This is a genomic window from Phormidesmis sp. 146-33, from assembly GCF_052939515.1.
Genome location: NZ_JBJPHU010000012.1, coordinates 1 through 57,671 on the forward strand (window position 1 = coordinate 1; position 57,671 = coordinate 57,671).

Below are 57,671 nucleotides of genomic sequence, written 5' to 3' on the forward strand. Positions count from 1 at the left end.
GAGATCAGTTCTTTGAAGTTTTGGTCGTGGTCGATCGTCATTTACAGATTTAGAGACAGCATTTTTATCAGAAGTTAAAGCGTTAGATGAACCGATAGAAATCCTAAATCAGTTGTGAGAATCTTGAAATGGTCAAGTTGTTAGTCTTTAGTTCTGAGCCATTAGTTTGCGACTGATCACTAACGACTAATCACTAACCACCAAACTCCCACAACTCATTAGGATGTTCATTAGATTTAGAACAACTACGTTGCAGATTGTTTCTTGTAAGCTGCCCAACCACCCAGATCAGAAATGTCAACCCACTGATATTTTTCAACCAGATCACGCGGATAGAGCATCGCTGTCAAGACTTCTCCATCTTCGAGAATGACATCGCCTGGATACATATTGGGCGGCTCCGTAGAGACTAAATAATCGTACTGAGCGATCGTTAGTTCATACACTTCACCCGGAATGCTAATGCCATTCTCCTCGACTTGATAAATCGCGGGGTGCCAGCCTTCTTGTGCGGCATGGAGACGATATAACGGTTGGGTATTAGCCGATCGCAGAAACGTTGCAGATTGCAGATTGCCGTGATCAGGCTGCCCTTTGAGCGCCGAGCCACAGATAAAAACGCGCTTAGTGTCCGCAGAATTGGTTGCTGTCATGGTGAAAAGAATTCAATAGTAGACGATCGATTCGCAGGAAATTTTCATTCCCCCTACCCTTCTACTACATTCTCTTGCAGAGATCGCACTTCTCGAATGACTCGTGTTTGACTGGCTGCCAGATGTTGCCCGATCGCGCCGATCGCCGCTTCTGCATTTCGCTGAACGATCGCTTCAAAAATGTGACGATGCTCAATCCGAATTTCTAACACCTGGGGATTGTTTTGCATGGTTTGAATTCGTAGCAGCGCCATCTTATCAAAAACTTGATCGAGCAGCGACATCAACCACAGATTGCCAGAGCTTTTGGCTAGAAGTCGATGAAACTGATAATCCAGATCCAACAGTTGGTAATTGTTGAAGTGCGATCGCTTGCTCTCGACCATCTTTTCGGCCTGCATGACTAGCACATCTAACTCTTCAAAGTGCTGCTGAGTGGCGTTTTGACAGGCTCCTACTACAGACAACCGCTCCAAAGCGATCCGACAATCATAAAGCTGCGTCGCGTCACTCTGAGAAAAGGTGGCTACGCGCAACGTTCCATTTGCGTCTGGCATGGCCAAATCTGCCTGCTGAAGCTGTCTCAATGCTTCCCGAATCGGAGTCCGACTGACTTCTAGCTGTTTGGCTAACTGAGTTTCGACCAGTCTCGCTCCTGGTACTAGCTCTCCAGCCAGAATCGCACTTCTGAGGGCTTGATAGGTCTGTTCTTGAAGCGACAAACTGCGCTGTAGCGATCGCGGAGATAGGGTCAAAATAATACTCCTTCACCTTGCAAGCGGAAGCAAATTGTATATGCAATTTCCTGAGAACTGTGAACGCTCGATCCAGTCCTTAACGTCGGTTCTTTCTCATAAAGTCAGATGCCCAAGCCACAAAAATGTATAGGAAAACACAATACTATTTATCGAAGACGGTATACAGTCTACATGCCTTGAGTGCAATAATCCTATCAAACACTTGCCTCCGTTGTCAGGGGTGGTTGAAAGAATCAGAAGTTGGTTGATCATCGAGCTTTATCTATGCGATACAAGCCCTGAGTCGGCTCAACTTCTGCATAAATTGTCACATTTTCCCAAATTGCTCTATGAGATCCTGGAGATCATGACTTTAGGAATGTGTGAGTTCCTACCTCTAACTTGGAGAAGCCATGCCGACAGAAACTTCCCACCCATCCACCAAGCGCGACCCTGTTGTCAAAAGTTTTAACAGCACTCAAGGGGTTGCTCTGCGATCGGTGACCAAAAAATACGGTAGCTTTACAGCGATTGAGAATTTAAACCTGGAAGTCGCTGCGGGAAGTTATTGCTATCTGGTCGTTAACAGCATGATGCGAATCGATCGCGCTCTGATTACCGCCGCCGAAGATGCTGGAGCTTCTGGCTTTCAGATTCAGAAGGAAATTATCTTACCGTTGGTGGCTCCGGGGATTGCGATCGGCACCATTTTTGTCGTCACCCCAGTCATGGGAGAGTTTGCAACAGTTCGTCTGATGAGTGGGGGACAGTCGTCGTCGATCGGTTATCTGATCAAAAATCAAATCGGCAGTTTGCAATATCCCCTAGCCGCCGCAAACGCAGTCATTTTGTTAGCCATTACCCTCTTATTGGTGTTCTCAATTTTGCGCGTGGTTGACATTCGCAAGGAGCTATAAGCGATGAAAAAGCGCCCGTTGTCTTTTTACTTGTTGGCGGCGTTCTTTGGGTTGTTTGTGCTGTTTATGTATGGGCCGTTTTCGGCGATCTTTTTGCTCTCTCTGCAAGGGCCCGAAGGTGAACTAACTTTTCCGATGCGAGGATTTAGCTTTTATTGGATTGGTGCCGTTTTTGGAGAGCAGCGCGTCGGAAGTTTTGTCGAAGCGTTTGGGCGATCGTTCACGCTCGGTCTGTTGGTTATGGCGTTGACGATACTGATTAGCGTTCCGGCTGCGATGGCGTTCCGCAAACGATTCATTGGCTCTAACCTGCTCTTTTATCTCACCGTTTCCAGTTTGATTGTTCCTAGCATTCTCATTTCTTTGGGTATTGGTATTGTTTTTAGCTTGTTAAAACTGCCTAATCAATGGTACACCTCGGCATTAGCAGGACACCTCACCTGGACGTTGCCCTTCGCATTTCTGACAATGGTGGGCGTATTCAATCGATTTGATCCATCTTACGAAGAAGCCGCACGAGATCTGGGCGCAGGAGACGGTCAAACGTTTTGGCAGGTTGTCTTACCGCTCATTGGTTCCAGCCTGATCGGAGTGGCGCTGTTTGGGTTCACCTTGTCCTATGACGAATTCACCCGCACCTCATTGATTTCAGGTGAAAAAAACACGCTGCCGCTCGAAATTTTTGGCATGACCACCAATGTCACCAATCCGTCACTTTATGCCCTGGGCACGCTCACAACTGCCTTTTCTTTTTTGATGATTGGACTAGCATTAGTTGGTATTCAATTTTTTACGCGCCGCCAAACTGAATGAACTATAGCCGCTCTAAATCAGTTTGTTAGTGGTTGGTGGTTAGTGATTAGTAATTGATTTACGACTAATCACTCCTGACTAATCACTAATTACCGATTAATTCCAACCCTCAACCTTCAAAACTTTTCTATGACTCTGACTCTGACTTCTCTCATCAATAGCGATCGCCTCAACCGTACAATTGATCAACTCGCTGCGATCGGCAAACTTTCTAACGGGGGTGTGCGGCGCATTGCTTACAGTCCAGAAGATATTAGAGCGCGTGAGTTGGTGCGATCGTGGATGGTCGAAGCAGGCATGACCACGCGAATTGATGCGGCTGGCAACTTAATTGGCACCTACCCCGGACGGGTCGCTGAGGCCCCTTCTCTGGTCACTGGGTCGCACATTGACACCGTTCCTACAGGCGGCCGCTACGACGGCACGCTGGGCGTATTAGCCGGAATCGAAGTCGTCAGAGTCCTACGCGACAACCAGATTCAGATGAATCACCCCCTCGAAGTGATCGTCTTCACCGACGAAGAAGGCGGCATGATCGGCGGCAAAGCGATGTCAGGAACCGCATTTGAAGAAGCTGAATACTACCGACGAGACGATGGAACGGCGATCGAGACTTGCCTCAAAAAAGTCGGCGGAGACTGGTCACAATTGCAGACCGCCAAACGCGATCGCTCCCAGGTTGCGGCTTATGTCGAGTTACACGTCGAGCAGGGCGGCGTTCTCGATCATCAGGGCAAAGAAATTGGAGTCGTCGAAGGAATTGTGGGGCAACACCGCGATGTAATCGTTGTCAAAGGTCGTTCCAATCATGCGGGCACTACGCCAATGGATCTTCGACAGGATGCGCTGGTCGCCGCCGCTCAAATCGTTCTAGCTGTGAATGGGCTGGCTAAGAATACACCCGGTCAGCAAGTCGCCACCGTGGGCGCTTTGAATGTGTTTCCCAACGCGGCCAACATCGTGCCCGGACTGGTGGAACTGACGGTAGACATGCGAGACATTAATTTGGCAAATCTCAAACAGTTGTCCGCTCAACTCATGGAGCAGTTGGACACGATCGCCGCTGCCACCCAAACCGAGATCACAGCCGCTCCAATTCTCCGCACTGAAGCAGTTTTGGCGACTCCCAAAATTCAAGATGTAATTGTGCAAATCTGCCAGGAGAAAGGGTTTAGCTATTGTCATTTACCTAGCCGCGCCAGCCACGATGCTCAAGAAATGGGACTCTTTACCGACATGGGCATGATTTTTGTCCCCAGTCACGCCGGGATCAGCCACGCGGAAGATGAGTACACGTCACCCGAACAATGTGTTCAAGGTGTAGAAATGCTGTTAGAAACCTTGTTGAGGCTCGATTGCCTATATACGATCGACTCCTTGAGTTAACTATTGGAGTTCAAAAACTTTAATGGGTGAAGTCACGATCGCTTCCACTCAAACAAGACACATTCCAGCTTTCCGATAGATGAAGAATGCTAGTTTTTTGTCTAGCTTATACATGGAATAAGTCTAAATAGGTGATTTGTCGTGAAACAAACTTATCTCTGGTTGGGTGTTATCTCAACGTTAATTCTGTATTGGGCTTTGGTGAATCTTCTTATCTAACCAAAACAGAACCCACAACCTGAGCGATCGCGGGTACTACATTAGTCTTTGCTAAACCTACAGAATGATGAATAACACAACATACATTTAGGATTCATCATTCTGCATTTGTTTATATCAAGCAGGACTCCAGAAAGCTTACTTCACTCCCGTAGACTCCTTGGTTAGATCAGCCGATCCGGTCTTGGGTGCTGCTGGCTTCGCGGCGGTGTTGATCGTTGCTTTGATATCTACACTTTTGACTCCGCTGATCTCCTTAGCAAGCGATTCGATCTTTTGAAGCTGGGCTTGGTTGACAACGGTTCCCGTCACCGTAACGTTACCCTCATTTGCTTCAACCGCCAAAGCACTTGCGGGCAGGTTGGCTTCTAGCTTCGATCGCACCTGACTTTGTAGGTCATTATTAGTTTTGACCGATTGATCACCCGCTACTTTGTTGCGCTCTTCGGCAGCCCGAATATCAGAATTCAATTGTTTTCTGCGCGTTTCGTTCGTTGCGTCATCTTGATTGGCTTGAGCGGTCGGTTTCTCCATGTTTGGACTAGCCTCCGCCGTGGTGTTGGGTGCCTCGCTGCTGGTTTTAGCTGGCCCACAGGCTGACACACTTATCGCCAAAACACCGCTAAATAGAAGAAATGCAAATTTTTTCATTGTCCTAGTAATCCTATTAGTTTGAATGAAAAGGTAATCGGCAGCGAGATCAGGGCTGACCTGGCCGCCGACACAGAAACTAGATGCGATCGTTCAAGTTACGATCAGCATTCACAACAGGACGACCTTCCGTATCGATCTCCAGTTCTTCGCGACGCAGCGTTTCTTGAGCCGTCACGGTTTCTTGTTCAACTTCTTTGCGAATGGTGACTTCTTCACGCACAAAGGCTTCTTTATGAATGTCAGGCGTTTCTTCGTAGACTTCTACCCGCACTGTTTCGCCTGATTGGAAAGCCATCTCACCCGGAACAACCGCTTCAGCGCTAACCGGGGTCGTGCGCTCAATGACAACCCGCTCTTTCTCGATGGGCACAGAAACTCGTGCTGTTTCCGTTTCGACATGCTTACCGATCGCGACTTCTCCAGTTTTTTCCCGGTCTTTATCAACCACGAGACGCTCTTCGTACAGCTTGATTGATTCAGCGTCAGTGGTCGGGGCCGTCTGACGAGTCGCTTGTACAGGTGTGGCCACCGGAGCCACAGGCATTGCGTCGATTCGAGACTCAGAAGAACCACCATACACCGCCCAGTCTGTAATTCCTCGGTGGCTCAAGATAGCTCCAGCGCGACGAATATCATCTTGAGTGCCGTCCACAATTACAAGATAGCCACCCTCAGTGATGCGATCGTTGTAGTGTTTGGCTTCTGCTTCGGGGATGCCCAGCCCGACCAATCCGCCCAGCAAGCTACCCGCAGCGGCTCCGATCGCACCACCCGCAGCCGTCGTTGCCAAAGCAGTTGCGGTTGCTCCGGCCAGCATGATTGGGCCAACTCCCGGAATTGCCAGCGTTCCCAGTCCAACCAGCAGACCTGTGAGTCCACCGAGTGCCCCACCTGACACCGCTCCGACTCCTGCGCCTTCGTCTGCTTTGTTGCCAACGCGATCGCTGACTTCTGCACCCGACATGCCATCCCTATGATCAGCATTTTTGTTGATAACAGAAACCTTATCCATGCTAAAGCCGGAGTCTCTCAATTCGTGGAGCGCTTGTTCGGCGGCCTGACGAGTCGGAAATACACCCACTGCACGTTGATTGCTCATCATATTGTCTTGACGACCTAAAGCCATGTTCTTTTTCTCCTAATCCTTTAAGTTTGCAAACTAAAGTAAAAACACTTCGTTGCTACATCATCATTAACTCTCTTCTAGACAGAAAAGCCATCGCTATTTAGATAGGCTGTTCCTCTATCAAAAGCAAGACGATCGTGCTCAAGGCTCTCACAATTGAGATAGAGATCGAGCAATTTTTTGACGATTTGAGTTGCTTTAAAAGAAGAAAAACTGAATCATCCAACAAAGTCAAAAGTCCATTTTTTGATCAGAGTTTAGAGAAGATGCTGCGATTTCAGCAAACCTAGACCAACAGATTTAACGGATGATTAAAGCCGTCTAATCAACTCTTCTGCAACATTGCGAAGACGACCATTTAGTGCACTAAGTTGGCGATAAGCTTGCACCAGCCGTTCGCCCTCGACTTCGACCTCAGCCGTCGGATAGTTTTGCAGCACTTCTATCAGTGAGATTTGATTATCTGATTGAGCCGATAACACCAAGGCCGATCGTAGTGCCTGCCGATTAACTTCTTCAACGGGTGGGTGAATGGCTTGTCCTATCTGGTCGAGCAGCAACTCTCCGACTCGACTGTTGAGGGTACGATCGAGGGTTACAACATTCACATCAATGGGTCGGTTTAAGACTCGTCTGACATCTTCTGGGTTTTGCCGAGTCGCATTTAGATAAAACCGCAAAGATTGAGAAATCTCGCCCGTTTTAGCAAAGGTCGTCAGTTGGGGAACAGAGATAGATTCTCGAAAAATCTTGTATTTCAAAGTCACTCTTTCAGCGGCGATCGCTTCAGCAGTGTTGTTGAGAATGGTGACTCCGATCGCTAAAACGATAGCTTGACAAAAAGAACGAATAGCCAATTTCATAATAGGTCTCAAAGCGGTTGACAACCTTTTTTAACGTATCGAATTGAACTTAAACCTTCCTCTCGCCCAAGGGACAGTTTGCTTAAGCCTTATGAGGTAGACAACTATTTTCCTAGGGATGTAAAAGAAGGTCTTCTCGCCCTGTTCTAAAACCTCTTATAAAATCCGAAGCAATCTGACTTAAGAGAGAGGAAGTGTGATTTCTCAACTTCTAGTTTTAAGTAAAACTAAGACGAACACTTTACATAGGACACAAAAGATGCCACTTCACTCCATTAAAGATTTTGATCCTGACTACCGCAAACACTTTGACAAAGAACAACACATTCTGGAGTATGACCTCTACTCTGTCCGCGAAAAAGTGGGTGCAGTTAAAGATTTACTTGTTGATGACGCTGGCAAATTTCGCTATCTAGTCATTCACACAGGCGGCTGGATTTTGGGCAAAAATGTTTTACTTCCGATCGGTCGTGCCGAAATTGACAACCAGGCTCACTGCGTTCATGCCAACGGTCTGACTCGTGCACAGGTCGAAGCGCTTCCCGAATATAAAGAAGGCACCGCGATCGATTACGACCAGGAAGAACAAGTCAGAGGCGTATATCGTCCTGCTGCTGTAGAAAACTCGGCTCCGCTAGATGCTCCCCTGTACGATCGCAACAGCTACACCTACGATCGAGAACCCGACCTCTACAACCTTAACGAGCAAAAACACCAGAGTCTCAGACTTTATGAAGAGCGATTGATCGCCAGCAAGACTCGCCAAAAAACTGGAGAAGTGGCGATCGGTAAGCGCGTCGAAACTGAAACGACACAAGTCTCTGTCCCCGTTGAAAAAGAGCGCGTGGTCATTGAGCGCACGACTCCCGTTAACGCGGGAACGGTTGCTCCGGATGCGGGTGCCTTTGCCGAAGGAGAAGTGGCGCGAGTGGAAGTCTACGAAGAAACGCCTGACATTCGCAAAGAAGCCTTTGTGCGCGAAGAAGTGACCGTGAGAAAAGAAGTCGATCAGCAAACGGTTCAAGCGGAAGAGCAACTGCGCCGTGAAGAGTTAGACGTTGATACAGACGGTCGCCCTGTTGTCGATCAAGGGATAGACACGCGCTCTGGACAGCGATCGGTTTAGCCTGACGAGATTTCAGATCGAACCCTTATTTCCCAACTTTGGCAAGATCGCAGGATCAAAGGGTTGAATGAGGAAGCAAAACTTGATTTGAATTCACGTCAACTTGTAATCAGCGTTTTAAAGCAGCGTTGAAAACTCTTTGGGCAGGGCTATCGTTGGCTCTGCCTTTGCTATCCTTGGGAGAATGCAGCTTTCCGCAAGGAACAAGTATACTAAAAACTCTTCTCCATGTTGCAAAATATTTAGAAATTCCAGTCTTAAGATCTGACATGAATCCTCTGAAGTTGCGTCCTGAAGACTGTTCAGCTTTTGGACGACTCGTTTTACAGTACCTTGAAGAAAACCCGCAGACCAATATGAGTCAGCTTGCTCGACAGGTCAACATTTCTCGTGCTGGGCTGGGCTGGATCTGTCTCAAACGCAGTGGCCCAGACGAAGAAACCGCCAAAAGAATTGCCAGTGTGATTGGGGCTGACCTGACCAAAGTTGCTCGACTCGTCCACGAAAACAAGCTAGAAAATTTGGCAAAGTTAGGCGGACTAAACTACATCATCAAAGTGGAGCGATCGTCTGTCACCCGCCCGATTCCAATGGAAGACGCGATCGCCGGACTCAACTCGATTTTCCATGCGTTCCACTATGTCACCCGCAGCGTCCCCGATGTCGAAAAGCCCTCCGACTTTCAGATCTACAAGCAGGCCTTTGAAGTTGTAAAAACACAGTTTCTCAAAGGTCGAAAAACCTCAAAACGACGAAATCCCACTTCTCAAGCTAGAGACGAAACTCCAATCTAGTCGGCCGTTCTACTATCTTACAGGTGGTTCTGGTTGGGCAAACGGTTTAGGCTGGACGGTTAGCGAATTTGCCATCGACTCATAGAGCTTGTTGGAGATCGCTTCGTTGCCCTTATCAGTGAGATGAATCGGATCGTGAAATGCATCGTCTTTGAGGCTGGCAGTCGCATCGTACAAATTGAGGGCGGTAACTCCTTGAGGAGAGGCTTGTTTGACCTGTGCGATCGACTGCTGAAGTTCTTTATATCCAGACTTAACTTGCTGCGGATAGCTTGACCCCAGTTGGCTAAGAATCTTTTTCTCGCGCTGAGTCAGCGTGTCTGTCCGGCTAGTGATTTCGGGTTGCAGGGCGACAATTAGCGGAATCTTGGCGCTCGTGGTCAGACGGACAATCTGTTCTAAATTATTGCGATAGCGAGACACGCGACGGTTTAATTCATTTGTGTCGGTGGGCAGGCGCTGGTCGATCGCGACTCCTGTATCAGGCGGAATCATGGGAGCCGGGGCATCTTGGGGACGCAACAGCCAGTATTGAATGCTCTTGACTAGATAGGATTGGTTAAACCAGGATTTCCACCGTTCTGAAAGGGCAGTCGTGAAGTGTCCAGAAGCATTTTCTAGCATCCCCTCAATACCCGGAACGTCGGCTCCTTCTTGAGTACTGGGCAACAACAAATCGGCATAGCCATCGACAATCACCACATAGTCGGGCTTGTAAGCCAAAACCTGCTGCGTGAGTTGAGCAAGCTGATTGCTAGAGGCGTATCCTGGGACAGCCGCATTAATGACTCGATAGCGGCTTTCTCGAATGCGAGGCGGCAGGGCCATTGCTTTGGTCAACTCGTCGGCGTAGTAGGGCAACACGTCGGGACGAAACTTAGCAGAGTTTGTTTTTTGGGTCGCAACTTGTTGATTAAAGCGAGTTTCGAGTTGGTTAGCAAAGGTGGCTTGATTGCTAGAACTCAGTTGTCCAAATGCGGTTGAGCCACCCAAAACAAAAATTCTCACTTCGTCTTTGGGCTTGGTGGGCGCGATCGCCTGCTCCATTCGGAACCCTTGCTCATTGATTCGCCAGGCATTACTTTGCTGATTGCCAACCAGTTTGTACCCCAGAAGAGAACTGCGTCTGACCTTGAGGCGGCCGCGATCGGGCAGTCCATCGTAGGGCTGATTGGTGCGATCAAGATACCTCAAGCGGTAAGCCGTCATGCTCAAAGGTTCGCCTTCGTAGGCTGCAAATTCTGCTGTTTTGCCAGCGAGGCCAACACCCACACGGGCCATTAACTCTAAGCCAATCAAAATCAATGGAATCGACCCCAAAATCAACCAGCGAGGCAGCGATTTCTTTTTCTTCTGGTAGGACGAGAAGCCAGACCGATAAGTTTTGCGGCTAGTCCGAAACATTCAGCAGATTCCTTAAACGATCAACAGCGCCTTTCAAGGCTTGGGCTAACTTCACAGTCAATTCAGCTTGTCAGCTAACATCACGCCAAGACATTTACATCTAATCATTAGAAGTAATCCTTGAGTAACTTTGCAGGTCAGTTGATTAAGCTAAATTCAGTTCGCGTGAAGTCAGGATTAATTCAGGTTTTATAGCGTAGAAAGCAATTCATGCAGAAAATTGATAGCAGCACCCGATCGCTCGATGAACGTCAAAATGATTGGATTGTCTAGAAATTTAGCCAGCTTAACCCCAAAAGTTACGGGACTCCTCCTGATAGGTTAAGCATTCTACTACTAAACGCAACCACTATCACAAGCTCAACTTTTTTCTCAACATTTGGACTGTGCTGTGAGCTTTTTTTGAGCGCTATCTCGACTCCTTCACCCGTCAATCAACCAACCTCTCTGTATACCCTGTTCAAGTTCGCCTGCCCAATCCATTGTCAGGTGCTTGCGGACTTTTTTGAATAGATGTTGAATAACGGTCGGATTAATTGGATTCTTGATGTAAGTGTCTTTATATCTAAATTCTCGATCAGTATTTTTCTGCTGACGTAGCACGTAGATCTGATCAACTTTATACTTGTAGAGATTAACATCACTGGTCAGTTTAATCCACTCCATTAGGATGATGAACAAGCTGTTTGGGTTTCTTGCCTTTAACTCTTCTGCGGCTCTAGACGAACCCTCAAGCATATTTTTGTCAAGATAAGTTTTACATTCAATGACGACAACGGGTATATCAAAAATGTGCGTCTCCGTGTTTCCTATAACTGTAACTTCTGCGTAGTCCTCCGGCTCTTCTTTTTGAATCGTTAGCCTTTCGCCAGGATGGTTGTCCTGTTGTAGTGGGATGGATGCTTCCAGTGATGCTTGAACAGTTGTGCCAATAACAAAATCGTGGTCTTTCTTTTCGATACGAGCATACGGTCGCTTCAGCATCTCAGCGTAGCTAGGCGGCACAAAGAAGATATCTTTAAAGGTGTGAGACTTTCCAATTAAAGCATTTTCTCCAAAATCCTGTGCGAGATCTTTAAACAAGTAGTAAAGAAATTCTTCTAATATACTTGAGTGAAGATTTGACCGAGAATCAAATTTTTCGGCGTAATGTTGCTGATCTAAAAAGTCCTTGTAACCCGAAAGAAGCGCAACCCTTTGGGTGATTGTCTCGTCGTCTTGCTCCGTTTGAACCGATTTAGGGCCCACCAATTCAAGATTTGCTGAGTGCCATTGATCATACTGAATTCTAATCTCGCTCAAATATTTTCTACTTTCAGGATCTTTATATTTTGTGCGGTGTTTCTCCTTTTGTTCTAGATTAGAGCCATGAACTAATGGGTTTCGATCTCGGATTGACATAGCGCTAGTTTCTCTCGAAGATGAAGGGCGATCGCTTTAGCAAGAAGAGGCGGTATGGCGTTGCCCACTTGATTGTACTGACAAAGAAACTTCTCGCTAAATCTTTCTTCTCGCTGTAATAGCTTATGAGAAACCACCGTTTTCTTACCCAAAAATCGATAATCATCTGGAAAAGATTGAATCCTGGCTCCTTCACGAGCAGTTAAATTTCGGTGTTGAAAAGGATGGATAAAATTAGCGTAAAACGAAGCTGCGATCGTGTGAGATGGCTTGTGAGGATTTAGTCGGCGGTTGTTTTGATCATAGGCTTTCTGAGATAATTCGCCATTGCCACTGCGCCGTCTTGCCCCATGTTCTCTAGGCACATCTGCACTCGACTCACCCCATTTAATGTGCTTAAAACGTTCTACAAGTCGAGAAGAGTGCTCCATTGCTACATGATTGTAGAGTGTCTGACTATTCTTCCTTGCCCAGTTTTGATAACTATTTTGAGCCTCTAAAAGGTAAGGCTGTTCCTCTTCACCTTCATGAGCATCCAACTGAGGTAAATCTGATATTGCATCCCACAAGCTCAAAGCAGGAGACAAACCAATTTGATCAAAGATTGTCAACTGAGAGCTACTGATCCTGAGAAGATCTAAAGAATGTGTTTTTGCAGGAAAATTTAGTTCTTCTCCTATTTGATTACCCACCACAAAAACACGCTCTCTAAACTGTGGTACACCATACTCAGCCGCATTCAATACCCAAACTTCTACAAAATATCCAATGTCTTCAAAAGTCCTTTTAATGATATCAATCACTCTATTTCCCTCGCTATTCCTTCGGGATAATAAGCCTTTAACATTCTCCATCACAAAAGCTTGAGGCTCTAAGAAACGAATCCATTGAGCAAAGTTTGTAAACAGAGTATTCCTTGGGTCTTTTGGGTCTTTTTGAGCAGGCCCAGCAATGCTAAACCCCTGACAGGGCGGACCACCGATCACGACATCCGGCTTAAATGGGCAAAGCTGCTTAACGTCATTAACTTGACTAAAGTTACGAATATCCTGTTGAATAATGCTCATGTTTGGGTGATTATGACGTAGCGTATCGCAAGCCCACGCATCCACTTCAACTGAAAGAGGAACACCAAATCCTGCCATTTCAAAGCCCAAACCAAATCCACCAGCACCAGCAAATAAATCGATTGCAGTCAATTGAGTAGTCACTTTATCAAGCATTTATCGGCTCTAAACTTCAGATAGTCTAAAATACTACGCTCATCTGCTCCTGCTAATCTACTGTGCTCCTGCACTTTAGTATCGTTTTTTACATAAAAGATTTCACCTACCTTGATACATTCACAATTTCTCGACACATTCTATTGAACCCCCTTTACTTCTCAAGTTGGGCGGGGGAATATCTAAGCAGCCTTTCGATGCACTTTTAATCCCGGTAGTATTTGTGATGAATCCAAAACGTTTTTTTCAGACCTTTGAGCAGACAGCGGCAAGTCTTGTATTGGCGGCACCGCTTATGCTGATGGTGGCCTGTAGTTCGACTCCGACGACTTCTCAATCTCCAACCGCCAGCCCTGTCGCCGCCAGTCCCACCGCTGACTCAAAAGCTCCCAAGTTTGCTTTGATCATCAATGGGCCGCCCACGGACAAATCCTGGAATCAGCGAGCCGTTGAAGCCGCCCAGTCCCTAAAGGCAAAAGGCATTGACGTTGCTGTGTCTGAGTCCGTTTCTCCGGCAGACATTGAGCGTGTATTGCGGCAGTATGCGGAATCGGGATATGGCACGATCGTCGCTCACTCTTTTAACTACGGAGACGCGGTTTTTAAGGTTGCCAAAGAGTTTCCTAACGTCAATTTTGCCTGGGCCGGGGGAATCAACAAAACGGCGGCCAATGTGGCGGATTATGACCAACCCTTTTACCAGGGGGCTTATCTGGTGGGTCTGATGGGAGCCAAACTCAGCAAAACGGGCAAGCTGGGAGCGCTGTATGGTTTCGATATTCCCGTTTGTCACTCAATGGGCGAGGCCATGCTGGCGGGGGCAAAAACAGTCCGACCCGATGCCACGTTGACCAGTGCGGCCGTTGGCAATTGGGATGATGTGGCCAAGGCCAAAGAAGCCGCTTTGTCTCAGGCAGAAACCGGCGTTGATTTTTGGATTGGGTGTGGACAAGGGCCGACGATCGGGCAGATCGAAGCAGCCAAAACCAAAGGCGGATATGCCACAAGCTATGTCGGTGATATGTCTCCGCTGGGCCCACAGGTAGTCGCAGTGAATTTGCTCTGGAATATGGAGCCGTTGTTTAACAAAATGGTCGAGGACACCAAAGCCAACTCCTTCACCAATCAGTATTACAAAATGGGGATTGCAGAAGGGGTGATCGCTGTAGAAGTTGCTCCAGGGTTTAAAGACAAGCTGACGAGCGATCAGGTTCAGACCCTGGAAACAACCCGCGCCAAAATTGCTTCTGGTGAACTGAAGGTGCCGTTTGTGCCCAAGTAGGCTGACGAGGAATGGTGGATTTGACAACGGTTCATCGTTCCTCACTAAGCCGATTTCAGTGATCTCTCATTCATTTGCATACGATGGTTTTTGCCCGATCGACTCCTTTTCTAGCGGTAGAAATGCGGGGGATTACAAAGCGCTTTCCCGGTGTGATGGCGAACCAGGCGATCGATTTTGAAGTGAAGGCTGGAGAAATTCACGCGCTGTTAGGCGAAAATGGCGCGGGTAAAACCACGTTGATGAATATTCTCTGTGGGCTGTACGAACCGGATGCTGGAGAAATTTGGCTCAACGGTCAGCCTGTGAAGTTGCGATCGCCCAGGGATGCCATTGCTGCGGGAATTGGGATGGTGCATCAACACTTTATGCTGGTTGAGCCGTTTACGGTGGCTGAGAATATTGTTCTGGGAGCGAATCGATCGCCGCTGCGCGAGTCGCCAAAACGCTTGAATCTGCGACTACAAAAATTGGCGGATCAGTATGGATTGAGGCTCGATCCTGCGGCGCAAATCTGGCAGCTTTCGGTCGGAGAGCAGCAGCGCGTCGAAATTCTCAAGGCCCTTTACCGCAAAGTAAATCTGCTGATTTTAGATGAGCCAACCGCCGTTCTGACTCCCCAGGAAGCCCAGGAATTGATGGTCACGCTGAGAACGCTGGCTGCCCAAGGAACAGCGATCGTCTTCATTTCTCACAAGCTCAATGAGGTGATGGCGGTCTGCGATCGGGTGACAGTGTTGCGAGACGGGCAGACGGTTGATACAGTGGCGATTCAAGCGTGCAGTGAGCAGTCGCTGGCCCAAATGATGGTCGGTCGGGAAGTCAACCTTTCTCGCCGCGAAACCACCCCCCCCCTCACCCCTCACCCCTCTCCCACCTTCGAGTTAAAAAATCTTTGGGTAATGGGCGATCGCAATCTTCCAGCGCTGCGAGGAATTGATTTGGCGATTTGTCCCGGTGAGATTGTCGGATTGGCGGGAGTCGATGGCAATGGTCAGCGAGAATTAGAAGAAGCGATCGTCGGCTTGCGTCCCATTCGTCAAGGTGAGATTTTGGTGAAGGGACTGGCTCACATTCCGTCCGATCGCACGTCGATGGGCATTTTGACAGAGTTCTCGATCGCAGAAAATCTGATTCTCAAAGACGTACAGCGTCCACCGTTTCAGTGGAAAGGATTTCTACGCCAAAATTACATTTTCAAACATGCGATCGACCTGGTTCAGCAATACTTAATTCGCACTCCGTCGATCAAAACTCAAACCGGAAAACTCTCTGGGGGCAACGCTCAAAAGGTTGTGCTGGCGAGAGAATTGACTCGTGATCACCAGGTTTTACTCGCGGCTCAACCCACTAGAGGACTGGACATCGGAGCGACGGAATTTGTTCATGCTCAACTGCTGGCACGACGAGATGCAGGAACTGCCATTTTGCTGATTTCGACCGAATTGGATGAGATTTTGAGCTTGAGCGATCGCGTTGCCGTCTTGTATGAAGGAGCGATCGTGGGGCTGATCGATCGAGCGGACGCGAATGTGAATGAGATTGGGTTGTTGATGGCAGGGAGGAAAGAAGGGATGAGGGAGAGCTTTGCTCCGCTGCGCGAGGAGAAAAGAAGGGATGAGGGATGAGGGATGAGGGATGAAATCGTTTTGGGATCGGGAGTGGAATCGATCGCTCAAGGAATTCTGCTGAGATTGAAACCATTTGCACCGTTGCTGGGAGGAATGCTGGCGCTGATACTGGGGGGAATACTACTGCTAATCAGTGGAGCCAATCCGCTACAGGCATATGGTGTGATGGTGATGGGTGCCTTTGGGGGAGGGCGACCCTTGACCGAAACGTTGCTCAGAGCCACTCCTTTGTTGATTATTGGATTGGGAATGACGATCGCCTTTCGCTGTCGCGTCTGGAATATTGGCGCAGAAGGACAGTATTACATGGGGGCGCTTTGTAGTAGTGTCGTCGCGTTAAATCTGCCAAATTTGGCGGCTTACTGGCTGATTCCTTTGATGTTGATGGCGGGTGTCTTGGGTGGAGCGATTTGGAGTGGGATCGCAGGATTGCTCTATCTCAAACGCGGGGTCAATCTGATCATTTGTACGCTGATGCTCAACTACATTGGCATTTTGCTCGTTCAGTATGCAGCGCGGGTGCCACTCCAACAGCCCGAAGGCTTTCTACCCGAATCGGCTCAATTTAGCGTCGATGCTCAGATTCCGACGCTGTGGAACACTCGACTACATTGGGGAATGGGGCTGGCGGTTTTGCTGGTGGCGATCGTTTACCTGCTGCTGTGGCGGACTGCGATCGGGTTGCAGCTTCGGGCGGTGGGGTCTCGGCTCAGTGTGGCGCGGTGTGCAGGAATTAACACGAGTCGTAGTATTCTCATAGCCCTGATGATGAGCGGTGGGCTGGCGGGTCTGGCAGGTACGATCGAGGTCAGCTATACCTACACGCGACTCAAAGGTGATATCTCGGATAATTTTGGCTTTAGTGGCATTCTCGTGGCCCTCCTGGGACAGCTTCATCCCGTCGGCGTTTTGGTGGCAGCGCTGCTCTTTTCTGCCTTGATGGTCGGGGCCCAATCGCTGAATGTAGTGTTGCAAATTCCTTCTGCGATCGCGCAAGTCATTCAGGCGATCGTCGTCCTTCTGGTGTTGGCAGGTCACGCAATTTCCCAACGGGAGTCTTGATCGATGGCGCAACAAATCTTAACCTGGAGCTTTTTGGTGGCGCTGCTGACGGCGGGGATTCGGCTGGCAGTGCCTGTGCTGTTGGCGGTTTTGGGCGAAATCATCACCGAACGATCGGGCGTGATGAATCTGGGGCTAGAAGGCGTGATGTTAGTCGGCAGTCTATCTGGCTTTATGGCAGCCTACAGCGTCGAGCAAGCGACCGGAATGGCCAGTCTTGCTGCCTGGGTTGGGTTATTGGCTGGCTTGTTGGCGGGCGCTGGAATGGGGTTGATTTTGTCCGTACTGACCGTCACCTTGAGAAGCGATCAGGTCGTGACAGGGGTGACACTGGTACTGTTAGGTCAGGGCGTTACCGCTTACTTATTTCGCCAAAAAACGGGACTGTCTGGGGCGCGAGTCAAAGGTCTGGAGTCCTGGGCGATTCCGGGATTGTCTAAGGTTCCGATCGTCGGTGACATCCTATTCGATCACAATCCGATGGTTTATCTCACCGCAGTTTTGGTGTTTCTCTGTGGGTTCCTGCTCTTTCGCACCAACTGGGGACTTGAACTGAGAGCCGTGGGCGAAAATCCAGCCGCCGCAGAAACTTCGGGCTTGAGCGTTAATTGGATTCGCTATCGGGCGATTATGCTCGGTTCTGGTTTGGCAGGTTTGGGCGGAGCTGTGTTAACCGTCGTTCAACTCAACATTTTTACCGAAAATATTACCGCAGGGCGCGGCTGGATTGCGATCGCACTTGTCTTCTTCTCTCGCTGGCAACCGCTCTGGGCAATGATAGGCTCGCTTTTATTTGGAATTGCAGATGCCCTACAATATCGCATTCAAGCACTAGGCTTTAAGGATTTGCCCTATGAATTTTTGTTGATGTTGCCCTACGTATTAACCTTGGTGGTGCTGATGTTAAGAACAGGTCGCAGTGAGGCCCCGGCAGCGTTGGGAATTCCGTATGTTAAAGGTAAGCGGTAGGTGAGAGAGATGAGGAATGAACTCGTCCAAAGTTAAGTCAGTCAAATAATCGTGTGTTCTGGAGAATGGTGTAATGGTTGAAGCAATCTCGGTGCGTCTATCCAATCAGACCAATGGCAAAGTTCGTGATCGCGTCCTCTTAGATGATTGGCATCCGTTAGCTCGATCGCAGGATTTAAAGCCTGGAACAGTGTTGCGATCGCGCTTAATGGAAACCGATTTAGTGCTTTGGCGCGGCGAAACGACGATTTCTGCCTGGGAAGATCGCTGCCCACATCGCAGTGTCAAACTCTCTGGAGGCAAAGTGGTAGACAATACGCTGGTGTGTCCCTATCACGGGTTGGCGTATGACCCTTGTGGGCAATGCGTCAAAGTCCCCGCTCATCCCGATTATGTGCCACCCAAACAGGCCTGCGTCAAAACCTTCAAAGTGCAGGAGCGGTATGGCGTGATTTTTGTTTCGTTGGGCGCTCCGCAAAAGGAGGTTGTGGCGTTTTCAGAATGGAATGATTCTACCTATCGTACTTATCTGAGTGGGCCGCATTATTGTCGCTGTAGTGGGCTGAGAGCGATCGAAAACTTTCTCGACGTGGCCCATTTGCCGTTTGTCCATGCGGGGCTGCTTGGCGAACCGGATCAACCCGTGATCGAAGATTATGAAGTGTCAACCGACGACAATGGTCTCTATCTGCACGACATTCGCATTTGGCAACCTGACCCCGATGGCACCGGGCAAGGCGGAATTGCTTCCTATGACTACTGGGCCTTGCGTCCACTCACCGCATCTCTGCGTAAAGAAGTGTCTGACGGTCAATATATGGTGTTGCTCTATTGTGTTACGCCTATCTCAGAAGAAGAATGTCTCAGTTGGATGTGGGGTGCGCTCAACTATGCCCATGAAATTCCAGAAGCGGAGATGGTCGCCTTTCAAGATAAGGTGATTCTCCAAGATGTCGCTAACCTAGAATCTCATCAGCCCAAACGCTTACCGCTGGATCTCCAAGCTGAGTTTCATCTACCGAGCGATCGGGCTTCGCTGGCTTATCGCAAATGGCTTAAGCAACTTGGCTTAACTTATGGAGCAATCACCTGATCGATTCAGAATTTGATAGCGATCGTGGTTTATTGGTTCTACGATCGCTATCAGAAATGCATTCCTTCATCTATCTTATTTCGTAGTCAGAGCAATGTTTAAGTTAATTGCCGAACGAATTGATAAAACTGTTAATATCCATCTACTTAAACTTTTATCGAAGTAAAAAACTGTTCGTAAGATTTATCACGCTAAATTGGCTTTTCCATGAAATAACTCAAAATAAACCTGATGGCTAGACTGTTATCTAGGGAAATCTAAGGGTCAACTGTTAGACTTCACTTCGATCGCAAGGAACAATCATGCTCACCCTTCCGGGCTACCAAGTTGCAGATAAGATCTACGAAAGCTCTAAAACTTTGGTTTATCGAGGAGAGCGATCGACGGATCAAAAACCTGTCGTTATTAAGCTTCTAAAAAACAAAAACTCAACCCCTAGAGAACTCGCGGTTTTTCGCAAACAGTTCACTTTAGCCAACGAGTTAAATTTAGCCAGTATTGTGCGCCCCTACAGTTTGGAAACGTCTGGCAATCTTTTGGCTTTAGTGATGGAGGATTTTGGGGCCGTTTCTCTCAAAGATTACTGCAAGGGGCATCGCATAGAGTTAGCCGAATTCTTTGCGATCGCCCTTCAAATCACCCAAATTCTCTCCGATCTCCATCAAAATCGCGTCATTCACAAAGACATCAAACCTGCCAATCTGCTAATCAATCCGACCACCAAACAGGTCAAAATTACCGATTTTAGTATTGCCTCTCTCCTGCCCAAAGAAACGCAAGTCTTAACCAGTCCCGATGGGCTAGAAGGCACGCTGCCCTACATGTCACCAGAGCAGACCGGCCGGATGAATCGCGGCATTGACTATCGGACTGACTTCTATTCTTTAGGCATTACTTTTTACCAACTACTGACGCATCATCTGCCCTTTGAAACCTCTGATCCGCTCGAAACTGTCCATTGTCACCTCGCCAGAGCGCCGATCTCCCCCAGCGATCGTCAGCCCAACATCCCAAAAATGCTGTCTGCGATCGTGCTGAAACTGATGGCAAAAATGGCAGAAGACCGTTACCAAAGTGCATCTGGGTTGCAGCATGACCTCGAAATCTGTCAGCTAGAATGGCAGCTTCATCGAGACATTGCCCCTTTTCGCCTGGGACAGCAAGATCAGTGCGATCGCTTTCAGATTCCCGAAAAGCTGTATGGACGAGAAGCCGAAGTTGCTGAGTTATTGACCGCCTTCGATCGCGTCATGCACAGCCAAAAGAGCGAATTTATGCTGGTGACGGGCTACTCCGGGGTGGGCAAATCGTCGCTGGTTCAAGAGATTTATAAGCCGCTAACCAAAGGGATTGACCACGCCAGTGTGCGGCAGTGCGGCTACTTTATTTCTGGCAAGTTTGATCAACTTCAGCGCAATATTCCTTATTCAGCGATCGTGGTTGCGTTTCAATCGCTGATGCGACAACTGCTAACCGAGAGCGAACCTCGACTCAACCAATGGCGCAACAAGCTGGCCGCGGTTTTGGGGGCAAATGCCCAAGTGATCATTGATGTGCTGCCTGAGCTAGAACAGATAATTGGTTCACAGCCGCCCGTTGCTACGTTGGCCCCCATTGAGGCTCAAAATCGGTTTAATCGAGTATTTCAGCAGTTTATTCGCGTGTTTTGTCAGCCAGAACATCCGCTCGTCCTGTTTTTAGATGATTTGCAGTGGGCGGATTCGGCAACCTTGAAGTTGATCAAAGTGGTGCTGACGGATGAGCAAACTCGCCACCTGTTTTTGATCGGAGCCTACCGCAGCAACGAAGTAAACTCTGCCCATCCCTTCATGATTTTGCTAGAAGAGTTGCAGCACGCTGCAATTTTTCCGGCGCAGATGACACTGGCTCCCCTCACCTTGGGGCATGTTACACACTTGATTGTTGATACATTGCGTGGCGAGTTATCTAGCATTCAGCCATTAGCCAATTTGGTGATGCAAAAGACAGAAGGCAATCCATTTTTTGTTAATGAATTTCTCAAAACGCTTTATCAAGAAAGGCTGCTGAAATTCAATTTTGCTGAGAAGATCTGGCAGTGGAATATTACTGAAATTGAAGCGATCGCTATCACAGATAACGTCGTCGAATTGATGATTGGCAAACTTAAGAAATTGCCGTCTGCAACTCAAGAAGTTCTTCAATTTTCTGCTTGTATTGGGAATCGATTTCATCTCAAAACGCTGTCTACTATCTGTTCAAAAACTATTCTAGAGATCTCTCAAATTCTTTCACCTGCCCTTCAAGAAGGCTTGATTGTACCAACCTCTGAACCCGAAGTTTTTCAGACAGAAACTATCTCAGCCAGTTTAATCTGCCTCAACTACCAATTCCTGCACGATCGAGTCCAGCAAGCCGCCTATGCCCTAATTGACGAGAGCCAAAAGCAATCCGTTCACCTTCAAATTGGTCAACTTCTTTACGCAAACATGAGCCTGCTCGAATGCAGCGATCGCCTCTTTGAACTGGTCGAGCATTTGAATATTGGTCAGGCTTTAATCACCGACTCTAAAAAACAAATCACATTAGCCACCCTCAATTTAGAAGCAGGCAAAAAAGCAAAAAGTGCTGCCGCTTACTCAGCCGCCAGTGAATATCTCAATCAAGCTAGACAACATCTCCACAACTCCTGGTCAGAACACTATGACCTAACGTTTGCCGTGCATCGAGAGCAGGCAGAAATCGAATACTTAATTGGTAATTGTAAAGAATCTAAGCAACTGATTGACTTAACTTTAAAACAAGCAAAATCAGTTCTTGAAAAAGTAGAAGTCTATCGATTGATGATTGTCCTCTACACTCTACAAGCTCAGTACGATCGAGCCATTCAAGCGGGACGCGAGGGACTAAAGCTGCTAGCGATCGACCTTCCTGATTCAGATCTACAAGTGGCGCTAAAAAGTGAATTGGAGACTGCCAAAAAGTATTTACATGACAAAGAAATTGCAGCACTAATTCATCAGCCAGAAATGGTAAGCCTGGAGAAAAGAGCCGCCGCAAAATTACTCATGGCGCTGGGTTCGCCTACTTATTTCTCAAATCATGATCTTTGGCTCCTGGCAGTTATGAAGCTGGTCAATCTTTCCCTTCATTACGGTCAGCTTGCTGAGTCCACTTATGGATATTCTGAATATGGTTTAATTCTCGGTTCGATGTTGGGTGACTATCAGGCGGGATACGAGTTTGGTCAGCTAAGTCTCAAGGTAAGCGAGAAGTTTAATGACCAGGCAGAGAAGTGTAAAGTCTGTCTTGTAATTGGTGGCTCTGTTAATCATTGGGTGAGACCGCTCAAAGAAGATGCCGTTACGTTTATGGAAGGGTATCAAGCCGGATTGGAGTCAGGAGAGCTACAGTTTGCGGGATATAATATTGGACATCAAATTATCAATTCGTTGTATCAAGGGGTCGACTTAGACTTTTTGTCGGCAAAAATTCCTGATTACTTAAAGTTTGCCGAACAGACGCACAATCCGCTGGTTAAAGATATGCTGTTGGCGTGTCAACTTGCGATCGCTAACCTTCAGTCAACTCAGTCTAATCCTCTAGAATTTAAGACTGAAACTCTCGACGAACAACAGTTTTTAACAGGTTGTCAAGCCCGATCGAGTGCCGCCGGAATCGGATTTTATCTCATCTTTAAAGCGCAAATTTTATATTTACATGATCGTCCCCTCGACGCTTTGCAATGTATTCAAAATGCTAAAAACTTACTCCAATATTTTCCAGGTTGCATTTCATTAGCGGCGTTTAATTTCTATTACTCATTAATTCTCACGGCTCGATATCCCGATGCGATCGCTGACGACCAAAAAGCAGACTGGCAACAGTTGACAACTAACCAACAACAATTACAAATCTGGGCAGAAAACTGTCCCGATAACTTCTTACATCAATATCTTTTAGTGCAGGCAGAAATGGCGCGATCGTCTGCCAATCCTCTGACTGCAATTGACCTCTATGATCAGGCGATCGCCCTCGCCAAGGCTAACGAATTTATTCAAGACTATGCCCTGGCTAATGAATTGGCAGCTAAGTTTTGGTTAGCTCAAGGCAAAGAGAAATTTGCTCAACTTTATTTAATTGAAGCCTACTGCGGTTATCAAAATTGGGGAGCTAAGGCAAAACTCAAAGACCTTGACCAGCGCTATCCTCGACTTCTCAAAGATCTTCACCATCCTCCCGAATCTGTTTCGACAGACCAGACTCTCTCAATTACGCACATTTCTTCAACCAGTACGAGCAGTTCCCAAGTTTTGGATCTAGCCGCAATTCTCAAAGCATCTCAGGCGATTTCACAGGAAATCCAACTCGATCGCTTGCTAGAAACTTTAATGAGCGTTGTTCTCGAAAGTGCAGGAGCACAGAAAGGAACGCTCTTACTGCAAACAGAGGGCGAGTTGGCGATTATGTCTCAAGCGGTTAGCAAACCAACGGGCATTACCATTCTCAAGTCTGTGCCGTTAACCATCGATCGAGCGGTGCCGATGTCGCTGGTTCACTATGTCAGTCGCACTCGAAAAAAACTGCTGATTCATGACGCGACGATCGACTCAATCTGTGCCACTGATTCTTACGTGCTAGACAATCAGCCCAAATCGATTTTGTGTTTCCCGATCGTTTACCAGAGTGCTTTATTTGGGGTTCTCTATTTAGAAAATAACCAGACAACTCATGCTTTTACGCGCGATCGACTTCGGATTCTCTTTCTTTTATCGTCTCAAATTGCCGTCTCTCTCGAAAACGCCAAGCTCTACGAAACGCTGCAAACGGCTAATACTGCCCTACAAGAATCAGAAACTCGCGAACGAGAACGGGCCCTTCAACTAGAACACTCTTTGCACACGCTACAACAAACTCAGGCGCAACTAATTCAAACCGAAAAAATTTCTAGTTTGGGTCAACTGGTTGCAGGGGTGGCCCACGAAGTCAATAATCCCGTTGGCTTTATCACGGGCAATCTGCAATACGCTGAGACCTATTTAAACGATCTAATAAAACATCTAGAACTTTATCAACAGCATCTGGCTCCACCACCCGTTGAAATTGAGGAACATAGAGCCGCGATCGACCTCGATTATCTTCTACAAGACTTGCCCAAACTCATCTCCTCAATGCGACTGGGGACAGGTCGAATTCGCGAAATCATGTCATCGCTACGGACATTTTCGCGCATAGACACCGACAAACAACCTGCTGATCTTCACGCTGGACTTGACAGCACACTGCTAATTTTGCAGCATCGCCTCAAAGCTCAAACCAATCGCCCCGCAATCGAATTAACGAAAGAATATGGTGAATTGCCCCTCGTCAATTGCTATGCTGGACAGCTAAACCAAGTGTTTATGAATTTGTTGGCTAATTCAATCGATGCGCTAGAGGAAGTGAGCGATCGTAGTATTGCCATTCGGATTCGCACAAGTGTAGAAAATATGTTTGCAGTGGTAACAATTTCTGACAACGGATCTGGTATTCCAGAGTCTGCACAACCGCATTTGTTTGCTCCCTTTTTCACCACCAAAGCAGCCGGAAAAGGAACCGGGTTAGGCTTATCGATCAGCCACCAAATTGTCACAGAAAATCACAACGGGCAGTTGACCTGTGTATCTGTACTGGGACAGGGCACCGAATTTCAAATCAAAATCCCCCTAAATTAAGCTTTCTTTAGCGCTAAAACTTCTCACGCCGCTATCAAACAAACCTCAATGTTGGTAATTGATATCTAAATGAAATGTTGCTGTCATCAAAAGGACACTCCTATCAGTAAAGCTGAGTGCTAGGCTGGAGTTAGACAGATTTGAAAAACCGATCGCGGTTGTATGTCCTGTCGAAACACTGTTGCACGCTAGGCTGATTTGTGACGACTTCTCCTTTTCCCTCCGAACGACTCCTCTTTACCCCTGCAACGCCTGACGCAGAGGCGATTCCACTGATTTTTGCCTTTCCCAATGAGTACACTGTGGGCATCACGAGTTTGGGCTATCAAGTGGTCTGGGCAACGCTGGCGGCGCGAAGTGATTTGCAGGTGAGTCGTCTGTTTACCGATGTGCATGAATCGCTGCCTTCCCAACCCGAAATTCTGGGGTTCTCGATGTCCTGGGAGTTGGATTACGTCAATATTTTGAATCTGTTGGAGTCGTTAGAAATTCCATTAAGTACGAACGATCGTACCGATCACCATCCCATTGTATTTGGCGGCGGCCCGGTTCTCACAGCTAATCCAGAACCATTCGCAGAATTTTTCGATGTGTTTCTCTTGGGCGATGGTGAAATCGTTTTAGATGCATTCATCAATGCATATCAAGAAGTGCGTCACGACGATCGCCACACTCAATTACGTCACCTTGCCCAAGTTCCTGGTATTTACGTTCCCAGCTTGTATGAAGTGACGTATAAACGTGCTGATGGCCCGATTGACAAAATCACTGCGATCGATTCCACCATTCCCCCTCGCATTGAAAAGCAAACCTATCGAGGTAACACGCTTTCGACCTCCACTGTCGTCACTCAAAAGGCCGCCTGGGAGAATATCTACATGGTGGAAGTGGTGCGGAGTTGCCCTGAAATGTGCCGCTTTTGTCTGGCCAGCTATTTGACACTCCCGTTCCGAATTGCTGATGTCGAGGAATCGCTAATCCCCGCAATCGAACGAGGTCTAAAAGTCACCGATCGTCTTGGTCTGTTGGGCGCATCCGTTACACAACATCCCGAATTTGAGACTTTATTGGATTATTTGAATCAGCCCCAGCACGATCAAGTTCGGGTGAGTATCGCCTCTGTGAGAACTAACACCGTCACTCAAAAGCTGGCGCAAACGCTGGTGAAGCATGACACTAAATCGATCACGATCGCTGTCGAAAGTGGCTCCGATCGCCTGCGCCAGATCATCAACAAAAAGCTAACTAACGACGAAATCACTCAGGCTGTCATCAACGCTAAAGCAGGCGGACTCAACGCAGTTAAACTATACGGCATGGCAGGTGTACCGGGCGAAGAATTTGACGACCTCGAACAGACCGTCACGATGTTGCGGAATCTCAAAAAGTCTGTTCCTGGTCTGCGGCTAACTCTGGGATGCAGCACGTTTGTCCCCAAGGCTCACACGCCGTTTCAGTGGTTTGGGGTCAACACTCAAGCCGAAAAGCGGCTACAATTTTTACAAAAACAACTGCGTCCCCAGGGCATTGATTTTCGTCCCGAAAGCTACAATTGGTCAGTGATCCAGGCTCTCTTGTCGCGGGGCGATCGTCGTCTCTCCAAACTGCTACAATTGACCCGACACTACGGCGACTCCCTCGGCAGCTACCGTCGTGCCTTCAAAGAACTGCGGGGACAGATTCCCGATCTCGATTTTTACGTTTACGAAAACTGGCCGCTGGAGCAAGTCTTACCCTGGAGCCACCTGCAAGGAGCCTTGCCCCCATCGACGTTACAAAAGCATTTGAGGAGTGCGATCGCCCAGTTTACTCAACCCCCACAGGAGCTTTTGCTGGCTTCTTGCTGACGGCTTTGCGGCGCAGCGACCCCTTGCGGGTAACTCGGAGAGATCGACTTCCTAGAAATGCTCCAATCACTAGCACACCTGCCACCGTTGAAGATTCGGGCACAGACTTACCAGGCGCTTTTGATTGCAGAACTGAGTAAGCCAAGTCGCCGATTTGTTGATGCCCCTTAGCGGTTGGATGCAGGTTATCCCAAAACAAATACTGGTCAGGAGTGCCACAATCTCCACTAAACAAAGGCGGTTGAGCATTCAGACAGGGGTCTGTCACGTTGGTATAGCCCAAACTCGCAGGATTGTTGATAGCCTGATTGACCAGAGAAAAAACGTCCAGAGAAATCAGATTTAAGCCCAAATTCGGATTCGCCGAAAGCGACTGCAATGCCAGAGATAATGCTGTGTTGTGACCTTGAGTAATTGCACTCAAACCAGATGGAATCAACGGATTAGGATTTTTATTGAATTGAGGAATTTTGCCTAAATCGGGTAGATTGGGAATCAAAAAGTTTTTGGCACCCACTTTAGCTAAGTCGGTGATGGCAGTGCTGAGGTTGGTGACCGCATTCCCGATCGTCGTTCCAGCCACCCCGTCCGCAGCAAAATTTAGCTGGTCATTGAGATAGTCATTGGCTCCAGCCCAAAGAATGTAGAGAGCGTCTCCATCCGCCTGCGTGTTCTTAGCAGTGAAGGAGCCGACTTGCTGCTGAAGCCCTGGAAAAAGTGGATTCAACCCATTATCGCTGCCCGTTCTCGCTCCACCAAAGGCAAAATTATTCTCAGTTGTAACGGTTTTTCCTAGCTTAGAGGCAAGGCCTTCCACCCAAACCGGCCCATTTGAGAAGCGTCCAGGCGTATAAAAAGGGGTAGCAGGAAAAATCTTTGTAGCATTTAGGGTGTTGCCAACATCCGACAAACTGTCACCAAACACATAGAGGTTGCTAAAACTGGCGGCTTCTGCGGCTTTGGGGGATGTTGTCATCAAGGCGATCGGTAGGGCCGTCACTGCGATCTGCTGGGCAGATATCCGAAGGATCGCCTGAGAAACTCTGGACGCAATTTTGAATAAAGTCACGTATTTTCTACCTTAAAATCGAGGCTTACAAGTTTTCTACGGTTTTGAAGAAATTAACTGAGGGTGTCACCATTACAGCAAAGCTCAGTAAGACTACACCTCTCGTTTACACAATCTTCATCGAAGATACAAACTTCTACGGAAGAAATAAGTGCCGCGATCGTTGCGTCTTTTGTCGAATCCAAACACCAGCAGCGCTCAACTCTAGAATGAGAGGATTACTTCATCTCCGAATCTACCGTGCTTCCCTGGTCAGCCTTGCTGCAACGTTCTAATATTCCGCTCTCAAATCTGGGATTTCAAGTCGCCGTCGTGTTGGTTTGGCTGACGATTGTCGCCCTCCTCGCCGAAGGTGTCAATCGCTTTACCCAGGCTGGTTCTGAAATGGTTCGCAAAGTGGTTCACATTGGCACCGGGAATGTGATTTTGATCGCCTGGTGGCTCAAGATTCCCATGTGGGTCGGCGTTTCGGCCTCGATCGTCTTTAGCGCGATCGCGCTACTCTCGTACTACGTTCCCATTCTCCCCAGCATCAACAGCATCGGCCGCAAGAGTCTAGGCACCTTCTTTTATGCCGTCAGCATTGGGGTGTTGGTCGCCTGGTTTTGGACGCTCAATCTACCGCAATTTGCCGCCCTGGGCATTCTCGTCATGACTTGGGGAGACGGATTTGCCGCCATTATTGGTCAACGCTTTGGTCGCCATCCCTATAAGTTGTGGAATATGCAAAAAAGTTGGGAAGGCTCGTCGGCAATGGCGGTCATTAGTTTTGTCGTCAGCGCCTCGATTTTGCTGACCACTCAGGGCAATCTTTGGCAAGTCTGGCTGATTTCTCTGATTGTAGGAGCGATCGCCGCCAGTCTAGAAGCCTTCTCAAAATACGGCATTGATAATCTGACGGTGCCGATCGGCAGTGCTACGATCGCTTACTTTCTTACACAAGTTCTGCTGCCGTAGGCGATGGAAGGATGCTGAATGAAAGGCTCAATATTTTCTAATTGATTGAAATTCCTCCAAATCCGCCGATCGGGTGAATAGTTTCGACACCACTATCGGTAGACTGAAATTGGTTTGCAATCAAACGGAAACATTTCCTAGCCTCAGAAAGTCGCTGTTTCAAGACTGGTAACGATCGCATCCTAGCTCAGATTGCCTCATATCCTGAAAACATGACCTCTACCGTGAAGCCCGCCAGCCCCACCCCTCAATGGGAAGATCTTCCCCTGACTTCTCAGCCTGACCCCGATCAGCTAGATAATATCAAAGCCCAATTGGATCTGATCTTGCTGGCACTGGAGGCGATCGCGGGCATCAGTTCGGAGGCCATGCTGCAAGCGGCGACTGATCTAAATCTAGAATCCATGATTGCTGATCGCGTCTCTCTCTGGCGGCTGCGCCAATCCAGTCCCTTGCGGAAAGGACAAGGCGGTCGCAAAAAGCTAGATGTCGAAGAAGCGCGGGCGCTCTCTCTGATTAGCTGTCATTTGGCAAAAGAGCATAATGAACTGATTCGTCGAGCCGTTGCCCTTTTAGAACAGTTGACCGAGCAAAACCGCGAACCCCACGAAGCTTCTCTGTTGGGAAACTACCTTGATGCCTTCCACAACACCTATCAAGAACGCATGGAAGACGGAGAAACAGTCCCCACTAAGACCTTGACTCATCTGGCACTCAAACTACTGATCGACCTGCTTTTTTATGGCAGCCCCAACGGCGTTCGGCGACTGTGGATGACCCTGCTAGAGCGATCGATCCCCCACACCCCACTTCCTACCTCCTAACCCCCATTCCTGCTGTTTGCCCATGTCTTCCAACTCTGTTCTCCGCAAGTACACTCCGCCCACCTGCACATTAGAAATCTCAGCCAAAAACTCCCCTCTCTCGCGCTGGGCAGGTCGATCGGTTCTCAAACATCTGCGGTTCAGACTCAGTTTTGACGACCCTCGAATCAGCGAAGACCAATGGATGACCGTGCGGGGCGATCGGTCTCAGCTAGAAAGCCTTTGCCAGACTGTCACAACCTACGTTCAGCAATTTCTCAACCAGTCCAATACGCTGCTACAAGACAGACACTTAGCAAAGCGTTTTGGCGCAACCCTGGATGGAACGGTCTCCCCGATCGCTGTCGTAGATTCTCCTAGTCTGGCCCCCTCCGATCTCACCGCAGACCTTTCGATCCAGCCCAGAGGCATCCTCTCTCACGAGCTATTCCTGGGAACGTTGGCCACCGAAGAGACTGGGGCTTCGATCCGACTTAGTGCTGTCCAATTAGCGGATCTAGCAACGGCGCTGGATGAATATGCCGCTGACGTGACGGCTCTGCCTAATCTAAATCGCCCCAACTGGCTCAAAAATCCGCCTCCGTGGACGAGCATTGCCGCAACCTTCTTAATTGCTGTGGGGTTGACAACTTCTGCACTACGACTGTTCGATCGCCCCACGTCCCAAACGGCTCAAGCGCCAACCACGAGTCAGGGAGCCAGTAGTTCTGACCAGCGTCTTGCCCTCCAACCTCTTCCCAGTGCTTCTCCTTCGCCTTTGCCCTTGCCTACTGCTCCGCCCCCCGTATTGGCGATCCCTGAGTCTCCATCTTCTGCTGGCTCCCAAAGCGCTACGGGTGATGCCAAGGTAACGGTTCCTCAGACCCCCAAAACGCCTCCAAAAATTAAAATTGTCGAGCCTCCCGAAGGCTCTGTTGCGGTGAGTCCAATTCTTCCTCAAGATGCTCCCGCAAATCCCTCTCCAGATCCAATTCCGCCCAGTCAGCCTAGAGCCAGCGTTAGTCGCGCTCCCGCAAATGCTCAATCTGCCCAACCGCAAGAACGAGCCGCCGCCTCAGCAGCCCCTAGCAAAGACAGCACTGCTTTTGACACCATTCCTCAAGTCGCTGAGGTCAGACAGTACTTCAAAGGGCGCTGGAACCCTCCCGCAGGACTTCCTGGAGATTTGCAGTACCGATTAGTTCTCAACTCCGACGGCTCACTACAACAAAATCTCCCCCTCAACGAAGCGGCCGGACTGTTTCTCGATCGCCCCGAAGTTGGGATGCCTCTCTATAACTCGCCTTTTGTTTCTCCCCCCAAAACTAGCCGTCCAGTTGTGATTCGGGTTGTACTAGGTCAAGATGGCAGCGTCCAAGTTTTTAATGAGTCCCAATAAAAAAGGGAGATGCTCACAATCAGCATTCCCTACGAGTTCGTTAGAAGTTCAGAAAATTGGCGTTAGTAGACCTCAAAAGAAAGGGCAAAGTCTCCAACTTTAGGGGAGGAGACCTCGATCGTATAGTCGCCATCCACTGCTAGTTTGCCGTGCCAATCGCGCGATCGACGCGAACTTCCACCTACCCGCTGACCATTAGGAGCCAGTGCATTCAAAGTGATGTGTTTTCCTTGCAAAACCTTCACGCCCATAATCTGGTTGCCCTTTGCTTTCAAGATATAGCGCCGAATTTGGTTGGGCTGAGTAGTGCCTGTAACCGTAGTTTCAGCTTTGCCTCGCGGAAATTTAATACGCTGCGTTTCTGAAGATTCAGTCCGTGATAGAGGCGTGATCGCGACATCCACCGAATAACTCCCCGATCCCGTAACTCGAATCATGTATTGATCATCCACTGGAAGTTGACCAATCCAATTGCGAGTTTGGTAAGCAGAGTTATCGACACGCTGCTCGTTGGATCGCAAGACATCCATTACGACCCCCGATCCTTCTAGCGTCACGGTCATAATCTGCCCCTGTGAGGCTTCGAGAATGTAGAGTTGGGCGTTTTTATCTTGCAAATTTCCCTGCACCATTGCAGAAATCTCGTTGGGCGGAAACTCAATTCGTTGGGGTTGTCCGTTACTAGCTGGGAGATGAGGTGTCGATCGCGTTGCCTGCAAGTCGATCGCTTGCGTTGTGCCCAGAGGCGGGGTGATCTTAAACAAATATGCTCCAATTCCCAGGGAAACCACAAGACTGGCCGCGATCGCACTGCCAACTCCCACCTTGCGAGGGGAATGAAGTCGGTGGGCGGCATTTGACCTAGGCGGCGGCTGAGAGGGTGCGCCTTCTGGATGACTAGCCATAAACAATTTTGTTTTGATAGTGGTGTTCACCTGAGCGCTGATATCTCTAGCGGCGGGTGCGATGTCTTGATGAACCGGGTCAGGGAGGGCCGCGATCGGATTAAGCAAAGTACTTTGTAGCGATTCTTCCATGAGAGGCTGCAAATCTGCCCAGATTTCTCGTGCGGATTGATACCGCTCATTGGGCTGCAACGCCAGCATTTTTTGCAAAACGGTCGCTAACAAATCGCTGACTCTTGCATAGGGTTGCCACTGCCAGGAAAGGGTCTGACTGTCTAACAATGTTTGCGGTTCTCGACCTGTTAGGAGAACTAAGCTGGTCGCTCCCAGCGCGTAAAGATCGCTGTGGGGAGAGACATTTCCAGTTTGAAGCTGCTCTGGTGGCGCATATCCTACTTTGCCGACGCGGGTGATCGCTGAAATGATCGGCCAATGACTCGCGGCCTCTTTCACTGCGCCAAAATCGATCAAAACAGGCAGCGATGCAGGCAAATTGTCGATCGATGCCTGCCCAAGCAGCATCCCAGTGTCCGGGGTTCTTAAAATAATGTTTTCAGGTGAAATATCGCGGTGAATGATGTCGCGATCATGCAGATAGCTTAGAACAGGCAGCAAATGGTTGAGAAAGTGGAGAACCTCTGCTTCAGAAAAGGGCCTTCCCTGAAGCTTTCTCGCTTGCAGCAAACTGCGGTAGGTTTGTCCTTTTACAAAGTCTTGCACGAGAAAAAGCTGTTGCTCATCTTCAAAGGCCGCCCAAAAGCGAGGAATTTGGGGATGCTGAATTTGGTAGAGCGTACTGGCTTCTCGTTGAAAGAGAGACTTTGCTTTTTCGACCAGGGCATCGTCTTGATAGGGAACTGTAAACTCCTTGAGGACGCAGGATTCGTTAAATCGCTCCTGATCGATCGCCAGATACGTGCGCCCAAAGCCACCTTGACCCAAAATCTGCTTGACCAGGTAGCGCTGTCGGAGGAGAGTTCCCAAAGGAATCGATGATACCATCTCAGTTTGCATAGCTTCAGAGAACAATTAACACGGTGGAATTAGCATCCACGGTAACTATTGTTACTCAAGTTTTCTAGCAATCTTTATGGGGCATGACCCCCTACTAGCAGTCAGTCCAGCTTAATAGAACGATTAAGGTGAAGGTGTTTGAGACGTTAAGCCTAGAACGAAGAATAATAATGAATTGGCTTTAATGCAGAGGGCTTCTAACTGACGGTGTAAAATAATTATCCTCAACTGATCTTTCATACGTAGGTTTGAGTGGGAGCCACGATCGCTCTGTCATCTCCCTCTCCTGACAGAAGAAGCATGTTAAAAATCAGTATATAAATCTTTATATAAATACTCATTGGTTTCTTATCTTGACTGCAATCTGAAGTTAAGCGAAACTGACATTTATGCTGACACCACTCTCTTCTATTACTAAGTTCTGTAACTTTTCAATTAGGAGTAAGTGGATTTGTCAAAATTGGTTGGAATGAGTGGGTCTTCACTGACTCAGTTTCGACGATACCAGCCCAAAAGTCCCATCGTTATTGAGTCGAAAGCATGGAAACATTAGAGTTTGTGATATTTCCAGACGGGCGTGTGCAGGAGAAGGTTACGGGTATCGTTGGAGCGTCTTGCGCGGAGGTCACAGCAGCGATCGAAGCTCAACTTGGCCAAGTCATTACGCAGGAGCAGACTTCCGAATATTTTGCGACCGTTCAGCAGTCAGCAACCGTCACGACTCAAGCGACGTTTAGCGACTGGTAAAAAGTTTTGTCCGATTAAAACAAGTCAACTCGTTAATAACTAGCCATGTCACACTTTAGCCAAATTAAAACTCAGATCCGTAACCTTCCCGCTTTGAAGTCTGCTTTGACTGATTTAAAGATTGATTGGAAATCCGGCCCTTGTGACGTTCGAGGGTACAAAGGTCTAACTCACACTGCTGAAGTTGTGATCGAGCAAGATAACCAATACGACATTGGTTTTGCGTGGAACGGTCAGGAATACGAACTGGTTGCCGATTTGCAGTATTGGAAGCAGGACAGCCCCATTGACTACTTTCTCAGCAAAGTAACCCAGCGCTACGCCTATCACACGATCGTTCAGGAATCTTCTCAAAAAGGTTTCCAAGTTGCCGAGCAGCAACGTCATCAAGACGGCTCCATTCGTCTCGTGCTACAACGCTGGAGTGCCTGATGTCTACTTCCTCCCAACTGCCTAATCCAGATAATTCTGCTCGGTCAGGTCTAGAGCCAGAACTTGGCGGCTTACTGCGTGATTCTGAAGCCCGATCGGGTTTGGAGCCAGAGTTGGGAGGTGCCTTTCGGCAAAAGGGGGTCTATGTGGACGAGTTAACTTGTATTGGGTGCTTGCATTGTGCCCATGTTGCGCGAAACACGTTTTACATTGAGCCTGACTATGGTCGTTCCCGTGCAATTCGGCAAGATGGCGATCCAGAAGAACTTATCCAGGAAGCAATCGACACCTGTCCCGTAGACTGCATTCACTGGGTTGACTTTACGCAGCTCAAGAAGCTGGAGGAAGACCGTAAGTATCAAGTCATTCCGGTAGCTGGGTTTCCGGTGGATCTGGCTGTAATTGCTACAAACCGCCGCAGACAAAGAATGCAGTCTAAGCGGAAAACGAATTCTTCTCCAGATTGAGAAAATTTAAGCTTCTAGATATAGTAGAGTCTACTAAAGCTTTTGATTTAAAGAGCTACTCCTCGGTTGTTGCAATCTCGGAAGTTTGAGAGGCTTCGATCGCCGCTTCTTCCTCACTGGTATTTTGCGTCACAAACGGTAGATGTGCGCCTTTAAGCCCTCGTTTGATGCGATCAGGCGTTTCCTCAAACACAACAAACAGAGGATAAATCTTTTCTGCGCCTTCGTTAAGAATGTGCTGATAGCGAGGGGGCAGCACCCACTCATAATCCTTGCCTAGTAGCACTTGAGTGCGTCGCCACCGACCCAACAGGTCAGAAAAATCTTCTTCGGGCTGGTGGATAAAAACAAATATTTCTCGACCTGTCTTGATTTTCCACTCTGGGTCACACATCAGCAGTGAGATTTCACAGGGTAAGATCAGCGACTCGACCGACGTGATCGAGTGCCCGTTAGGAGAGGGCACTACATGACGAATCTTGACGATCGGTAACGGGATCGTAATGACGCTCTCCTCCGGGCGACGCATACTGGGCAAAAGCTCTAGATAGGGACGATGACGTTTAAGGAGCGCGATCGCCTCTGAAGACTGACTATAGGTTGCAAACAGTTCTTCGTATTGAGATTTTTGAACTGACATTTTTCTAAACCCATTTCAATAAAAAGAGGCCAGAAGATCTTAGAGCGCAAGATTGAACCAATCTCTCAACGTCTAACCTCTGACCTCACAAGACAAACTCGTCTCGACTAGCCGAGAGTCTCAAACACTTTAAACATTGGCAAGTACATCGCAAGCAAGATACTACCAACCATGCCGCCTAGAAAGAGAATCATGATCGGTTCCATAATGCTGGTTAATGCTTTGACGGCTTGCTCCACCTCATCCTCATAAAAGTCAGCGACCTTCATTAGCATCTTATCGAGTTCCCCAGTTTCTTCGCCGATGCTGATCATTTGAATCGCCATCAAGGGAAACACCTGTTCTTTCTGAAGCGCAATGCTGATCATGCCGCCCGTCTGAATTTCTTTGCGGGCTTCGTCGATCGCGTTTGAAACAATTTGATTTCCGGATGTGTCACGCACAATCTCTAAGCAGGTCAAAATGGGAACGCCCGATCGAGTCAATGCACCAAACGTCCGGCAGAATCGAGCCGTCGCTGTCTTTTGAATCAAATCGCCAAACAGCGGCATTTTTAGGAAGAATCGATCCATCGTCTCGCGTCCCACCCGCGTTTTGTAATACTGCCGATAAGCAAAAATGACCAAGGGAATCAAGATGATCAAAATCACTACATTTGGGCTGCGAAGAAACTCACTGATGTTGAGCATCAATTGAGTAAATGCAGGCAACTCAGTTCCAATTTCCTTAAAAATTCCTGCAAAAATAGGAATCAAAAAGATCGTCATCCCCAAGAAGATCGTCGTTGCCAGAAAGCCGACGACAACGGGGTAAGCCATTGCTGACTTGATTTGGTTTTGCAACCGAGCCACGTCTTCTAGCAGCTTGGCGAGACGGTTTAAGACCTCATCCAAAACGCCCCCAACCTCGCCTGCTTGCACCATGCTCGTGTACAGATTGTCAAAGCAGGCTGGGTGCTTCCGCATCGCATCAGAAAGGTTTGTACCTTGCTGCACATCCGAGCTAATCTCCACCAAAGCTTTTTTTAGCTTGGGGTTTGTACATTGTTCTGACAGCACCCCCAACCCGCGTACCATCGCTACCCCAGCGTTGACCAGGGCGGCAAACTGACGGGAGAAGACGGCTTTATCTTTGATCGAAACCGTCGCCATCGAAGATTGAATTTGTCTGAGATCAAGAACGTTGTTGGCGTTAAATCCTTCACTTTCCTTAAGTTCTTGAACAAAAAGACCCTGATCCCGCAGGGCAGAGCGGGCTTCTCCCAGGGTGTCAGCAACAATCTTTTCTCGCTTGGCGTTTCCTTTTGCGTCTCGGACGCGGGCAACATAGGTAGGCATAGTTCAGGGTCTAGATGAAGAATTAGGCTCAGAAAGTGAACTCTACAGATAGTAGCCTTGTTCTAAAAGAACGATCAGACTTCCTAATCATTCTGCTGGCAAGTGTCGAAATTGAAGAACTTCTGCTAAGAGTTTTAACAGCTTCTCTTGAGCAGATTGAATACGCAGAGTTTAGAGAAGTCTAGCGCTTGACGGCCCCCGCAGTTGCCCCGGCAGGCGTACCTCCAATCAGTCGCTGAAGCTCGTCAGGACGAGAAGTTTTGGACATTGCGGCCTCAAACGTAATCAGCCCTGCTTTGTACTGGTCTGCCAGCACTCTCTCCAGGGTTTGCATTCCTAATTTGCCGCCTGTTTGGATTGCGGAGTAGATTTGAGCAGTCTTTCCTTCCCGAATCAGGTTAGAGATAGCAGGGGTGATGACCATGATTTCCTGAGCCATGATTCGTCCATACTCACCCGGCTTAGGATTTTTCTTGGACACCAGCGTTTGACTGAATACAGCGACTAAAGAGTTGGAAAGTTGAACCCGAACCTGAGTTTGGCGCTCAGCGGGGAAGACATCAATCATCCGATCGACCGTCTGAGAAGCTGAACTCGTGTGCAGGGTGCCGAAGACCAAGTGACCTGTTTCTGCGGCAGAGATGGCGAGGGAAATCGTTTCCAAATCCCGCATTTCACCCACCAGAATGATGTCTGGATCTTCCCGCAGAGCCGCTTTCAAAGCATTGGCAAAACTCTTAGTGTCTTCTCCCAATTGGCGTTGATGAACGAGGCTTTTGAGCGGTTCATAGACAAATTCGATCGGGTCTTCGATCGTCAAAATGTGTTCGGCGCGGGTGCGGTTGATCAGATCGATCATGGCTGCCAGCGTTGTAGTCTTTCCAGAACCCGTCGGCCCGGTCACCAAAATTAAGCCTCTGGGCTTTTCAGACATTTCTCGCACGACATCTGGCAGTCCAAGCTTCTCAAAGTTGGGAATTTTAGAACTCAAGGCTCGCAAACAGGCGGCATAAGTGCCTCGATCTTTGTAAACGTTGACTCGAAAGCGAGCTAACCCACGCACCCCATAGGAGCAGTCCAGTTCCCAATTCTGCTCCAGGTTTTTGCGCTGGGTGTTGTTTAGCATACTGAAGATGAGGCGCTGACATTCTTCAGCACTGAGAACTTGATCCCCGATCGGCTGTAAGTGTCCACTAATCCGAAAGTAGGGGGGCAAACCAGCAGTCAGGTGCAAATCAGAGCCGCCCATTTCGATGAGTTGCTCCATCAGGTCTTCAATCATCAATTCCATGCGGTTTGCTCCTTGATTACTTAAGAATTGGGGGTTGTTTGGAGTGGTCAGTTTGTCAAGTTTTAAGCAATGTCGTTGAACTTAAGTTTACCCGGCGATAGACGAACTGCTGTCACATGCGGGTAGATTGCTGGATGGCTAATCTTGGAACCGGGGCGTGGTGCAATAGGGGCAGTCTAACCATTCTTGCTGTAATTCGGCTCCACATCCCCGACAGGTGAGCGAGGTTTTGCGTTTTGCGCGTAGCTCGGCTTCTAGCCCAGTGTCAGTAAAGGTAACGCGCTCAATTTCGTCTAGCGTTGTGTACCCTTCGCGCACCAGATTCAAACTGTAGGAAAGGAGAGTTTGCATTCCTTCTTCGACAGCTACTTCTTTAAGTCGTTCGGTGGGTGCGCCCTCGTTGATCATGGTTTGCAGCCGTTCCGAAATTTTCATGACTTCATAGACACCCAATCGTCCTTTGTAGCCACCGCCGCTACACTTTTGACAAAGGGTGCCCTGCGATCGCGCTTCTTGAATTTCGTGAGGTTGTAACGTATTTGCCCGAAAAAGTGTCAGTTGAGTCTCGCTAGAACTGCTCAAGCCAAAGCGTGAAAGTTCGGCCGAACTGGGGGTGTAAGGCAGACGACATTCATCACAGACTCGCCGTACTAGCCGTTGAGCGACCACACCCAGCAGCGCACCCGACACCATAAAAGGTTCTACGCCCATTTCATCAAGACGAGCGATCGCTCCCGCCGCATCGTTGGTGTGCAGGGTTGTAAGAACTAAGTGACCTGTCAGAGCGGCCTCGATCGCCGTTTTAGCGGTTTCTCGGTCACGAGTTTCACCCACTAGAATTACGTCTGGGTCTTGACGCAGAAAGGCTCTTAGAATCACGGCAAAGTCCATGCCTTTTTCCCGAAGAACCTGTACCTGGGTTAAGCCGGGGAGAGAGTATTCAATGGGGTCTTCAACGGTGCTGATGTTGACACCGGGAGCGTTGCGCTCGGCGAGGGCAGAGTAGAGCGTGGTGGTTTTCCCTGACCCTGTTGGCCCGGTGACGAGGAGCAGACCAAACGGACGGCTAACCATTTCCTGCACGGTTTCGAGAGAAGTGCGATCGGTGATCAGCTTGTCGAGTCCCAACTGAGTAGCTGAGTTGTCGAGAATCCGCAGTACAACTTTTTCACCGTAGCGGCTGGGCAGCGTGCTCACCCGAAAGTCAATTTTACGACCGTCATAAATGCGTCGAATCCGACCATCCTGGGGAACGCGCCGTTCAGCAATGTCTAGCAGCGCAATGATTTTAAAGCGGGCGGTCACGGCGGGAATGATCTTTTTGGGCAGCGGATCAAAGGCCAACTGCAACACACCATCTTTGCGAAAGCGAATTCGCAGCGTTTCTTCTTGCGGCTCAATGTGAATGTCAGAAACTCCTAACTGAAGCCCTTTGATCAGAATTTTGTTGACAAGGGCGATGATCGGGGCTGCCTCGGCATCAGCGGCATCCAGATCCATATCAGCAGCGTCCTGCTCGTCGCTTTCTGCAAGCGATTCTAAGCCTTCGAGGTCAGATTTTACGTCTACTTTCGCTTGGTCTTCCAGCTGTCTCTGAAGCTCAACCTGCTCATCGAGGTATTTGGAGATCAGCCGATTGTAGTCTTCCAGGGTGATGACCAGCCGCTGAAGACTGAAACCTTTGTTGCGCAAAATGCGATTGAGATCGTCCTGGGCATCTAGATTATCAGGATCAACCATTGCCACCAAAACGAAGGGCGGCTGTTTGTCACTTTGCGACAGAGGAACGAGGCGATAGCGACGGCAAAGCTCGATCGGGATCAGCGTATCGATCAGTTGACTAACCTGATTGGTGGCGACCTGCGTGATTTCGGGGTCGAGCGACTCTACTCCATAGAGAATCTTTAACTCAAATAGCTGCTGCTTCTTGTACTGCCGCAACAGATCTGGAGGAAGCGCCTGCCCAGTAATATCGACTAAAACCTGGGTGAGCGGTCTGCCAGACTTTCGACATTCGGTGAGTGCCTGCTTAAGTTGCTCATTGTTAGCATAGCCAGCCTGAACCAGCTTATTTTCAAATGGGGAAAGGTTACTTTGGACAACAAGCGCACGCCGTTGAGATGAGGAGTTAGTCATAGCTGATGAACGAAGATCTCCTTATAGAGTATTCCCACAAAACTTTAGAAAGACGCGCTAACTGCCGTACAAGGTTTACAGAAACTTCATCGATCGCCGTAAAAATGCTGCTTAATCTGAAGGAGAACTCGCAGTCTAGCCAAGCGATGATCGAGTTAAGTACAGATAATACCCTGTGTCAATCACTCTCGTCGGAGTTTTTCAAGACGCAACTCTCTTTTTTCTGTTCTTTGAAGTATTCGCTTAAGTAATGCAAATAAGTAATGCAAAACTCCAGCCCATTCACGCCGTAGCGCTTACGAAAACCAGACGAGCAAAAACGGCCCCTGCCGATTGCCTTTAAAGTTTGGTCTTAAGAATAAAATTCTGTGATGGAGGAACTACAAATCCAAAGGGATTATGGAGTTTGTAGAGGCAGTCTTTGAGGAATTGGGAAGCCTGCACTGTAGAGTGAGTCAGTTTGTGGTAATTCACGTAGGATGAAAATGTGAGCCATAGGCCAACGACTTTTACAGGGGAATAGCGCACGATGATCGAAGAAGAAAAGCAGCTAGAAGACACTCAAACTGTTGGACAGTCTTCAGATAATTTAGACAATGGCGAAGCCCCCCAAGGCGCTCAAACCGAGTCTGAACTGGACACTGAGCCATTGACCACAGAAGCAGTCCTCGAAACGGATGATACTGATTATCAAGCCGCCTTTATGGATCTGCGATCGACTTTTGCCGCCAAAGAGCGCGAAGCCGAAGCCCTCAAAGCGCAGCTAGAAGACCGCAGCAGCCAATACATGCGAATTGCGGCCGATTTTGAGAATTTCCGTAGACGCACTCAAAAAGAGAAAGAAGACCTCGAACTCAAAGTCAAGATCGACACGATCAACGAACTGCTGCCCGTCGTCGATAATTTTGAACGGGCCCGATCGCACATCAAACCCCAAAACGACGGGGAAATGAACATTCACAAGAGCTACCAGAGTGTCTACAAACAGTTGGTCGATTGTCTCAAACGGGTTGGCGTAGCCCCTATGCGATCGGAGGGCAAAGAGTTTGACCCCAATCTACATGAAGCAGTCATGAGGCAGCCCACCAGCGAGCACCCAGAAGGCACCGTCATCGAAGAATTAGTGCGCGGCTACATGATGGGTGATCGAGTGCTGCGTCATGCAATGGTAAAAGTGGCAGCCCCTCCCGAAGATGGTGGAAGTGTAGAAACAGCGGCTGAATAAGTGAATTTGGTTAAATTTCTTGACTCAGGGCGCGATCGTTAAGTTGCTCTGACTGAAAGCCCATGTTACTCTCGAAACCAACTGCTCAAAGGATGGCAGTTCGCAGGGTTTGGACTGACTGATATTGGCTGACTGACAAATCGTTTGCCAAATGAACCGAACTGCCCTCACCATAGCCCTCTGTCACTGGAGGAGGGGACAAAACTTGGTTGACTCCCATTGACCCTAGAGACAAGAGTTGACGTGAAAGCTGATAGTTTTGTCAGTCAATCAGGACTCAAATGTTAAGAAAAGCCTGAGTTGGGGAATAATTCGGAGTAGGTTAGCCAACTTTGTAAATTGTTTGCAATTTTACGGAGAGATTGCTGACTTGATTGCATAAATCTACATAGACTCAGTTCTACGTTGCACTTCATACACCTTCATCACCGCGAGCTATGGGAAAAGTCATCGGTATCGACTTGGGCACGACCAACAGTTGCGTAGCTGTTTTGGAAGGTGGTCAACCCGTCGTCATTCTCAATTCTGAAGGCGGACGGACGACCCCCAGCATCGTTGGCTTTGGTAAGGCGGGCGATCGCCTCGTCGGTCAGTTAGCCAAGCGTCAAGCCGTCACGAATGCCGAAAACACGATCTTCAGCATCAAGCGTTTCATCGGGCGGCGCTGGGATGACACTCAGATCGAGCGGACGCGTGTTCCCTACGTCTGTGTCAAAGGCAAAGACGATACTGTTGATGTGCAAATTCGCGGTCGCAACTATACGCCGCAGGAAATTTCGTCAATGATCTTGCAAAAGCTCAAGCAGGATGCTGAGAATCATCTGGGCGAAGAAGTTACGCAAGCGGTGATTACGGTTCCAGCCTACTTTAGCGACGCGCAACGGCAAGCCACCAAGGATGCGGGGACGATCGCGGGTTTAGAAGTCCTTCGGATTATTAATGAGCCAACAGCGGCTGCCTTGGCCTATGGGTTAGACAAGCAAGACCAGGATCAGTGTGTCCTCGTTTTTGACTTGGGTGGCGGCACCTTCGACGTTTCGATTCTCCAGTTGGGTGATGGCGTGTTTGAAGTCAAAGCCACGTCTGGAAACAATCATTTGGGCGGCGACGACTTTGATGACTGCATCGTGCAGTGGATGATGGAGGAATTTAAAAAGCAAGAAACGATTGATCTCTCTGAAGACAAAATGGCCCTGCAACGTCTCCGAGAAGCCGCAGAAAAAGCCAAAATTGAGCTTTCTGGAACCCTAAGCACCTCCATTAACCTGCCCTTCATCACCGCCGATGCCACTGGCCCCAAACATTTAGAAATGGAGCTAACGCGCTCTAAGTTTGAAGAACTGGCCGCCAGTCTGGTAGAGAGCACGATCGAGCCAATGAAATTTGCGCTCAAAGACGCTGAACTGACAACCGATGACATCGATCGCATCATTCTCGTGGGCGGTTCGACTCGTGTCCCGGCGGTGCAAGAGGCTCTTCGCAAATTCTTTAATGGTAAAGCGCCCGATCGCTCGATCAATCCTGATGAAGCCGTCGCTCTGGGTGCGGCTATTCAAGCAGGGGTGCTGGGCGGAGAAGTCAAAGATCTGCTGCTATTAGATGTGGCTCCGCTCTCATTGGGGATCGAGACCCTGGGTGAAGTTTCTACCAAAGTCATTGAGCGCAACACAACGATTCCCACCAGCAAAACTCAAGTTTTCTCGACGGCAACGGATGGGCAAACCTCGGTCGAAATTCACGTCCTGCAAGGTGAGCGGGCGATGGCGAAAGACAACAAGAGTCTGGGAAAATTTCAGCTAACGGGCATTCCTCCCGCCCCTAGAGGGGTTCCTCAAATCGAAGTGGCGTTTGATATCGATGCCAACGGCATTCTTAAAGTGTCAGCGCGAGATAAAGGAACCGGACGCGAACAAAGCATCGAAATTTCCAATACAGGCGGCTTGAGCGGTAGCGAAATTGAGCGGATGAAGCAAGAAGCCGAACTCTTTGCTGATGAAGACAGCGTTCGTAAGCGGCGTGTGGAACTGCGAAACCGAGCAGACAATCTATTTTCAACCTACGAAACGACGATGCGCGAAAATCTCGATCGCATCAGCGAAACGCTCAAAGTTCAGGCAAACGAGAAAGTCGCCGAACTCAAAACCGCCATTTCTGATCTCAAAATCAGCGTCAGTGATCTAGAACAACGGATTGACGCACTACAGCAGGTTCTCTTTGCGATCGGAGCCGATGTCTACCGGGACACCAGCCATGATAATGACGATGACGACAATAATGATGTGAATGGCGGCACTTCCAGAAACCCCTCTAGCCCAGATCCTGACTTTGACTTTGACAACGATGCCACAGTAACAGCAAATTTTGATGATGCCACGATGACGGCAGATTATGAGGCAGTTGACTAAATAACCCTGTAGGGTAATGGATGTGGAAGATTTTGGCGAGTGGCTGCCTTCCACAACCCCATCCGTATTTCCATCGATTCTTGAGATAAATGCTAAATTTAGGTCTGAAGCATCCGTGATTACCTCACAAAAAAGTTTGATCCCCTAGTCCCTCTACCCTGACGCAGCGTTCTATGGCTCGTGATTACTATGAAATTCTTGGTGTCTCTCGTGAAGCGGACAAGGAAGATATTAAGCAAGCCTACCGCCGTTTAGCTCGCAAGTACCATCCCGATGTCAACAAAGAAGCGGGAGCCGAGGAACGGTTTAAAGAGATCAATCACGCTTACGAGGTACTGTCTGAGCCAGAAATGCGTGCCCGGTACGATCGCTTTGGTGAAGCGGGGGTCAGTTCGGCTGCGGGTGCGGCTGGCTACCAAGACTTTGGCGACATGGGGGGCTTTGCCGATATCTTTGAGAGCTTCTTCAGCGGTTTTGCGGGGGGTGCTCCGGGAGGTGCTCAAGCGGGCACTCGCAGAAGAGGCGGGCCGGTTCGAGGTGACGATCTTCGACTCGACCTCAAATTAGATTTCCGCGAAGCTGTTTTCGGCGGAGAAAAAGAAATTCGCATCAGCCACTTGGAGAGCTGCACAAACTGTAGTGGTTCTGGTGCAAAACCCGGCACTCGCGCTCGAACTTGCCCGACTTGTTCTGGAGCAGGTCAAGTGCGTCGAGCTACGCGTACCCCGTTTGGGAGCTTTACTCAAGTTTCGGTTTGTCCGACCTGTAATGGGACGGGTCAGGTGATCGAGGAGAAGTGTGAGGTTTGTGGGGGCGATGGTCAACGGCAAGAAACGAAGAAGCTGAAGATCACAATTCCCGCAGGTGTGGACAATGGCACTCGACTGCGGGTTTCGGGTGAAGGAGACGCAGGGCAGAAGAATGGGCCGCCCGGCGATCTGTATGTTTACCTGTTCATCAATGAAGATGCTGAGTTTCAGCGAGAAGGCATCAATATTCTCTCTGAGATCAAGATTAGCTATTTGCAGGCAATCTTAGGCTGTCGCATTGAGGTGAACACGGTGGACGGCAGCGAAGAATTGATTATTCCAGCCGGGACACAGCCAAACACGGTTCTGACGCTAGAGAATCGAGGGGTACCCAAACTGGGGAATCCGGTCAGTCGAGGCGATCATCTGATCACGATTCTAATTGAGATCCCGACTCGCGTCAGTGCTGAGGAGCGGGAACATCTGGAAAAACTGGCTAAACTGCGAGGCGATCGCATCGGTAAGAGCGGCATTGAAGGATTCTTCGGCAAGGTTTTTGGCGGATGAGTCAACTCAATCCTGATATGCAGATGGATCTGCGCGGCACACCCTGCCCGATTAATTTCGTTCGCACTAAGCTGCGGTTAGAACAGATGCAGCCCGGTTCGCTATTAGAAGTCTGGCTTGACCCCGGAGAGCCGATCGAACAGGTTCCCGACAGTTTGACGATGGAAGGCTACCGCATTGAGGCGATCGAAGACCGATTGGGATTTTTTGCGGTTAAGGTGCGTCGGTGATTCGCCCTCTCAACGTTATGAGTTCTGAGTCGGAAAAAGTTCTAGATGCGCCGTCAGATTCCCTTACGGGGATAGTGGTGGCTGTTCAAGCAAACTACTACTCCGTGCGGTTGGATTCTGAGACTGAAGAACCGCCTGTTTTGCTCTGTACGCGGCGATCGCTGCTCAAAAAAATCGGTCAGCGCGTCATGGTGGGCGATCGCGTTTTGGTAGAGGAACCTGACTGGGCACAAAAGCGCGGCGTAGTTTCCCAGGTTTTGCCTCGTCGATCGCAACTAGACAGACCGCCGATCGCCAATGCAGACCAAATTCTGCTGGTGTTTGCGATGGCGGAACCGACGATCGAGCCTTATCAACTGAGCCGTTTTTTGGTCAAAGCTGAATCGATCGAGATAGAAGTTTGTCTGTGCTTGAGTAAAAGCGATTTAGCGAGTGTTGAAGAAAAAGACCACTGGTGGAAACGCTTGTCTGAATGGGGATATGAGCCACTGTTTATTAGTGTGAAACAGGCGATTGGGCTAACCGAAATTCAGCATCGTCTCAATCAGAAAATTACCATTGTGTCGGGCCCTTCTGGTGTGGGTAAATCGAGTTTGATCAATCAACTCATTCCTACGCTAGATATCCGAGTGGGAGCGGTATCGGGCAAGCTGGCAAAAGGTCGGCACACGACGCGCCATGTGGAATTGTTTGAGCTACCGCTGGGCGGATTGTTGGCGGATACTCCAGGATTTAATCAGCCTGATGTCGATTATGCTCCTGAAGAACTGGCGAATTATTTCCCTGAGATTCGAGAGCGGCTGGCGATCGCACGTTGTCAGTTTAATGATTGCTCTCATCGAGACGAGCCGGGGTGTGTCGTGCGCGGGGATTGGGAGCGATATGAACATTATTTGAACTTTTTGGGGGAAGCGATCGACTATCAAACCCAACTCAATCAGCAGGCTGACCCCGATGCAGTAATGAAGCTGAAATCAAAAGGTAAGGGCGAGGCAAAGTACGAACCGAGGCTAGACACCAAGAAGTATCGCCAAGAATCTCGCCGGACTCGTCAACAGTCGCTTCAGTCGCTGAAGAATGACATCGATCGCTTGATGAAGACTGACGCAGACGAAGAATAACTTTGCCTTCCACAGGTCTTGCTGATCTACAGTGTTTGGCAGTGTTTCTACAGAACGCCAACTAAGTAGACGCAATATTTCAACGTTGAAGAAGCAAGGATGATTTTGTGAAGTTTGAGTCGAAGTTTGAGTCAGCCCCAGTTTTAACGTGAATTCGATAGAGTTTTTTCGCTTCGGTATTTAACGCTTCTGCCCCCCAACCCCCCAAATCTGGGGGACTTTCGGACAGGATTTCTTGCTCAAAGTCCCCCAAACTTGGGGGATTTAGGGGGCTGCCTAGAGTGATCGCTACAGCGAGGAATTTCATCGAATTCACCTCAGTTTTAGTGGCGCATGGTACGGAGAGAACTCATTCCAGAGACTTGAGCTTGAGTTCTCCTGAAGAAGGCTTCCATGAGAGGGACGATCGTGAAACCATTAGTTCACTCTGAGTACTGAGAGAAGTTCAGCGATCGAGGTGGCGATCTGTGAAGATCGAACGTTCCCAATCACCCGCCGCGAAAGCCTAGAACGCTCAATAGACAACTTGGCATTGGTCGGTGTGCATTGAGGTTGTTATGCAGTGCGATCATCACCTGCAACTGCAATGTCAAAGTGCAGCACTTCTTCGCGAACTCCCAACTTCGTATAGAGCGCGATGGCAGGTGCATCTTCGACATCCGCCTGCACGAATATGACATAGGCTGCTCGCGTTGACGCAATCCTCTTGAGTTCTTGGATTAACGCCGTAGCAATGCCCTCGCGTCGGTGCGCCTCTGCGACAGCCAAATCATAAATGTAAATTTCACTGCGCTCCTGCTCAAACTTCTGAAGTTCGTATGCGGCGATTCCACCCACTACCGAGCCATTTTTCAAGGCTGCAAGAGCGATGAAGTAATCACTGCCCAAACGCTTGAGATAAGCTTCACTTGGGCGTGTTGCTGTGTAGGTTTCCGTCTCATCAAATGCTTTACCGAAGGTCGTCATCATAGATTCCATCAGCGCCAAGTCTTCAGATGTAAGCAGGCGAATACTAAATGGGAGTGAAGACGATATAGCTCAACCTAAATGCAATTTCAGCGAAGAAGTGTGCGCTCTAAGATGCATAACGTTCCCGTTCACCTGTCACTAGCGACCTTTCGGACTTGATGAAACAATTCTATCTGATCGGTGTGCAACGGGATCGTTATGCCGTTCAGTAAATGAATCTAATTGAACGGTGTTAACTGAGCAAAGGTGGTGTAAGGCTTGGTGCAAACTCTGGATTAGGCAAAGCAGGTAAAGGTTCTTCAGAGGTGGGCATATCAAGATGTTGTGTGTAGATCACTTGATAGAGTTGGGGTTCTGCTTTAATCACAAGCCCTTGGAGGCGCTGCAAATGATCAGCAAACTCAGGGCTATTCCGCATGGCAACATAATCTTCTACAGATGTGAAGTGAGCATAGTTAGCTGCTCGTGTGCGATCGAGACTAATGTGCAGATTGGCTGTGTAACTACCCGGAAATTGACCTTTTAATCTTTTGTACTCGCCAACTTGTGTAGCAACAAATTGTTCAGCCTTGTCAGGATCGAGTGTAAATATATTGATCAGCACAATTCCATTATCAACGCGAATAGGATTGACTGGGAATCCATTTTCCAATTGCACATTCATGAATTGACTCCTTTAATACTGACTTACAGAATGCCGCCATTCACTTGAATTACTTGACCATTGACCCAGCGAGCATCATTAGATGCTAGGAATGCAACTACGTCTGCTATGTCGGTAGCTTGTCCAAGCCGTCCTAGTGGAGTTGATTGAATTAAGTGGTTCAAAGCATCAGCAGGCATAATCAATCCGTCTGTTGCCGTGACTCCTGGCGATACCAAGTTGACAGTAATGCCTCGCTGCCCTAGCTCTTTAGACAAGGCAAAGCTAAACTGTTCTATCGCGGCTTTACTAGCGGCATACAGTCCGCCCATCGGAATACTTTGCTTGGTTGCACCACTGGATAAACTAATGATCCGTCCACCATCGCTAAGATGCTTCGCTGCTTCTTGTAAAGCAAAAAAAGTTCCTTTAGCATTGGTGTTAAAGACATGATCAAAGTCAGATTCAGTCATGTCAATCGTGGGTTTATAGACAGACACCCCAACATTATTAACAACGATATCAACCTGACCAAATGTGTTGAGAACTCGGTCGAATAGATTACGAGTATGTTCAACATTGCTGATATCTGATTGAATCGCGATCGCTTCTACTCCATTCCTCTGAATTGTAGTAACCACTGCTTCCGCTTTCTCTCGATTGCCTGCGTAGGTAATTGTAACGTTTGCCCCTTCGCGCCCCAGACGTTCAGCAATTGCTTGTCCGATGCCCCGTGATGCACCCGTAACTAATGCTACTTTTCCTTTCAGTGAAGACATGGCTTTATTCCTAGGCTCGAAACAGGGAGATTTCATCAGTAACACGGTATGCTTTAACTGACTTTTTGGGAAGTACTTACTTTTTTGTAAGTTCCTATTGCTCATTAAAACGTGATTCTCATGCAACCAGAACAAAACGATGGCACACTGTTTGTACAAGCCACCCTAAAAGTCCTGGGCGGAAAGTGGAAGCTCTTAATTTTGTGGCACCTGAAGGATTCAGCAAAGCGATACAGCGAATTGAAGCGATCGATTCCTGAGATCACTGAAAAAATGATGATCCAGCAACTGCGTGAACTAGAGCGAGATGGAATTATCAGCCGTATAGCGCTTTCACAGATGCCTCCAAAGGTCGAATACGCTTTCACAGCCTATGGTAAGACGCTCATACCCATCTTTAAGCCCTTGTGTGAGTGGGGGCAAGAGCATCTAAAACGCAAGATTGAGACGGCATAGTTTTTTAGAGAGAAAGTTTCACAGATCATCCTAAATTGGGTGAATAGGCTGACAAGTTCTGCATATCACTTAAAATCGGGTGGCTCGGCAGAAGCTTTCTGTATAGCGGGTGTGATTAGGCAGATAGGCGGAAAACTTCAGCATAGCTTCCACTCAAAAAAGACTGTCCCTTTGATACTTCAGACACTTGTTGTGACAGGAACACCCAGGAAGTTACCCGATCGCTGCACACCTCATCTAGTTAATCGCCCAATTAAAATTCAGTATTCCAAAAAATCAAAAATCTGTGTAAGATATTCCGCAGGTGGAGATCACGCCCCGGAAATCTGATTTAGCCGATCAGACCTCCGAGGACTTCCACCTAAGTTACACGAACTAACTTCGGAGGCGTTCATGATTGTACTACGTCTGCTTTGCGATGGGATCTTGAAAGGTTGGAATCAAGATCCTGCATACACTTCATACGATGGGGGAACGTTTGAGCCGTCAGCGTTCCTATCCTCTTTGAACTAAATAGAGAGGATAAAACAACATGGCCGTTAGGAGACACCTTCCTGACTCGGTTTCGTTTAGCTTTGAGTTGCAATGCTCATTAGTTAGGCACTATCAAGTCACCGTTACCTTGGATTTGCAAGAGCGTTTGATTTTTGTACCCTCTGGCATTCTCTCGGATGTCAGGAATTGTATTGACGAATTCGTTGAACAGTTGAGTGAAGTTGCCTCAAATCAATTAGCCTATCTCAAATGGGATGGCACGAGCGATTTGACGACTGAATATCAAGTGATTCGCGTGTTAGCGGGCTATCAAATTCAACGGTCTTTAATGAAGTTCGATATTGTCATGGGGGCTGGTTCACTCATACATTTGGAGGAATTGCACAACAAAAAGACAATTGAACTGTAAACGATCGAGCGTTGCTGACAAGTAATGTGTAGAAGTAATTCCTCTACCATCCATTACAAATTCAGCAACGCTCTTCTAAACGATTTGTGAGGACTAGACCAATCACCGATATCCCGGATCGCTAGGTTCGGGCACTGACCCAGAAATCAAAGGATTGACGGCACGATTGCTCGTAGCAGCCCTTCTCTGACCCGACCCATTAGAGACCGCCGCCTCACCCGACGACACCGCAGGTGCAGTCTCAGGCACATATTCTGGAGTATAGGACGAAGCAACGGGCGCTTGAGGGGGAGGCGGATTGAGATAGCCCAACAGTTGTTGAGAAGATTGACCCGCATATCTCGACCAGTCGCGAATGTTAGGTTTGGCTTGCCAGTCTTTGCGAGAAACCTTGACCAGCAAAATCGGCGCAACACTACCAAAACGATCGCCCGAAACTCTCACAACAACAGTTTGCACCGCAGCATTCTGCAATTCTCGATTGATCAATTGAGTCGCCAACGTTTCAGCCTGTTGCATCAACTCTGGATAAGTTTGGGTGTCAGAACTGATCACCTGATCGATTTCCTTCACCGATGAGCCACCTGACGAATTGGGCGCTTTGGTATCTGCCTCAGCCGACGAGACGAGGACGATCGTTCCACCCAAACTAATGAGTAGCCCTAGAGCGATCGCGCTTGATTTTACAATCAGATTCATTTGCATCACCAATAAAAAAGTGGGGGAATCGTGCAGAAAAAACGTCTCAACACTATCGAGTCTACCTGCGAGGATAAACCGCGATCGCTTCAATTTCAACGAGCCAGCCTGGATTGACTAAACCTTGTACCCCTAGTGTAGAACGGGCCGTCTTAACAGGGTTGTCTGGATTATTGAAAAACTCTCCATAAGCCGTAAACCATCCTTGATAGTCCACTTGTCCATTCAGTGCGGGATCAGGAACCAGATAGCAAATCAAAAACGCCACATCTTTGAGTCCCAGTCCTTGAGATTCTAACAATTCTTTGATGCGAGTCAGTGTACCTTTAGCTTGAGTATAGGTGTCTCCAAAGCGATCGCGGCTTGTTGCAGGAGCGTCTAAATTAACGGCAGGCGGCACCGTTCCACTGGTGAAGTAATACCCTACATCCTTGGGAAACGCCACACCCGCAGAAATTGGAGAAGTTGCCCCACCCGGCGTAAACGTTACCACTCTAGGCGGCCGCACCGTCTGCGCCTGCACCGCCACCGTCAACACCGTCACACTAAACAGAATGGTAAAAACGGCAACAACTAACCAGCGTCTACCTTTCACAATCTGACCAAACCACTTTGCCATGATGTTTCCTTTACTTACTTGATCTTCAATTGAACTCTGGACATTGGATTCTAGACTTTAGACTTTGAACTTTGAATAGACGCGAAGTGATGCCAAAAACTCAAGCTAGTGAATTCGATTCGATGAAGTTTTTTTGCTAAAGATTTCATCAAATTCACGTCAAGTTAAATGAGAACTCAGAGAAGTTGCACATCACCTTTCATCAGGAAAGTGTTTTAAGTCTTCAGTCTTTTGTCTAACGTCTGTTGCGTTTGTCTAACGTCTCTTGTCTTTTATCTAACGTCTTCTTCACTGCTCACCTCCTCTAACCCTGCGCTCCAATCTGCTGCACTACCACTCGCGCCGACTCAAATGAACCAGCCATCCAGCCTGTTAGATAGCTTAGATGCTCACCTGCGAGATAGATCCTGCCGTCTGGTGCATTGAGTCTGGAGTAAAACTGTTGGCGAGATTGGGTTGTGTAAGTCGCCCAGCCGCCCAAGTTATAAGGCACATTGGGCCAATAGATCGAACAGCCCGTCTCAAAGTGATTGTTGTATTGTGGATGGATTCTACTACCTAGTGCTAGGGCGCGCTGTACTCGTTCTCCAGGCTGTAATGCTCCAAATTCTGCGGCCACCGCTCCAAAGTTGTAGTAGCCAACCACCACACCGCGCCGAGACAGATAGCCATAAGAGGGATACCAGATCGTCGCCAAACCAATGTTGGTACTCGTGATACCGCCCATGATTTGCTCATCTTCTTCCCAAAAGCGACGGTTAAATTGCAGGGCAGATTTACCAGTGACGGCATATTCAACACCCGCGATCGCCGCCTGCATATCTGGCGAAAAGTCAGCAGGAATCTTGCTCAACACCGTCAACGGAATGGTGCAAATACAATACTCTCCAACGGCTTGTTGCACATTGCCATTTTGGTTATATACAATCCGCACTCCGTTGGGTGTTTTGCGAATTTCTTGCACTTCAGCGTCAAACTGAATGGTCGATCGTACCTTTCGCTCTAGCGCTTTGGCGATTTGATCCAATCCTCCTACAGGTTGAAACATCAACATCTGTTGGTCGTAGCCCTGCTCAAATGCTTCGTAATTAGCGAATCCTTGATTGATCAGCGCACTGAGTGAATAGGGACTTTCAAACTTACCGGGACGATCGCCCGCTCCCTGCTTTTCGGCATCAAATCCACGACGGCTTGACCCCCGGTAAAACAAGTCAGGATCAAGTCCCCCATAGGTTCTCAAAAATACCACCAATCTTTCTCGATCTTCGGCACTGAGCGGAGCCTCTAACGCGCCTTGATTAGCAGCTTTGGCCAACAGTTCTGCAAGATAGCCTCTGATGTCAGCTTTTGCTTGACGCGCCCTCACTTTTCGCCCTGCTAACCCACCCGGAACGCCCTCGTTGTAGTAGTACTGCTGATAGTTGAGGTTGCCAAAAATCTCTAGCTTGACCCCCAATTCGCGGCAGTAGTCGATCGTGATGTGATGTTGAGGAATCCGAGCGGGGCCAGGGTTAAAGTATTCTCCTTTAGCAAACTGCGCCGTCTGAACTGTACCCGTTGTTTCCACAATCTGATCGCCACCGCGCACTGTCCAACAGCGTCCGCCCGATCGATTTCTCGCTTCTAAAATGGTGCATCGATAGCCCGCCTTCCGAAGTTCATAGGCGGCCGTCATGCCTGCGAGTCCGGCTCCCAAAATAATGACTCGCGCCCCCCGCCCCGGTCGAATCTGTAACTCTCTGCCCTGAGCAGCGGCTGGATTGCTTTCTCCAAACAAGTCCAACGCCTTCATCGCGGCATAAGTCGAACCCCCCGCTGCCGCCACCTGAACAATAAAATCTCGACGTTTCACGATCGCTCCTCCACTCGGTAGATGACTCTCAACGCACCAGACTTCTACAAACTTTCACAAGCCAGAGTTTCGCTTGAAAAGTTCGCACAGTAACACCTCACCAGACTTTGAGAAAAGCGTCTTGTACCTTCTCAAAATTGGCTAACTTTCTCAATTTCCTACGCTTTCAACTGCCTGGAATGCTTGAGTTAACAAACTCTCCATCACATTAGAAAGCAGCAAGCTTTTAGTTAGTCAATGACTTCGTTCAATTGGCGATCGTCAATCCTGACAATTCTGTAGATCTGTAGACAAGAGGATAGACAACCATTCTCAAAAAGCTTTGCTTCATACACACTCCTGATGAATCCGTGAAGAAATTGGCTTAACTAAATTACTTGAAGACGAACAAAACCTTTAATCAGCCGATCGCATAGAGCAGACCATCTATTAAGAAGTCCCTTCTATGTCCAGCAATTCCTTTGAGCAAAACCGCTGATGCTGTGTAGAAAGCTTTGTCGATGTGTGAGGTTAGCCTAATGCTGTGTGCCTTTGGTTAGCAATTTGAAAATACTGCGGCAAAAAATTGCAGATTGTTAGTTCTGCTACAAATTTGAGACGATCGTAGAATTGTAACGCTCAAAACTCAGGGAAAATACGAAGAAATCATAGGTGAAACCCCGTAAAAGTATTGAAGAATCAACATCTCTACAGAGATTTAACGCATCGGTAGATAAATTTTATTTGTCATTATTTCTTGAAATTTCTAATCTCTTTAGAACACACTTAAGTTGTGAACAATAGAGAAAGTTCTTAACTCTTTTGCTCAGTTGATCCAAAAATCAATGCTTCAGAGAAATGGATTTTTGAATGGAGCATTGCGGCTGACAGTTTACGATATCTGTCTTCTGATAGATGTTAGATTGACAGTAATTTGGATGGCTGCTTTAAGCAAGATTCGCGAACAGATTTGGAGGTCGAAAAGCGCTGGATTGCCCATCTCTAAAACACATCTTTTTTCTTTCGCAACTTCGCAAAGGTTTGCACAACGTCTTGACTATTCATCGCTTGTTGAATGGCACGATCGTCCCAACGCAAAAAGGGGTTCGTTTGTTTCTCAATTTTGAGCGACGAAGGAATGGTTGGTTGATTGTGGGTTCTGAGAGACTGCACTTCTGCAAAACGCGCATTTAAAGCAGAATTGCCACGATCGACCGTCACCGCAAATTTTAGATTACTCAATGTGTACTCATGGGCACACCAAACGTTTGTATCGTCCGGTAATGCCCGAATTTTGGTCAGCGACTGAACCATCTGAGCCGGAGTGCCTTCAAACAATCTGCCGCAGCCGCCCGAAAACAACGTGTCTCCACAAAACAAGTCTCCTGACTGACCAGGCACATTCGCTGCAAAATAATAAGCAATGTGAGCGCGAGTATGTCCCGGCACAAACAGCACCTCTGCCACTCGATCGCCAAACTCCACCCGATCACCTTCTCGCAAAAACACCGCTTGTCCGGGAATTCTACCGCGATCTTCTGCGCCGCCGTACACGATCGCTTTGGGAAACCGCCGCAACAGATCCGAGTTTGCCCCAACGTGATCTCCGTGATGATGCGTGTTCAAAATGGCAACTAATTCTGCGCCAAGTTTATCAAGCTGCTGTAAAACTGGGTAAGGTTCAGCCGGATCGACAACTGCGGCAATATTACGCCGAACATCATGCAGCAAAAAGATGTAGTTGTCTGAAAGGGCAGAAAGTCGGTAGATTTGCATTCTTTCCAATTTTTGGGCTTGTGTGTGGTTTTGGATACAGGCAGTCAATACTTAAGTGTAGAGAATCGATCTAGAGAGAAGTTCATCAAGTTTTTACAATTCACTGATGGCTACTTCGCCCAAATAAGCGTTCCTGCGTCAAAAATGAGACAGCATCTACTGGCCTGCGGGCCCTTCAACTAAACCTATGGTAAGAGTGGCAATCCCGCGATCGCATCTGCCCACCCCCCATCTCATTGAGACAATCTTAAAATCAGGGCAACTCAATCGTCAGGAATATCTTCATTTGGCCTCGATTCTACTGTCTAATCAGAGAGCAACTGAGAACGATCGCCGTCGAATTAATCGCATTTTTGATCATATTCTGGCGGGCCAGGTCAAACTTACTGATTAAACGCACCCCGCAAAGGTAAAAATCCCGACTTCTCAAAAATTTTGGGAACCTGGATACAGAGCAACTTCCGAAACTACTGGAATGAAAAAGATTTCACTCATCGTTAGCGATCTATCCCAGAGTGGCGTTGGTCGGTGGGGTGGGGGAGCCGTTCGCCCCTTTTTGCTGAGTCAGGCGTTGAGAAAGATTGGACACGAGGTTGAAATCGTTGGCTTTGTCTTTGAAGGACACGCTCACGCCACCTTCACATCTGAGATTCCGATCAAAGTAATTCCCGCAAAACCCTATCCCGCTTTTTTTGCCAACGCCAAACAGCTACTCGACCAGATTGACGGCGATATGCTCTACGCCTACAAAACCAAGCTGACGAGTCTGGGGCTGGCACTGCTCAAAAAAGGACGGAGCAATCGCCCGGTGATTTCAGACATCGACGATTGGGAAATGAGTTGGCATGGCGGCGATCGCTGGCAATACCGTCCCAACATTCGGCAATTCGCTAAAGACTTGCTCAAATCAGACGGAGCGCTGCGAAACCCCGATCATCCCCTCTACCTCCAGTGGGCGGAGCAGCTTGTTTCTCGTGCCGATGTTGTCACCGTTCATACAGAAGCCATGCAGAAACGGTTTGGCGGTGTCTACATTCCCAACGGCAAGGATACGACGCTGTTTGACCCCGATCGCTACGATCCTCACGTTAGCCGCGATCGCTATGGTCTTTCTGAGTATCGAATTTTGATGTTTCCAGGTGCGCCTCGTCCCTACAAAGGGCTAGAAGACGTGTTGACCGCTCTGGATTTGTTGAATCAGCCCGATTTGCGATTAGTCATTGTGGGCGGCAGTCCCTACGACGACTACGACAATCAACTGATCGAGAAATGGGGACGCTGGATCATCAAGCTGCCCAAAGCCTCCTACGAATCGATGCCCGAAATTGTCTCGGCGGCTCATGCGATCGTGATTCCTCAACGGGATGACCCAGCGACGACGGCCCAATTTCCGCTCAAACTGACTGACGGGATGGCGATGGCAAAACCCGTTCTATCAACCACGGTAGGCGACGTGCCCAAAATTTTAGGAGACACCGGATATCTCGTTGCGCCCAGTTCTCCAGAACAATTGGCTGACAAAATTTCCTGGATTTTTCAACATTTAGAGGAAGCCACCGAGCAGGGACGACGCGCTAGAGAACGATGCGTCAAACACTACAGCGTGGATGCGATGGCCACCATTTTATCAAGCATTATTTCAGACTTTTAGAGCAATTGATTTGTGAAAAAACTGTTGAATCGAATTCAAAATAAACTGTACTGGCTTCAAAAATACGAATCTCCTGCGTGGCTGTGCTGGTTTCAGTATCTAGGGCTGGCGGTGAGCAGTCCGGCGATCGCCCTTTCTCAAAAATCGGCTCTCATCGTCTCTCCTCACCAGGATGATGAAACCCTTGGCTGTGGGGGATTGATCGCCCTCAAGCGAGAACAGGGAACCCCCGTACAAATTGTATTTGTCACCGATGGGGCGGCTTCTCATCTCTGGCATCCCAACTTTAAGTCGGGCGAAATTGCTCCAATCCGCAAACAGGAGGCGCTAGAAGCCCTATCCATTTTGGGCGTAGAGGCAGATCAGATTCACTTTCTCGACCACCGAGACGGCAAGCTGAGATACACAACAGACAGCGATCGCCAACGAGCCACCGATCAGTTAACCCAAATTATTCACGACTTTCAACCGGGTGAAATCTATGTCACTCACCGTCACGATCGCAGCGCCGACCATGAAGTGACTCACACCTTAGTTAAGAAGGCGATCACAGCGTCAGGACAAGCGATCGAGTTGTTTGAGTATCCGATTTGGATTCTTTGGAAAACGCGGCTCTTTCAAGAAGTCAAGCTATCTGAATTAGCGGGTGCCTGTCGCCTCTCGATCAAGCCCGTCCAACTTAAAAAGCGACAAGCCCTGGAAGCCTATTGCTCTCAATATTTGCCGATCGATGCAGATGGCGGAAAGGTCTTGCCTCATGGCTTTTTGAGGCGGTTCTTTTTGCCCTATGAAGTGTTTTTTAAGGTCGATCGCTAATCGCTATTTCAACCGTAGCAAACGACTTCACCAAATCTAAACAGGTAAACCACTTCGCCAACGTCTGAGCATGACTGGCGCACGGGATAGAAATAGCTTTAGAAAAGCCTTCATATTTTCCAATCCCGGATATTTTTGAAG

Annotated in this window: 50 protein-coding genes (1 of these 50 running past the window's edge); 28 read left to right on the plus strand and 22 right to left on the minus strand. The window is 48.4% G+C overall.

All coding sequences use genetic code 11. The features are described from left to right. Positions 1 to 245: 245 nt before the first annotated feature. Positions 246 to 653, minus strand: a complete 408-nt coding sequence (locus ACJ2PR_RS07170) for an allophanate hydrolase-related protein (protein ID WP_446867611.1) — start codon at positions 651 to 653, stop codon at positions 246 to 248. A 53-nt stretch (positions 654 to 706) separates the two neighbouring features. After that, positions 707 to 1,408, minus strand: coding sequence for a GntR family transcriptional regulator (locus ACJ2PR_RS07175; RefSeq protein ID WP_446867610.1), 702 nt, complete (start codon positions 1,406 to 1,408; stop codon positions 707 to 709). Between the two features lie 395 nt (positions 1,409 to 1,803). On the opposite strand from ACJ2PR_RS07175, the gene ACJ2PR_RS07180 reads away from it, so the two are divergent. The 3 genes from ACJ2PR_RS07180 to ACJ2PR_RS07190 all read left to right on the plus strand — a co-directional run bounded on the left by ACJ2PR_RS07180 (position 1,804) and on the right by ACJ2PR_RS07190 (position 4,506). Beyond that, positions 1,804 to 2,307, plus strand: a complete 504-nt coding sequence (locus tag ACJ2PR_RS07180) for an ABC transporter permease subunit (RefSeq protein ID WP_446876521.1) — start codon at positions 1,804 to 1,806, stop codon at positions 2,305 to 2,307. 3 nt (positions 2,308 to 2,310) lie between these two features. Next, entirely contained in the window at positions 2,311 to 3,120 is an 810-nt protein-coding gene (locus tag ACJ2PR_RS07185) for an ABC transporter permease (RefSeq protein WP_446876522.1), read from the plus strand. 129 nt (positions 3,121 to 3,249) lie between these two features. Further along, positions 3,250 to 4,506: an allantoate amidohydrolase gene (locus ACJ2PR_RS07190; protein WP_446876523.1), complete on the plus strand. Its 1,257-nt coding sequence runs from the start codon at positions 3,250 to 3,252 to the stop codon at positions 4,504 to 4,506. Between the two features lie 357 nt (positions 4,507 to 4,863). On the opposite strand, the gene ACJ2PR_RS07195 is transcribed toward ACJ2PR_RS07190, so the two are convergent. The 3 genes from ACJ2PR_RS07195 to ACJ2PR_RS07205 form a co-directional block, all read right to left on the minus strand. Further along, positions 4,864 to 5,376, minus strand: a complete 513-nt coding sequence (locus tag ACJ2PR_RS07195; RefSeq protein ID WP_446876524.1) for a BON domain-containing protein — start codon at positions 5,374 to 5,376, stop codon at positions 4,864 to 4,866. A gap of 79 nt (positions 5,377 to 5,455) precedes the next feature. Beyond that, positions 5,456 to 6,505, minus strand: coding sequence for a YsnF/AvaK domain-containing protein (locus ACJ2PR_RS07200; RefSeq protein WP_446876525.1), 1,050 nt, complete (start codon positions 6,503 to 6,505; stop codon positions 5,456 to 5,458). 311 nt (positions 6,506 to 6,816) lie between these two features. Continuing rightward, positions 6,817 to 7,368, minus strand: a complete 552-nt coding sequence (locus tag ACJ2PR_RS07205) for an alpha/beta hydrolase (protein ID WP_446876526.1) — start codon at positions 7,366 to 7,368, stop codon at positions 6,817 to 6,819. 259 nt (positions 7,369 to 7,627) lie between these two features. Between ACJ2PR_RS07205 and ACJ2PR_RS07210 the strand changes: the two genes are divergently transcribed. Then, entirely contained in the window at positions 7,628 to 8,494 is an 867-nt protein-coding gene (locus tag ACJ2PR_RS07210; RefSeq protein ID WP_446876527.1) for a DUF2382 domain-containing protein, read from the plus strand. Between the two features lie 269 nt (positions 8,495 to 8,763). Beyond that, positions 8,764 to 9,288 carry a helix-turn-helix domain-containing protein gene (locus tag ACJ2PR_RS07215; RefSeq protein WP_446857573.1) on the plus strand — a complete coding sequence of 175 codons (525 nt, stop codon included), beginning with the start codon at positions 8,764 to 8,766 and terminating at the stop codon, positions 9,286 to 9,288. A 12-nt stretch (positions 9,289 to 9,300) separates the two neighbouring features. On the opposite strand, the gene ACJ2PR_RS07220 is transcribed toward ACJ2PR_RS07215, so the two are convergent. The 3 genes from ACJ2PR_RS07220 to ACJ2PR_RS07230 form a co-directional block, all read right to left on the minus strand. After that, positions 9,301 to 10,692 (minus strand): SGNH/GDSL hydrolase family protein, encoded by a 1,392-nt coding sequence (locus tag ACJ2PR_RS07220; RefSeq protein WP_446876528.1) that lies wholly within the window; start codon positions 10,690 to 10,692, stop codon positions 9,301 to 9,303. 423 nt (positions 10,693 to 11,115) lie between these two features. Next, complete coding sequence (locus ACJ2PR_RS07225; protein ID WP_446876529.1) at positions 11,116 to 12,093, minus strand: Bpu10I family restriction endonuclease; 978 nt, start codon at positions 12,091 to 12,093, stop codon at positions 11,116 to 11,118. Continuing rightward, positions 12,066 to 13,316, minus strand: a complete 1,251-nt coding sequence (locus tag ACJ2PR_RS07230; RefSeq protein ID WP_446876530.1) for a DNA cytosine methyltransferase — start codon at positions 13,314 to 13,316, stop codon at positions 12,066 to 12,068. The genes ACJ2PR_RS07225 and ACJ2PR_RS07230 overlap by 28 nt, the downstream gene beginning before the upstream one ends. Before the next feature lie 226 nt (positions 13,317 to 13,542). On the opposite strand from ACJ2PR_RS07230, the gene ACJ2PR_RS07235 reads away from it, so the two are divergent. The 7 genes from ACJ2PR_RS07235 to ACJ2PR_RS07265 all read left to right on the plus strand — a co-directional run bounded on the left by ACJ2PR_RS07235 (position 13,543) and on the right by ACJ2PR_RS07265 (position 26,893). Next, on the plus strand, positions 13,543 to 14,598 hold the full coding sequence (locus ACJ2PR_RS07235) for a BMP family protein (protein WP_446876531.1): 1,056 nt from the start codon (positions 13,543 to 13,545) through the stop codon (positions 14,596 to 14,598). Between the two features lie 83 nt (positions 14,599 to 14,681). Beyond that, positions 14,682 to 16,226, plus strand: coding sequence for an ABC transporter ATP-binding protein (locus tag ACJ2PR_RS07240; RefSeq protein WP_446876532.1), 1,545 nt, complete (start codon positions 14,682 to 14,684; stop codon positions 16,224 to 16,226). Positions 16,227 to 16,229: 3 nt separating this feature from the next. Further along, positions 16,230 to 17,291, plus strand: a complete 1,062-nt coding sequence (locus ACJ2PR_RS07245; RefSeq protein WP_446876533.1) for an ABC transporter permease — start codon at positions 16,230 to 16,232, stop codon at positions 17,289 to 17,291. Between the two features lie 3 nt (positions 17,292 to 17,294). Further along, the gene (locus ACJ2PR_RS07250; protein ID WP_446876534.1) at positions 17,295 to 18,260 is read left to right on the plus strand and encodes an ABC transporter permease; all 966 of its coding nucleotides are present in this window, start codon (positions 17,295 to 17,297) and stop codon (positions 18,258 to 18,260) included. A gap of 73 nt (positions 18,261 to 18,333) precedes the next feature. Beyond that, positions 18,334 to 19,353 carry an aromatic ring-hydroxylating dioxygenase subunit alpha gene (locus ACJ2PR_RS07255; RefSeq protein ID WP_446876535.1) on the plus strand — a complete coding sequence of 340 codons (1,020 nt, stop codon included), beginning with the start codon at positions 18,334 to 18,336 and terminating at the stop codon, positions 19,351 to 19,353. 302 nt (positions 19,354 to 19,655) lie between these two features. Then, positions 19,656 to 25,046 carry a trifunctional serine/threonine-protein kinase/ATP-binding protein/sensor histidine kinase gene (locus tag ACJ2PR_RS07260; protein ID WP_446876536.1) on the plus strand — a complete coding sequence of 1,797 codons (5,391 nt, stop codon included), beginning with the start codon at positions 19,656 to 19,658 and terminating at the stop codon, positions 25,044 to 25,046. Positions 25,047 to 25,246: 200 nt separating this feature from the next. Beyond that, complete coding sequence (locus ACJ2PR_RS07265) at positions 25,247 to 26,893, plus strand: B12-binding domain-containing radical SAM protein (RefSeq protein ID WP_446867596.1); 1,647 nt, start codon at positions 25,247 to 25,249, stop codon at positions 26,891 to 26,893. Here the strand turns inward: ACJ2PR_RS07265 and ACJ2PR_RS07270 are convergent. Then, positions 26,853 to 27,962 carry an SGNH/GDSL hydrolase family protein gene (locus tag ACJ2PR_RS07270; protein WP_446867595.1) on the minus strand — a complete coding sequence of 370 codons (1,110 nt, stop codon included), beginning with the start codon at positions 27,960 to 27,962 and terminating at the stop codon, positions 26,853 to 26,855. The genes ACJ2PR_RS07265 and ACJ2PR_RS07270 overlap by 41 nt on opposite strands. A gap of 258 nt (positions 27,963 to 28,220) precedes the next feature. Here ACJ2PR_RS07270 and ACJ2PR_RS07275 point away from each other — a divergent pair, with 258 nt between their 5' ends. From ACJ2PR_RS07275 to ACJ2PR_RS07285, 3 genes are all read left to right on the plus strand, one after another. Then, entirely contained in the window at positions 28,221 to 28,919 is a 699-nt protein-coding gene (locus ACJ2PR_RS07275) for a diacylglycerol/polyprenol kinase family protein (RefSeq protein WP_446857563.1), read from the plus strand. A 212-nt stretch (positions 28,920 to 29,131) separates the two neighbouring features. Next, positions 29,132 to 29,743 carry a DUF3038 domain-containing protein gene (locus tag ACJ2PR_RS07280; RefSeq protein ID WP_446876537.1) on the plus strand — a complete coding sequence of 204 codons (612 nt, stop codon included), beginning with the start codon at positions 29,132 to 29,134 and terminating at the stop codon, positions 29,741 to 29,743. Between the two features lie 22 nt (positions 29,744 to 29,765). Beyond that, a complete protein-coding gene (locus ACJ2PR_RS07285; RefSeq protein ID WP_446876538.1) occupies positions 29,766 to 31,121 on the plus strand; it encodes a DUF4335 domain-containing protein in 1,356 nt (451 codons plus the stop codon). Between the two features lie 62 nt (positions 31,122 to 31,183). On the opposite strand, the gene ACJ2PR_RS07290 is transcribed toward ACJ2PR_RS07285, so the two are convergent. Continuing rightward, positions 31,184 to 33,028, minus strand: coding sequence for a protein kinase domain-containing protein (locus ACJ2PR_RS07290; protein ID WP_446876539.1), 1,845 nt, complete (start codon positions 33,026 to 33,028; stop codon positions 31,184 to 31,186). 552 nt (positions 33,029 to 33,580) lie between these two features. On the opposite strand from ACJ2PR_RS07290, the gene ACJ2PR_RS07295 reads away from it, so the two are divergent. From ACJ2PR_RS07295 to ACJ2PR_RS07305, 3 genes are read left to right on the plus strand one after another with little or no spacing between them, the layout of a single operon-like run. Continuing rightward, positions 33,581 to 33,787 carry a DUF2997 domain-containing protein gene (locus ACJ2PR_RS07295; RefSeq protein WP_446857559.1) on the plus strand — a complete coding sequence of 69 codons (207 nt, stop codon included), beginning with the start codon at positions 33,581 to 33,583 and terminating at the stop codon, positions 33,785 to 33,787. Between the two features lie 45 nt (positions 33,788 to 33,832). Beyond that, positions 33,833 to 34,219, plus strand: a complete 387-nt coding sequence (locus tag ACJ2PR_RS07300; protein WP_446867591.1) for a DUF1257 domain-containing protein — start codon at positions 33,833 to 33,835, stop codon at positions 34,217 to 34,219. Beyond that, the gene (locus ACJ2PR_RS07305) at positions 34,219 to 34,686 is read left to right on the plus strand and encodes a ferredoxin (RefSeq protein ID WP_446857557.1); all 468 of its coding nucleotides are present in this window, start codon (positions 34,219 to 34,221) and stop codon (positions 34,684 to 34,686) included. Before ACJ2PR_RS07300 ends, ACJ2PR_RS07305 begins: the two co-directional genes overlap by 1 nt. A gap of 55 nt (positions 34,687 to 34,741) precedes the next feature. Here ACJ2PR_RS07305 and ACJ2PR_RS07310 read toward each other — a convergent pair whose 3' ends face one another. The 4 genes from ACJ2PR_RS07310 to ACJ2PR_RS07325 form a co-directional block, all read right to left on the minus strand. Further along, positions 34,742 to 35,326 carry a hypothetical protein gene (locus ACJ2PR_RS07310; protein ID WP_446857556.1) on the minus strand — a complete coding sequence of 195 codons (585 nt, stop codon included), beginning with the start codon at positions 35,324 to 35,326 and terminating at the stop codon, positions 34,742 to 34,744. Positions 35,327 to 35,433: 107 nt separating this feature from the next. Then, complete coding sequence (locus ACJ2PR_RS07315) at positions 35,434 to 36,663, minus strand: type II secretion system F family protein (RefSeq protein WP_446857555.1); 1,230 nt, start codon at positions 36,661 to 36,663, stop codon at positions 35,434 to 35,436. Between the two features lie 181 nt (positions 36,664 to 36,844). Further along, positions 36,845 to 37,954: a type IV pilus twitching motility protein PilT gene (locus ACJ2PR_RS07320; protein WP_446857554.1), complete on the minus strand. Its 1,110-nt coding sequence runs from the start codon at positions 37,952 to 37,954 to the stop codon at positions 36,845 to 36,847. A gap of 138 nt (positions 37,955 to 38,092) precedes the next feature. Then, positions 38,093 to 40,090, minus strand: a complete 1,998-nt coding sequence (locus ACJ2PR_RS07325; protein WP_446857553.1) for a GspE/PulE family protein — start codon at positions 40,088 to 40,090, stop codon at positions 38,093 to 38,095. 529 nt (positions 40,091 to 40,619) lie between these two features. Here ACJ2PR_RS07325 and grpE point away from each other — a divergent pair. From grpE to rsgA, 5 genes are all read left to right on the plus strand, one after another. Beyond that, positions 40,620 to 41,315, plus strand: a complete 696-nt coding sequence (grpE, locus tag ACJ2PR_RS07330; RefSeq protein ID WP_446867590.1) for a nucleotide exchange factor GrpE — start codon at positions 40,620 to 40,622, stop codon at positions 41,313 to 41,315. Between the two features lie 437 nt (positions 41,316 to 41,752). Next, a complete protein-coding gene (gene dnaK / locus ACJ2PR_RS07335; protein WP_446876540.1) occupies positions 41,753 to 43,720 on the plus strand; it encodes a molecular chaperone DnaK in 1,968 nt (655 codons plus the stop codon). 173 nt (positions 43,721 to 43,893) lie between these two features. Continuing rightward, positions 43,894 to 45,036, plus strand: coding sequence for a molecular chaperone DnaJ (gene dnaJ, locus ACJ2PR_RS07340; protein ID WP_446857550.1), 1,143 nt, complete (start codon positions 43,894 to 43,896; stop codon positions 45,034 to 45,036). Next, positions 45,033 to 45,266 (plus strand): sulfurtransferase TusA family protein, encoded by a 234-nt coding sequence (locus ACJ2PR_RS07345; RefSeq protein ID WP_446876541.1) that lies wholly within the window; start codon positions 45,033 to 45,035, stop codon positions 45,264 to 45,266. The genes dnaJ and ACJ2PR_RS07345 overlap by 4 nt, the downstream gene beginning before the upstream one ends. A 17-nt stretch (positions 45,267 to 45,283) precedes the next feature. Continuing rightward, positions 45,284 to 46,387, plus strand: a complete 1,104-nt coding sequence (gene rsgA, locus ACJ2PR_RS07350) for a small ribosomal subunit biogenesis GTPase RsgA (protein WP_446876542.1) — start codon at positions 45,284 to 45,286, stop codon at positions 46,385 to 46,387. Between the two features lie 555 nt (positions 46,388 to 46,942). Here the strand turns inward: rsgA and ACJ2PR_RS07355 are convergent. From ACJ2PR_RS07355 to ACJ2PR_RS07365, 3 genes are all read right to left on the minus strand, one after another. Next, positions 46,943 to 47,422 carry an AAC(3)-I family aminoglycoside N-acetyltransferase gene (locus ACJ2PR_RS07355; protein WP_446876579.1) on the minus strand — a complete coding sequence of 160 codons (480 nt, stop codon included), beginning with the start codon at positions 47,420 to 47,422 and terminating at the stop codon, positions 46,943 to 46,945. A 166-nt stretch (positions 47,423 to 47,588) separates the two neighbouring features. Next, complete coding sequence (locus tag ACJ2PR_RS07360; protein ID WP_446876543.1) at positions 47,589 to 48,020, minus strand: antibiotic biosynthesis monooxygenase family protein; 432 nt, start codon at positions 48,018 to 48,020, stop codon at positions 47,589 to 47,591. 23 nt (positions 48,021 to 48,043) lie between these two features. Continuing rightward, positions 48,044 to 48,778 carry a glucose 1-dehydrogenase gene (locus ACJ2PR_RS07365; RefSeq protein ID WP_446876544.1) on the minus strand — a complete coding sequence of 245 codons (735 nt, stop codon included), beginning with the start codon at positions 48,776 to 48,778 and terminating at the stop codon, positions 48,044 to 48,046. A 120-nt stretch (positions 48,779 to 48,898) separates the two neighbouring features. Between ACJ2PR_RS07365 and ACJ2PR_RS07370 the strand changes: the two genes are divergently transcribed. Next, on the plus strand, positions 48,899 to 49,234 hold the full coding sequence (locus tag ACJ2PR_RS07370) for a winged helix-turn-helix transcriptional regulator (protein ID WP_446876545.1): 336 nt from the start codon (positions 48,899 to 48,901) through the stop codon (positions 49,232 to 49,234). 532 nt (positions 49,235 to 49,766) lie between these two features. Next, entirely contained in the window at positions 49,767 to 50,138 is a 372-nt protein-coding gene (locus ACJ2PR_RS07375) for a hypothetical protein (RefSeq protein ID WP_446876546.1), read from the plus strand. A gap of 102 nt (positions 50,139 to 50,240) precedes the next feature. On the opposite strand, the gene ACJ2PR_RS07380 is transcribed toward ACJ2PR_RS07375, so the two are convergent. The 4 genes from ACJ2PR_RS07380 to gloB all read right to left on the minus strand — a co-directional run bounded on the left by ACJ2PR_RS07380 (position 50,241) and on the right by gloB (position 55,063). Next, the gene (locus ACJ2PR_RS07380; RefSeq protein ID WP_446876547.1) at positions 50,241 to 50,837 is read right to left on the minus strand and encodes a hypothetical protein; all 597 of its coding nucleotides are present in this window, start codon (positions 50,835 to 50,837) and stop codon (positions 50,241 to 50,243) included. Between the two features lie 61 nt (positions 50,838 to 50,898). After that, positions 50,899 to 51,456 carry a RidA family protein gene (locus ACJ2PR_RS07385; RefSeq protein ID WP_446869826.1) on the minus strand — a complete coding sequence of 186 codons (558 nt, stop codon included), beginning with the start codon at positions 51,454 to 51,456 and terminating at the stop codon, positions 50,899 to 50,901. Between the two features lie 304 nt (positions 51,457 to 51,760). Then, positions 51,761 to 53,308 (minus strand): flavin monoamine oxidase family protein, encoded by a 1,548-nt coding sequence (locus tag ACJ2PR_RS07390; RefSeq protein WP_446861581.1) that lies wholly within the window; start codon positions 53,306 to 53,308, stop codon positions 51,761 to 51,763. A gap of 981 nt (positions 53,309 to 54,289) precedes the next feature. Then, positions 54,290 to 55,063 (minus strand): hydroxyacylglutathione hydrolase, encoded by a 774-nt coding sequence (gloB, locus tag ACJ2PR_RS07395; RefSeq protein ID WP_446876548.1) that lies wholly within the window; start codon positions 55,061 to 55,063, stop codon positions 54,290 to 54,292. Between the two features lie 187 nt (positions 55,064 to 55,250). On the opposite strand from gloB, the gene ACJ2PR_RS07400 reads away from it, so the two are divergent. From ACJ2PR_RS07400 to ACJ2PR_RS07410, 3 genes are all read left to right on the plus strand, one after another. Next, positions 55,251 to 55,457, plus strand: a complete 207-nt coding sequence (locus tag ACJ2PR_RS07400; RefSeq protein WP_446861583.1) for a hypothetical protein — start codon at positions 55,251 to 55,253, stop codon at positions 55,455 to 55,457. Between the two features lie 81 nt (positions 55,458 to 55,538). Beyond that, positions 55,539 to 56,714: a glycosyltransferase family 4 protein gene (locus ACJ2PR_RS07405; RefSeq protein ID WP_446876549.1), complete on the plus strand. Its 1,176-nt coding sequence runs from the start codon at positions 55,539 to 55,541 to the stop codon at positions 56,712 to 56,714. Between the two features lie 12 nt (positions 56,715 to 56,726). Then, positions 56,727 to 57,530: a PIG-L deacetylase family protein gene (locus ACJ2PR_RS07410; protein ID WP_446876550.1), complete on the plus strand. Its 804-nt coding sequence runs from the start codon at positions 56,727 to 56,729 to the stop codon at positions 57,528 to 57,530. A 36-nt stretch (positions 57,531 to 57,566) separates the two neighbouring features. On the opposite strand, the gene ACJ2PR_RS07415 is transcribed toward ACJ2PR_RS07410, so the two are convergent. After that, a protein-coding gene (locus ACJ2PR_RS07415) for a glycosyltransferase family 2 protein (protein WP_446876551.1) crosses the window boundary here: on the minus strand, positions 57,567 to 57,671 show its end. Its footprint extends 969 nt past the window's final position; 105 of the gene's 1,074 nt are visible here — the last part of the coding sequence; its start codon lies beyond the right edge, outside the window; it ends in the stop codon at positions 57,567 to 57,569.

Excerpts from the sequence above, each read along its gene's own strand:
- ACJ2PR_RS07380 (WP_446876547.1), bottom strand. The coding sequence starts at position 50,837 with ATGAATCTGATTGTAAAATCAAGCGCGATCGCTCTAGGGCTACTCATT.
- dnaK (WP_446876540.1), top strand. The coding sequence starts at position 41,753 with ATGGGAAAAGTCATCGGTATCGACTTGGGCACGACCAACAGTTGCGTA.
- rsgA (WP_446876542.1), top strand. The coding sequence starts at position 45,284 with ATGAGTTCTGAGTCGGAAAAAGTTCTAGATGCGCCGTCAGATTCCCTT.
- ACJ2PR_RS07370 (WP_446876545.1), top strand. The coding sequence starts at position 48,899 with ATGCAACCAGAACAAAACGATGGCACACTGTTTGTACAAGCCACCCTA.
- ACJ2PR_RS07250 (WP_446876534.1), top strand. The coding sequence starts at position 17,295 with ATGGCGCAACAAATCTTAACCTGGAGCTTTTTGGTGGCGCTGCTGACG.
- ACJ2PR_RS07235 (WP_446876531.1), top strand. The coding sequence starts at position 13,543 with ATGAATCCAAAACGTTTTTTTCAGACCTTTGAGCAGACAGCGGCAAGT.
- ACJ2PR_RS07255 (WP_446876535.1), top strand. The coding sequence starts at position 18,334 with ATGGTTGAAGCAATCTCGGTGCGTCTATCCAATCAGACCAATGGCAAA.
- ACJ2PR_RS07365 (WP_446876544.1), bottom strand. The coding sequence starts at position 48,778 with ATGTCTTCACTGAAAGGAAAAGTAGCATTAGTTACGGGTGCATCACGG.
- ACJ2PR_RS07325 (WP_446857553.1), bottom strand. The coding sequence starts at position 40,090 with ATGACTAACTCCTCATCTCAACGGCGTGCGCTTGTTGTCCAAAGTAAC.
- ACJ2PR_RS07170 (WP_446867611.1), bottom strand. The coding sequence starts at position 653 with ATGACAGCAACCAATTCTGCGGACACTAAGCGCGTTTTTATCTGTGGC.
- ACJ2PR_RS07305 (WP_446857557.1), top strand. The coding sequence starts at position 34,219 with ATGTCTACTTCCTCCCAACTGCCTAATCCAGATAATTCTGCTCGGTCA.
- ACJ2PR_RS07210 (WP_446876527.1), top strand. The coding sequence starts at position 7,628 with ATGCCACTTCACTCCATTAAAGATTTTGATCCTGACTACCGCAAACAC.
- ACJ2PR_RS07180 (WP_446876521.1), top strand. The coding sequence starts at position 1,804 with ATGCCGACAGAAACTTCCCACCCATCCACCAAGCGCGACCCTGTTGTC.
- ACJ2PR_RS07220 (WP_446876528.1), bottom strand. The coding sequence starts at position 10,692 with ATGTTTCGGACTAGCCGCAAAACTTATCGGTCTGGCTTCTCGTCCTAC.
- grpE (WP_446867590.1), top strand. The coding sequence starts at position 40,620 with ATGATCGAAGAAGAAAAGCAGCTAGAAGACACTCAAACTGTTGGACAG.
- ACJ2PR_RS07405 (WP_446876549.1), top strand. The coding sequence starts at position 55,539 with ATGAAAAAGATTTCACTCATCGTTAGCGATCTATCCCAGAGTGGCGTT.
- ACJ2PR_RS07185 (WP_446876522.1), top strand. The coding sequence starts at position 2,311 with ATGAAAAAGCGCCCGTTGTCTTTTTACTTGTTGGCGGCGTTCTTTGGG.
- ACJ2PR_RS07300 (WP_446867591.1), top strand. The coding sequence starts at position 33,833 with ATGTCACACTTTAGCCAAATTAAAACTCAGATCCGTAACCTTCCCGCT.
- ACJ2PR_RS07310 (WP_446857556.1), bottom strand. The coding sequence starts at position 35,326 with ATGTCAGTTCAAAAATCTCAATACGAAGAACTGTTTGCAACCTATAGT.
- ACJ2PR_RS07205 (WP_446876526.1), bottom strand. The coding sequence starts at position 7,368 with ATGAAATTGGCTATTCGTTCTTTTTGTCAAGCTATCGTTTTAGCGATC.
- ACJ2PR_RS07195 (WP_446876524.1), bottom strand. The coding sequence starts at position 5,376 with ATGAAAAAATTTGCATTTCTTCTATTTAGCGGTGTTTTGGCGATAAGT.
- dnaJ (WP_446857550.1), top strand. The coding sequence starts at position 43,894 with ATGGCTCGTGATTACTATGAAATTCTTGGTGTCTCTCGTGAAGCGGAC.
- ACJ2PR_RS07375 (WP_446876546.1), top strand. The coding sequence starts at position 49,767 with ATGGCCGTTAGGAGACACCTTCCTGACTCGGTTTCGTTTAGCTTTGAG.
- ACJ2PR_RS07240 (WP_446876532.1), top strand. The coding sequence starts at position 14,682 with ATGGTTTTTGCCCGATCGACTCCTTTTCTAGCGGTAGAAATGCGGGGG.
- gloB (WP_446876548.1), bottom strand. The coding sequence starts at position 55,063 with ATGCAAATCTACCGACTTTCTGCCCTTTCAGACAACTACATCTTTTTG.
- ACJ2PR_RS07245 (WP_446876533.1), top strand. The coding sequence starts at position 16,230 with ATGAGGGATGAAATCGTTTTGGGATCGGGAGTGGAATCGATCGCTCAA.
- ACJ2PR_RS07345 (WP_446876541.1), top strand. The coding sequence starts at position 45,033 with ATGAGTCAACTCAATCCTGATATGCAGATGGATCTGCGCGGCACACCC.
- ACJ2PR_RS07295 (WP_446857559.1), top strand. The coding sequence starts at position 33,581 with ATGGAAACATTAGAGTTTGTGATATTTCCAGACGGGCGTGTGCAGGAG.
- ACJ2PR_RS07230 (WP_446876530.1), bottom strand. The coding sequence starts at position 13,316 with ATGCTTGATAAAGTGACTACTCAATTGACTGCAATCGATTTATTTGCT.
- ACJ2PR_RS07200 (WP_446876525.1), bottom strand. The coding sequence starts at position 6,505 with ATGGCTTTAGGTCGTCAAGACAATATGATGAGCAATCAACGTGCAGTG.
- ACJ2PR_RS07360 (WP_446876543.1), bottom strand. The coding sequence starts at position 48,020 with ATGAATGTGCAATTGGAAAATGGATTCCCAGTCAATCCTATTCGCGTT.
- ACJ2PR_RS07385 (WP_446869826.1), bottom strand. The coding sequence starts at position 51,456 with ATGGCAAAGTGGTTTGGTCAGATTGTGAAAGGTAGACGCTGGTTAGTT.
- ACJ2PR_RS07400 (WP_446861583.1), top strand. The coding sequence starts at position 55,251 with ATGGTAAGAGTGGCAATCCCGCGATCGCATCTGCCCACCCCCCATCTC.
- ACJ2PR_RS07290 (WP_446876539.1), bottom strand. The coding sequence starts at position 33,028 with ATGGTATCATCGATTCCTTTGGGAACTCTCCTCCGACAGCGCTACCTG.
- ACJ2PR_RS07260 (WP_446876536.1), top strand. The coding sequence starts at position 19,656 with ATGCTCACCCTTCCGGGCTACCAAGTTGCAGATAAGATCTACGAAAGC.
- ACJ2PR_RS07320 (WP_446857554.1), bottom strand. The coding sequence starts at position 37,954 with ATGGAATTGATGATTGAAGACCTGATGGAGCAACTCATCGAAATGGGC.
- ACJ2PR_RS07285 (WP_446876538.1), top strand. The coding sequence starts at position 29,766 with ATGTCTTCCAACTCTGTTCTCCGCAAGTACACTCCGCCCACCTGCACA.
- ACJ2PR_RS07215 (WP_446857573.1), top strand. The coding sequence starts at position 8,764 with ATGAATCCTCTGAAGTTGCGTCCTGAAGACTGTTCAGCTTTTGGACGA.
- ACJ2PR_RS07190 (WP_446876523.1), top strand. The coding sequence starts at position 3,250 with ATGACTCTGACTCTGACTTCTCTCATCAATAGCGATCGCCTCAACCGT.
- ACJ2PR_RS07225 (WP_446876529.1), bottom strand. The coding sequence starts at position 12,093 with ATGTCAATCCGAGATCGAAACCCATTAGTTCATGGCTCTAATCTAGAA.
- ACJ2PR_RS07280 (WP_446876537.1), top strand. The coding sequence starts at position 29,132 with ATGACCTCTACCGTGAAGCCCGCCAGCCCCACCCCTCAATGGGAAGAT.
- ACJ2PR_RS07315 (WP_446857555.1), bottom strand. The coding sequence starts at position 36,663 with ATGCCTACCTATGTTGCCCGCGTCCGAGACGCAAAAGGAAACGCCAAG.